At 70.6% G+C, this 57,437-nt stretch carries 49 protein-coding genes (1 of these 49 running past the window's edge); 27 read left to right on the top strand and 22 right to left on the bottom strand.

What is annotated here, in order from left to right; all coding sequences use genetic code 11:
• On the top strand, window positions 1-2,054 hold the 3' portion of the coding sequence (locus H343_RS0105915; RefSeq protein ID WP_028430392.1) for a PhoX family protein. The gene continues 40 nt to the left of window position 1, outside the view; the window shows 2,054 of its 2,094 coding nt (coding positions 41-2,094); its start codon lies beyond the left edge, outside the window; it ends in the stop codon at window positions 2,052-2,054.
• Between the two features lie 94 nt (window positions 2,055-2,148).
• Here the strand turns inward: H343_RS0105915 and H343_RS0105910 are convergent, their stop codons facing one another.
• Window positions 2,149-3,000, bottom strand: coding sequence for a hypothetical protein (locus H343_RS0105910; protein WP_158679514.1), 852 nt, complete (start codon window positions 2,998-3,000; stop codon window positions 2,149-2,151).
• Window positions 3,001-3,309: 309 nt separating this feature from the next.
• On the opposite strand from H343_RS0105910, the gene H343_RS0105905 reads away from it, so the two are divergent.
• Both H343_RS0105905 and H343_RS0105900 read left to right on the top strand, forming a co-directional pair.
• Window positions 3,310-3,630: a DMT family transporter gene (locus H343_RS0105905; protein WP_028430390.1), complete on the top strand. Its 321-nt coding sequence runs from the start codon at window positions 3,310-3,312 to the stop codon at window positions 3,628-3,630.
• 236 nt (window positions 3,631-3,866) lie between these two features.
• A complete protein-coding gene (locus tag H343_RS0105900; protein ID WP_028430389.1) occupies window positions 3,867-5,261 on the top strand; it encodes an FAD-dependent oxidoreductase in 1,395 nt (464 codons plus the stop codon).
• Between the two features lie 67 nt (window positions 5,262-5,328).
• Here the strand turns inward: H343_RS0105900 and H343_RS0105895 are convergent, their stop codons facing one another.
• On the bottom strand, window positions 5,329-6,273 hold the full coding sequence (locus H343_RS0105895) for a zinc-binding dehydrogenase (protein WP_028430388.1): 945 nt from the start codon (window positions 6,271-6,273) through the stop codon (window positions 5,329-5,331).
• Between the two features lie 172 nt (window positions 6,274-6,445).
• Window positions 6,446-7,390 carry a D-2-hydroxyacid dehydrogenase family protein gene (locus H343_RS0105885; protein ID WP_028430387.1) on the bottom strand — a complete coding sequence of 315 codons (945 nt, stop codon included), beginning with the start codon at window positions 7,388-7,390 and terminating at the stop codon, window positions 6,446-6,448.
• Between the two features lie 401 nt (window positions 7,391-7,791).
• Here H343_RS0105885 and H343_RS0105880 point away from each other — a divergent pair, with 401 nt between their 5' ends.
• Complete coding sequence (locus H343_RS0105880; protein WP_028430386.1) at window positions 7,792-8,598, top strand: class I SAM-dependent methyltransferase; 807 nt, start codon at window positions 7,792-7,794, stop codon at window positions 8,596-8,598.
• A 92-nt stretch (window positions 8,599-8,690) separates the two neighbouring features.
• Here the strand turns inward: H343_RS0105880 and H343_RS0105875 are convergent, their stop codons facing one another.
• Window positions 8,691-9,875 carry an MFS transporter gene (locus H343_RS0105875; protein ID WP_028430385.1) on the bottom strand — a complete coding sequence of 395 codons (1,185 nt, stop codon included), beginning with the start codon at window positions 9,873-9,875 and terminating at the stop codon, window positions 8,691-8,693.
• Window positions 9,876-10,089: 214 nt separating this feature from the next.
• Here H343_RS0105875 and H343_RS0105870 point away from each other — a divergent pair, with 214 nt between their 5' ends.
• The 3 genes from H343_RS0105870 to H343_RS0105860 all read left to right on the top strand — a co-directional run bounded on the left by H343_RS0105870 (window position 10,090) and on the right by H343_RS0105860 (window position 15,360).
• The gene (locus tag H343_RS0105870) at window positions 10,090-12,717 is read left to right on the top strand and encodes a glycosyltransferase (RefSeq protein WP_028430384.1); all 2,628 of its coding nucleotides are present in this window, start codon (window positions 10,090-10,092) and stop codon (window positions 12,715-12,717) included.
• Entirely contained in the window at window positions 12,717-14,180 is a 1,464-nt protein-coding gene (locus H343_RS0105865; protein ID WP_028430383.1) for a radical SAM protein, read from the top strand. Before H343_RS0105870 ends, H343_RS0105865 begins: the two co-directional genes overlap by 1 nt.
• Window positions 14,181-14,418: 238 nt before the next feature.
• Complete coding sequence (locus tag H343_RS0105860) at window positions 14,419-15,360, top strand: DUF3048 N-terminal domain-containing protein (protein ID WP_051264759.1); 942 nt, start codon at window positions 14,419-14,421, stop codon at window positions 15,358-15,360.
• Between the two features lie 124 nt (window positions 15,361-15,484).
• Here H343_RS0105860 and H343_RS29090 read toward each other — a convergent pair whose 3' ends face one another.
• The 3 genes from H343_RS29090 to H343_RS0105845 form a co-directional block, all read right to left on the bottom strand.
• Entirely contained in the window at window positions 15,485-16,438 is a 954-nt protein-coding gene (locus tag H343_RS29090; protein WP_078505069.1) for a putative hydro-lyase, read from the bottom strand.
• A 73-nt stretch (window positions 16,439-16,511) separates the two neighbouring features.
• Window positions 16,512-17,882 (bottom strand): MFS transporter, encoded by a 1,371-nt coding sequence (locus tag H343_RS29085; RefSeq protein WP_078505067.1) that lies wholly within the window; start codon window positions 17,880-17,882, stop codon window positions 16,512-16,514.
• Between the two features lie 565 nt (window positions 17,883-18,447).
• A complete protein-coding gene (locus H343_RS0105845; protein ID WP_028430381.1) occupies window positions 18,448-19,137 on the bottom strand; it encodes a DUF2848 domain-containing protein in 690 nt (229 codons plus the stop codon).
• A gap of 224 nt (window positions 19,138-19,361) precedes the next feature.
• Here H343_RS0105845 and H343_RS29080 point away from each other — a divergent pair, with 224 nt between their 5' ends.
• Together H343_RS29080 and H343_RS0105835 are read left to right on the top strand one after the other, a co-directional pair.
• The gene (locus H343_RS29080) at window positions 19,362-20,690 is read left to right on the top strand and encodes an MFS transporter (protein WP_051264755.1); all 1,329 of its coding nucleotides are present in this window, start codon (window positions 19,362-19,364) and stop codon (window positions 20,688-20,690) included.
• 128 nt (window positions 20,691-20,818) lie between these two features.
• A complete protein-coding gene (locus H343_RS0105835; RefSeq protein ID WP_028430380.1) occupies window positions 20,819-21,613 on the top strand; it encodes a carbon-nitrogen hydrolase family protein in 795 nt (264 codons plus the stop codon).
• Between the two features lie 70 nt (window positions 21,614-21,683).
• Here the strand turns inward: H343_RS0105835 and H343_RS0105830 are convergent, their stop codons facing one another.
• Window positions 21,684-22,310: a GntR family transcriptional regulator gene (locus H343_RS0105830; RefSeq protein ID WP_028430379.1), complete on the bottom strand. Its 627-nt coding sequence runs from the start codon at window positions 22,308-22,310 to the stop codon at window positions 21,684-21,686.
• A gap of 661 nt (window positions 22,311-22,971) precedes the next feature.
• Between H343_RS0105830 and H343_RS29075 the strand changes: the two genes are divergently transcribed.
• On the top strand, window positions 22,972-24,180 hold the full coding sequence (locus H343_RS29075) for a virginiamycin B lyase family protein (RefSeq protein WP_199778880.1): 1,209 nt from the start codon (window positions 22,972-22,974) through the stop codon (window positions 24,178-24,180).
• A gap of 234 nt (window positions 24,181-24,414) precedes the next feature.
• On the opposite strand, the gene H343_RS29070 is transcribed toward H343_RS29075, so the two are convergent.
• Window positions 24,415-24,621, bottom strand: coding sequence for a glycine zipper domain-containing protein (locus H343_RS29070; protein WP_037902659.1), 207 nt, complete (start codon window positions 24,619-24,621; stop codon window positions 24,415-24,417).
• Between the two features lie 181 nt (window positions 24,622-24,802).
• On the opposite strand from H343_RS29070, the gene H343_RS29065 reads away from it, so the two are divergent.
• The 5 genes from H343_RS29065 (at window position 24,803) to H343_RS0105795 (ending at window position 30,594) form a co-directional block, all read left to right on the top strand.
• Window positions 24,803-26,095 carry an MFS transporter gene (locus H343_RS29065; protein ID WP_158679513.1) on the top strand — a complete coding sequence of 431 codons (1,293 nt, stop codon included), beginning with the start codon at window positions 24,803-24,805 and terminating at the stop codon, window positions 26,093-26,095.
• Window positions 26,096-26,291: 196 nt separating this feature from the next.
• A complete protein-coding gene (locus H343_RS0105810; protein WP_028430378.1) occupies window positions 26,292-26,798 on the top strand; it encodes a hypothetical protein in 507 nt (168 codons plus the stop codon).
• A gap of 85 nt (window positions 26,799-26,883) precedes the next feature.
• Window positions 26,884-28,326: a flotillin family protein gene (locus tag H343_RS0105805; RefSeq protein WP_028430377.1), complete on the top strand. Its 1,443-nt coding sequence runs from the start codon at window positions 26,884-26,886 to the stop codon at window positions 28,324-28,326.
• Between the two features lie 390 nt (window positions 28,327-28,716).
• The gene (locus H343_RS0105800) at window positions 28,717-29,718 is read left to right on the top strand and encodes a DUF3048 domain-containing protein (protein WP_037902656.1); all 1,002 of its coding nucleotides are present in this window, start codon (window positions 28,717-28,719) and stop codon (window positions 29,716-29,718) included.
• A 60-nt stretch (window positions 29,719-29,778) separates the two neighbouring features.
• Window positions 29,779-30,594, top strand: a complete 816-nt coding sequence (locus H343_RS0105795; RefSeq protein ID WP_028430375.1) for an SDR family oxidoreductase — start codon at window positions 29,779-29,781, stop codon at window positions 30,592-30,594.
• Between the two features lie 55 nt (window positions 30,595-30,649).
• On the opposite strand, the gene H343_RS0105790 is transcribed toward H343_RS0105795, so the two are convergent.
• Together H343_RS0105790 and H343_RS0105785 are read right to left on the bottom strand one after the other, a co-directional pair.
• A complete protein-coding gene (locus H343_RS0105790; protein ID WP_028430374.1) occupies window positions 30,650-31,018 on the bottom strand; it encodes a PH domain-containing protein in 369 nt (122 codons plus the stop codon).
• Window positions 31,019-31,248: 230 nt separating this feature from the next.
• Window positions 31,249-31,809: a GNAT family N-acetyltransferase gene (locus H343_RS0105785; RefSeq protein ID WP_028430373.1), complete on the bottom strand. Its 561-nt coding sequence runs from the start codon at window positions 31,807-31,809 to the stop codon at window positions 31,249-31,251.
• Between the two features lie 156 nt (window positions 31,810-31,965).
• Here H343_RS0105785 and H343_RS33495 point away from each other — a divergent pair, with 156 nt between their 5' ends.
• The gene (locus tag H343_RS33495) at window positions 31,966-32,934 is read left to right on the top strand and encodes a helix-turn-helix domain-containing protein (RefSeq protein WP_051264634.1); all 969 of its coding nucleotides are present in this window, start codon (window positions 31,966-31,968) and stop codon (window positions 32,932-32,934) included.
• Window positions 32,935-33,069: 135 nt separating this feature from the next.
• On the opposite strand, the gene H343_RS33915 is transcribed toward H343_RS33495, so the two are convergent.
• From H343_RS33915 to H343_RS0105760, 4 genes are all read right to left on the bottom strand, one after another.
• Window positions 33,070-33,297, bottom strand: a complete 228-nt coding sequence (locus tag H343_RS33915) for a hypothetical protein (RefSeq protein WP_028430372.1) — start codon at window positions 33,295-33,297, stop codon at window positions 33,070-33,072.
• A 153-nt stretch (window positions 33,298-33,450) separates the two neighbouring features.
• Window positions 33,451-34,419, bottom strand: coding sequence for an ABC transporter permease (locus H343_RS0105770; protein ID WP_051264633.1), 969 nt, complete (start codon window positions 34,417-34,419; stop codon window positions 33,451-33,453).
• A complete protein-coding gene (locus H343_RS0105765) occupies window positions 34,416-35,426 on the bottom strand; it encodes an ABC transporter ATP-binding protein (RefSeq protein ID WP_028430370.1) in 1,011 nt (336 codons plus the stop codon). The genes H343_RS0105770 and H343_RS0105765 overlap by 4 nt, the downstream gene beginning before the upstream one ends.
• Window positions 35,419-35,808 (bottom strand): GntR family transcriptional regulator, encoded by a 390-nt coding sequence (locus H343_RS0105760; protein WP_028430369.1) that lies wholly within the window; start codon window positions 35,806-35,808, stop codon window positions 35,419-35,421. The genes H343_RS0105765 and H343_RS0105760 overlap by 8 nt, the downstream gene beginning before the upstream one ends.
• Before the next feature lie 232 nt (window positions 35,809-36,040).
• Here H343_RS0105760 and H343_RS29055 point away from each other — a divergent pair, with 232 nt between their 5' ends.
• From H343_RS29055 to H343_RS0105745, 3 genes are all read left to right on the top strand, one after another.
• Window positions 36,041-36,481, top strand: coding sequence for a hypothetical protein (locus H343_RS29055; RefSeq protein WP_051264632.1), 441 nt, complete (start codon window positions 36,041-36,043; stop codon window positions 36,479-36,481).
• Between the two features lie 9 nt (window positions 36,482-36,490).
• Complete coding sequence (locus H343_RS0105750) at window positions 36,491-38,158, top strand: alpha/beta hydrolase (protein WP_028430368.1); 1,668 nt, start codon at window positions 36,491-36,493, stop codon at window positions 38,156-38,158.
• A 121-nt stretch (window positions 38,159-38,279) separates the two neighbouring features.
• Window positions 38,280-38,762 carry a hypothetical protein gene (locus tag H343_RS0105745; RefSeq protein ID WP_158679512.1) on the top strand — a complete coding sequence of 161 codons (483 nt, stop codon included), beginning with the start codon at window positions 38,280-38,282 and terminating at the stop codon, window positions 38,760-38,762.
• A gap of 30 nt (window positions 38,763-38,792) precedes the next feature.
• On the opposite strand, the gene H343_RS0105740 is transcribed toward H343_RS0105745, so the two are convergent.
• Window positions 38,793-39,512, bottom strand: a complete 720-nt coding sequence (locus H343_RS0105740; RefSeq protein ID WP_028430366.1) for a hypothetical protein — start codon at window positions 39,510-39,512, stop codon at window positions 38,793-38,795.
• A 569-nt stretch (window positions 39,513-40,081) separates the two neighbouring features.
• Between H343_RS0105740 and H343_RS35805 the strand changes: the two genes are divergently transcribed.
• Window positions 40,082-40,312 (top strand): BBE domain-containing protein, encoded by a 231-nt coding sequence (locus H343_RS35805; RefSeq protein WP_486586824.1) that lies wholly within the window; start codon window positions 40,082-40,084, stop codon window positions 40,310-40,312.
• Window positions 40,313-40,347: 35 nt separating this feature from the next.
• Here the strand turns inward: H343_RS35805 and H343_RS0105735 are convergent, their stop codons facing one another.
• Window positions 40,348-41,601 carry a C15 family peptidase gene (locus H343_RS0105735; RefSeq protein WP_037902653.1) on the bottom strand — a complete coding sequence of 418 codons (1,254 nt, stop codon included), beginning with the start codon at window positions 41,599-41,601 and terminating at the stop codon, window positions 40,348-40,350.
• Window positions 41,602-41,980: 379 nt separating this feature from the next.
• Here H343_RS0105735 and H343_RS0105730 point away from each other — a divergent pair, with 379 nt between their 5' ends.
• Together H343_RS0105730 and H343_RS0105725 are read left to right on the top strand one after the other, a co-directional pair.
• Entirely contained in the window at window positions 41,981-43,051 is a 1,071-nt protein-coding gene (locus H343_RS0105730; protein ID WP_028430364.1) for a DUF4349 domain-containing protein, read from the top strand.
• Between the two features lie 188 nt (window positions 43,052-43,239).
• Window positions 43,240-44,085: an alpha/beta fold hydrolase gene (locus tag H343_RS0105725; protein ID WP_028430363.1), complete on the top strand. Its 846-nt coding sequence runs from the start codon at window positions 43,240-43,242 to the stop codon at window positions 44,083-44,085.
• Between the two features lie 144 nt (window positions 44,086-44,229).
• Here H343_RS0105725 and H343_RS0105720 read toward each other — a convergent pair whose 3' ends face one another.
• Window positions 44,230-45,750: an AMP-binding protein gene (locus tag H343_RS0105720; protein WP_486586800.1), complete on the bottom strand. Its 1,521-nt coding sequence runs from the start codon at window positions 45,748-45,750 to the stop codon at window positions 44,230-44,232.
• Between the two features lie 35 nt (window positions 45,751-45,785).
• Window positions 45,786-47,168, bottom strand: a complete 1,383-nt coding sequence (locus H343_RS0105715) for an MFS transporter (RefSeq protein WP_028430361.1) — start codon at window positions 47,166-47,168, stop codon at window positions 45,786-45,788.
• Between the two features lie 293 nt (window positions 47,169-47,461).
• On the opposite strand from H343_RS0105715, the gene H343_RS29050 reads away from it, so the two are divergent.
• The 5 genes from H343_RS29050 to H343_RS0105690 all read left to right on the top strand — a co-directional run bounded on the left by H343_RS29050 (window position 47,462) and on the right by H343_RS0105690 (window position 54,659).
• Complete coding sequence (locus tag H343_RS29050) at window positions 47,462-49,276, top strand: GAF domain-containing protein (RefSeq protein WP_078505063.1); 1,815 nt, start codon at window positions 47,462-47,464, stop codon at window positions 49,274-49,276.
• A gap of 43 nt (window positions 49,277-49,319) precedes the next feature.
• Window positions 49,320-50,114, top strand: coding sequence for a methyltransferase (locus tag H343_RS0105705; protein ID WP_028430360.1), 795 nt, complete (start codon window positions 49,320-49,322; stop codon window positions 50,112-50,114).
• A 360-nt stretch (window positions 50,115-50,474) separates the two neighbouring features.
• Window positions 50,475-52,070: a sodium:solute symporter family transporter gene (locus tag H343_RS0105700; RefSeq protein ID WP_028430359.1), complete on the top strand. Its 1,596-nt coding sequence runs from the start codon at window positions 50,475-50,477 to the stop codon at window positions 52,068-52,070.
• Between the two features lie 289 nt (window positions 52,071-52,359).
• Window positions 52,360-53,013 (top strand): class I SAM-dependent methyltransferase, encoded by a 654-nt coding sequence (locus tag H343_RS0105695; protein ID WP_028430358.1) that lies wholly within the window; start codon window positions 52,360-52,362, stop codon window positions 53,011-53,013.
• Between the two features lie 716 nt (window positions 53,014-53,729).
• Entirely contained in the window at window positions 53,730-54,659 is a 930-nt protein-coding gene (locus H343_RS0105690) for an LLM class flavin-dependent oxidoreductase (RefSeq protein ID WP_028430357.1), read from the top strand.
• 123 nt (window positions 54,660-54,782) lie between these two features.
• Here the strand turns inward: H343_RS0105690 and H343_RS0105685 are convergent, their stop codons facing one another.
• The 3 genes from H343_RS0105685 to H343_RS29045 form a co-directional block, all read right to left on the bottom strand.
• The gene (locus tag H343_RS0105685) at window positions 54,783-55,325 is read right to left on the bottom strand and encodes a DUF1707 and DUF2154 domain-containing protein (protein WP_028430356.1); all 543 of its coding nucleotides are present in this window, start codon (window positions 55,323-55,325) and stop codon (window positions 54,783-54,785) included.
• 161 nt (window positions 55,326-55,486) lie between these two features.
• The gene (locus H343_RS0105680; protein ID WP_486586823.1) at window positions 55,487-55,699 is read right to left on the bottom strand and encodes an EF-hand domain-containing protein; all 213 of its coding nucleotides are present in this window, start codon (window positions 55,697-55,699) and stop codon (window positions 55,487-55,489) included.
• A 690-nt stretch (window positions 55,700-56,389) separates the two neighbouring features.
• A complete protein-coding gene (locus tag H343_RS29045; protein WP_051264630.1) occupies window positions 56,390-56,974 on the bottom strand; it encodes a cutinase family protein in 585 nt (194 codons plus the stop codon).
• Window positions 56,975-57,437: the final 463 nt, after the last annotated feature.

The following is a 57,437-nucleotide window of genomic DNA, read 5'->3' as shown; positions in this document are numbered from 1 at the left end:
GAAGGTCGGCCATGACGTGCCGGTACCGCTGCGGCGACGCCTGCTTCCACGAGGCGCCCAACACCAGCGCCAACGAGTACGCCGGGGACGTCATCGCCCGTGCCCTCTCACGTCGCACGATGCTGCGAGCCGGCGCCGTCGCGGGCGTCGTGGCCGCCGCCGGTACGGGCGCCTGCAGCGGCCCCAGCGGCAGCGCGGCCGCCGCCACGCACCTGCGGGACGAGGCCAGGGGCAAGCCCGCGAAGGGACTGCGGTTCACGCCCGTCGACCCGAACACCGACGACAAGGTCACCGTCCCCGAGGGCTACGAGCAGAACGTCGTGATCCGCTGGGGCGAACCGATCCTGCGCGGCGCTCCCGACTTCGACCCGGAGAAGCAGACCGCCAAGGCGCAGGCGGGGCAGTTCGGTTACAACAACGACTTCCTCTCGCTGCTCCCGCTCGACGGCGAGGACGGTAAGGACGGCGAACGCGGTGGCGCACGGCGCCAGTTGATGGTCGTCAATCACGAATACACCGACGAGGCACTGATGTTCGCGGGCTACGACGCGGACGACCCCACACGGGAGCAGGCCGAGATCGGCTGGGCGGCGCACGGGCTGTCCGTCGTCGTCGTGGAGGGCGAGCGCGGCTCGGGAGCGCTGAAGGCCGTACCGCGCCACCGCCTCAACCGTCGTATCACCGCCACGACACCCTTCGAGGTCACAGGCCCCGCGGCGGGCAGTCCCCTGCTGCGCACCACCGCCGACCCCGAGGGCCGTACCGTCCTGGGCACACTCAACAACTGCGCGGGCGGCACCACTCCGTGGGGCACGACGCTGCACGGTGAGGAGAACGTCGACCAGTACTTCGCCAACACCGAGAAGGTGAAGGACGACGAGCACCGCAAGCGCCTCGAGCGGTACGCCCTCAAGGGCACCGACACCGAGCGCAAGTGGGAACGCTTCGACGACCGCTTCGACGTCACCGAAGAGCCCTACGAGCCGCATCGCTTCGGCTGGGTCGTCGAACTCGACCCGTACGACCCGGACTCCACACCCCGCAAGCGCACCGCCCTCGGCCGCTTCAAGCACGAGGCCGCCCAGCCGCGGCTGACGCGCGACGGCCGCGCCGTGGTCTACATGGGCGACGACGAACGCTTCGAGTACCTCTACAAGTTCGTGTCCTCGAAACGGATGCGGCGCGGCAGGAGCCGTGCCGACCGCGAGCACAACCTGACGCTGCTGGACGAGGGCACGCTCTACGTCGCGAAGCTGACCGGCGACAGCCCCGAGGAGGAGATCGACGGGTCCGGCGAACTCCCTTCGGACGACAAGGAGTTCGACGGACGCGGCAAGTGGATTCCGCTGGTCACCGGTGACCGCTCCCATGTGGAGGGCATGACGGCGGACGAGGTCCACGTCTTCACCCGCATCGCCGGTGACAAGGTCGGCGCCACGAAGATGGACCGCCCCGAGGACGTCGAGGCCAGCCCCCGCACGGGACGCGTCTACGCGGCCCTCACCAACAACACCGACCGCGGCGCCTCCGGCAAGGCGGGCCCCGACGAGGCCAACCCGCGCGACGGCAACAAGCACGGACAGATCCTGGAGTTCGCCGAGAGGGGCGACGACCCGGCCGCGCGCGGCTTCACCTGGCGGCTGTTCCTCGTGTGCGGCGACCCGGAGGACCCCTCCACCTACTTCGGCGGCTTCCCCAAGGATCAGGTCAGCCCGATCTCCTGTCCGGACAACGTCGCCTTCGACGCGTACGGCAACCTGTGGCTCTCCACGGACGGCAACGAACTCGGCTCGCACGACGGCCTGTTCGGCGTCGCCACGACCGGCCCCAGGCGCGGCGAGGTGCGTCAGTTCCTCACCGTGCCGACCGGTGCCGAGACCTGCGGGCCGATCGTGCAGGAGCGGCGCGTGCTCGTCGCCGTACAGCACCCGGGCGAGGTGGACGGGGCGAGCGTGGAGGACCCCGCCTCGTCGTGGCCCGACGGGAAGGGCGCGTACGTACGGCCGTCCGTCGTCAGCGTGTGGCGTGCGGACGGCCGTGACATCGGCGTCTAGCGCTGTGACCGGGGAAGGTTCACCGGCTCGGAAGGTTCACCGGCTCGCGACGCCCGGCAGACCTTCCCGGCCTCATCACCGGCTGTACTGAGCTCTAGGACAATCCCGTCGGGGTCTGCTGCCCCCGCTCGGGGCCCCCGGCGCCGTCGGTGCCGGGGGGCCAGTCCTCAGAGTGCGCCAGCACCTGGACCAGGAACTGCTGGGCGGCGTCCAGCAGTGCCCGGTCGTCGGCCCACAGGCCGAACTCCAGGTTCCGGCGGGAGCGTTCGGTGCCGTTGGCGCTGCCCAGCCACAGCCGGTGCGGGGTGAACTCCGCGACGTCGGCGGCCTTGCCCAGCGTCGCCTCGTCGTGCCACCACAGCTCACCCAGCAGCATCATCTTCGTGTGCAGGGTCGGCACGGGGCCGTTGCCGTCGCCGTCCTCGCTGTCCTCGCTGGCGTCCCTGCCGTCTCTGCCCTCGCCGTTCCCGACGTCCTGGTCCGCGCCGCCCGAGGCTCCGCCGCGGATCGTCCTCAGCGCGGGGAGCCGTACGTCCTCCATCGGGTTGGTGGGTCCGACGCGTGGGGCACGGCCTCTGCGGGCGAGCACCAACTCCGGCAGGCCCGGCACGGCTCCGGCCGGGAAGCCCGCTCCCCGCTTCACCACGTCCTGGAACCGGTTGACCTCCGCCTGACCCTTCACCGGCAGCTTGCGCACCACGACGCAGGCCGCGGGGAAGCCGGCGATGCGCTCCAGCAACTCCCCGTCGTCCAGCCGCTTGAACGCGCCCAGCATCGCCGGGCCCAGGCTGCGCGACCGCCTCGGCTGCCGCTCAAGTCCCGCGCGGTAGGCGTCGATCCCGTCGACCAGGCCGCTGAGGACACGTGTGCCGAACATCCCCTCGCAGGCGCCGCCCTCCCTCCAAGTGGACCGTTTGTCGAAGCTGTTCGGAAACGATGCAGTCAATTCCGCCCCCTGCTCCCTCGGATCGCCCCCGTAAGTTCCCAGAATCGGACGAAGTACTTACCCGGCGCCACGGTGCACCGGAGCCGCATCGAGGCGAAGCGGCGGGGGCTCGGCCCGGGCTTCGAGGGGAGACCGCCCAGGGAGGGGACCACCCGGGCCGCCCCGCCGAGCGCGAGTCAGATTACGGGGCACTCCGCGCGCCCCCGCACGCGCCCTCGTCCGAGCCGCCGTGGCTGTGGCGACGTCCCCGGGCGTCTGTGGTCGACTGGGACGTCTCGTACATGACGGCGGCGGAAGTGAGCGGAGCTGATGGGCCTCGCCTGGGTGGTTCTGATCATCTCGGGGGTGCTGGAGACCGTGTGGGCCGCAGCGCTCGAAGCCTCCGGAGTGCTGCACAAGCTGTGGCCTTCGGTGCTCTTTCTCGTCTCCCTCGCGATGAGCATGGCGGGCCTGGCCTATGCGGTGGTGCACATCCCGCTCGGCACCGCCTACGGCGTGTGGGTGGGGATCGGTGCCGTCGGGACAGCCGTCTACGGAATGGCGGTGCTCGGGGATCCCGTGACGGCGGCCCGCCTGCTGTGCCTGCTGCTGATCGTCGGAGGGGTCGTGGGGCTCAAGCTGCTGCCCTGAGGTCCCTGAGGTCCCTGAGGTCCCTGAGGTCCCTGAGGTGCCTGAGGCCCCTGAGGTCCCGCCGTCCCGGGATCCGTGCGAGATCGATCCCCTCCGCCGGATGTCCCTCCTCCGCCGGATGCCGCTCCGCCGTGCGCCGCCCCCGTCCCCGTGCGAGCCTTTTCGCACGGTATCGCCGCGTCCGTCACAGCTCCGCGCGGTGCCGACCCGGCGAACGAGGGTGAGTGACCCCGGACATGGACAGACCCAGAGTGATCGTCGTGGGCGGCGGCTTCGCCGGCGTGGCGTGCGCGCGCGGGCTGGAGCGCGAACTCGGCGAGGGGGAGGCGGAGATCTCGCTCGTCACCCCCGACGACTACCAGCTCTACCTGCCGCTGCTCCCCCAAGTGGCCTCCGGGGTGCTCACGCCGCAGGCGGTCGCGCCCTCCCTGCGCCGCCTCCTGCGCCGTACGCGCATCGTGCCGGGCCGCGCGGTCGGCGTGGACACCGAGGCGAGGGTGTGCGTCGTACGCCTGATCAACGGCGAGCTGAGCGACCGGCGTTACGACTTTCTGGTGCTCACGCCGGGAAGCGTCACCCGTACCTTCGACATCCCCGGCCTCGCCCGGCAGGGGCGGGGCATGAAGACACTGGCGGAGGCGGCATACATCCGCGACCATGTGATCGCTCAGCTCGATCTGGCCGCCGTCACGCGCGACGAGGCCGAGCGCGCGGCCCGTCTCCGCTTCGTCGTGGTCGGCGGCGGCTACGCGGGCACGGAGACCGTCGCGCACCTCCAGAAGCTGACGAACGCCGCCGCGAGCCGTTACCGCCGACTCGACCCCCGGTGGATCGAGTGGCACCTCGTCGACCACGCCCCGAAGCTGATGCCGGAGCTGGGCGACCGGCTCGGCCGCAAGGCTCTGAAGACCGTCACCGCGCGCGGTACCCGGGTCTCGCTCGGCGTCTCCGTCGACGCTGTGACCGACGGAAAGGTCACCCTGACCGACGGACGTGTCCTGCCGAGCCACACTCTCATCTGGACGGCGGGCGTCACCGCGAGTCCGCTCGTGGCCACCCTCGACGCCGAGACGGCCCGCGGACGCCTGGTGGTACGGGCCGACCTGACGGTGCCCGGCAGGGACGGCGTTCTCGCCCTCGGTGACGCGGCGGCCGTACCGGACCTCTCCCGCGGTGACGCCGACACCGCCGGCACCGCCGGCGCCGCGGTCTGTCCGCCCACCGCCCAGCACGCCATGCGCCAGGGCCGGCAGGGCGCCCGCAATGTCGCCGCCCTCCTGCGGGGCATGCCGGCACGGCCGTATGCGCACAGGGATCTCGGACTCGTCGTCGACCTCGGTGGCAGGGACGCCGTCGCCCGCCCCTTCGGAGCCGAACTCACGGGCCTGCCCGCCCAGTTGGTCACCCGTGGCTACCATCTGGCGGCTCTGCGCACGGGCAGTGCCCGCGCCCGTACGATCGCCGACTGGCTGCTCAACGCGACCGCGGGCAACGACTTCGTCCGTACGGGATTCCTGGCCCACGGCCCCGTCACGCTCTCCGAGTTCGAGCTGACGGACACCTACCCGAGCCGGGAGCGCATCCATGAACTCGCCTCGGACGCCTCGCTGCCCGGTGATCGCGAGAGCTGAGAGCGCCGGAGCCGGGACGGCGCCGGAGCCGGGACGGACACCCGGGGGAGCACCCCGTGGCACCCGCTCAGGGCAGCAGCACCAGCTTGCCCCCCGGGTGGCCCTCCAACAGCAGGCGGTGGGCCTCGGCCGCCTCCGCCAGTGGGTAGGTACGGGCGACCACGACCTCCAGTTCGCCGTGCTGCGCCAGCGGGAGCAGGTGCTGCCACGCCTCGGCCCTGATCCGGGTGCCCGGGTCGGCGTTCGGGGCGCCGCCGATCAGCTTGATGCCGGTGTCGCCGCGGTCGAACGCCAGGATGGAGACGATCCGTCCGCGGTCCTTCACCAGATCGAGGGAAACATCGATTGCTTCCCTCGTTCCGGCAGTGTCCACCACGGCGTCCACGCCGTCCGGCGCCGCCTCGCGCACCCGCTCGGCGAGTCCTTCCCCGTACGTCAGCGGCGTCGCGCCGTACCGCTCCAGCATGTCCTGGTGCGCCTCGCTCGCGGTGCCCAGTACCGTCGCGCCCACCGCGACCGCGATCTGCACGGTGAGCAGGCCCACCCCGCCGGACGCTCCGTGCACGAGCACGGTGTCACCTTCGCGCACGCGGACGGTCGACAGGGCGTGCACCGCGACCGACCCGGTCAGCAGCAGACCCGCCGCGGCCTCCCAGGGCAGCTCGGCCGGTTTGTGGACGACACCCGCCACCGGCACCGTCAGTTCCGTCGCGTAGGCGCCGGGAGCCGGGTGGGCGATCACCTCGTCCCCCACCGACAGCGCACCGTCCGGCCCTTCGGCGCCCTCGCCGACCGCTGTCACCACACCCGCCAGCTCCAGTCCGACGGGCATCGGCAGCGCCGAGGGGTCGTCCCCGAACGCACCGCTGTAGAGCTTGTGGTCCAGCGGGTTCACGCCGATGGCCATCGCACGCAGCGACACTTCTCCCGGGCCCGGTGCCGGGACTTCGGTCTCCTCCACGGACAGCACTTCCGGCCCGCCGTAGGAGCCGGCCACCACTCGCTTCGCCATTTCCGGCCTCCTGTGACTCACGTGGAACTATTCCACCGAGCCGCCCGTCCCGCGCGCCGGAATGTCCCCCCGTACGGCCGTCCGTGACGGCTGCCCGTGAAGGCCGTACGGGAGGAGGGCCGCAGGGAGGGCCGCACGGAGGGCCGCACGGAGGGCCGTACGCGCGCGGCGGTCAGGGTGTGAGCGTGCGCAGGGGCGTTCCGGCGAGGAAGGCGGCGACGTCCTCCGCGGCCTGGCCGTAGAAGATGCGGTAGGTCTCCTCGGTGACATAGCCGATGTGCGGGGTGAGGACGGTGCGGGGAGCCGTACGCAGCAGGTCGTCGGCCGGCAGCGGCTCGACGTCGTAGACGTCCAGGCCGGCGCCGGCGATGGTTCCCTCGTGCAGGGCCTGGATGAGCGCGTTCGTGTCGATCAGCCCGCCGCGTGAGGTGTTGACCAGGTACGCGGTGGGCTTCATCCAGGACAGCTCCTCGCGTCCCACCAGCCCCGCGCTGCGTTCGCTGAGCTTGTAGTGCACGCTCACGATGTCGGCCTGCGAGAAGAGGGCCTGCTTGCTGACGGCTTCGGCTCCGCGTTCACCGGCGGTGGCCGGATCGAGGTTCTCGCTCCAGGCCAGTACGCGCATGCCGAAGGCGTTGCCGACAGCGGCGACGCGTGAGCCGAGCCGCCCCAGCCCGACCACGCCGAGCGTGCGTCCGTGGAGGTCGCCGCCGATGGTGTTCTGCCACTGCCCCTCACGCATGCCCGTCGACTCGGCCGGGATGTTGCGCATCAGGGAGAGGATGAGTCCCCAGGTGAGTTCGGGCGTCGCGACGGCCGGGCTGTTCGTGCCGCAGACCGTCACGCCGTGGCGCTCCGCGGCGGCCAGGTCGATGGCGGCGTTCGCCATGCCGGTGGTCACCAGCAGCCGCAGGTTCGGCAGCCGGGCGAAGCGCTCCTCCGTGAACGGTGTGCGTTCGCGCATCGCGACGACCGCGTCATAGCCGTGCAGGGCCTCGACCAGAGCGTGGGTGTCGGCCAAATGCTCATGCAGGAAGACGACTTCGGCGTCGAGGCTCTGCCACTCGGCGAAATGGTGGGCGGCCTGCTGGTAGTCGTCCAGTACGGCGACGCGCACGTTCGCTCCTTCCTGCCGGGGGGTGTGAGGACTGTTTCGCTTCCGTGGACCCTAACCCCGCCCGACTCGGGCGCCGCCGGGCAGTACCGCAGCAGGAGTCTCCGAACGGGGCGAGGAGACCGGCCCGCGCACGGAACACCCGGCGGACGCCCGGCGGAAGGGAACCACCGGGCGTACCGGCCGGTCTCTTGACGGCTCACGCACCGGCCCCGCACGCAGTGGTCGCGGAACGCACGTACACCCGCGCGCCGTTCGCACGAAACGCCCGGCATCCGGCCTCCGCCTCCCGGCGCGCCGCTGCCATACGCTCGCGGCGAACGTGTCCGACATGGCGGACGATTCGGCGTTTCCTCCGCCGGCGGGCCGCCGAAGACACCACATCACCGAAGGAGTACGTCCCCATGCCCAAGAAGACCCCGCGCTCTCTGGCGGCCAACCGCGCACGGCTGTCGCACAAGGTCTCCTACGCACTGCGGAACCCGGCACGGGTCACCCCCTACCTGCGCCGGGCCCTCCGGGACCGGTGGCTGAGGCTCAAGCACCCGGACCATGTCGACTACTACCGGGCGGTGATGGCCTCGGACACCGCCGGCAATCCGGAGGCGGCGGTGGGAAGCCGCAGTCACGACCGGTGGCTCGCGCTGGGTCAGATGCAGTTCGACTTCCTCCTGGAGCACGGGCTGCAGAAGGAGCACCGCATGCTCGACATCGGCTGCGGCAACCTCCGTGCCGGCTGGAGGTTCATCCAATACCTCGACGCCGGGAACTACTACGGCATCGACATCTCCCCGGACATCCTCATCTCCGCCAAGAAGACCCTTGTCGATTACGAACTGCAGGACAAGCTGCCCCACTTGACCATCACACGAGACCTGACACTCGACTTCCTGCCCAGCGGCCACTTCGACGTCGTGCACGCGCACAGCGTCTTCTCCCACTCGCCGGCCGAGATCATCGACCAGTGCCTGGCCAACGTCGGCCGGGTCCTCGCACCCCGCGGCTTCTTCGACTTCACCTTTGACCGTACGGAGGGTGCCGAACACCAGGTGCTGCGCGAGGACTTCTACTACCGGACCGAGACCCTGACCGCGCTTGCCGAGAAGCACGGGCTGAGCGCCCGCTTCATGGACGACTGGGAGAAGCTGCCCCACGGGCAGTCCAAGATCCGCGTGACTCACGGGGACGGCCCCGCGGGGGTCGGCAGTTAGGCGGTGTCCGGGCGGTACGGCGGGACGGGAGGGCGGACAGGAAGGGGTGCCCTCCTCGCGCCCGTGCCCCGGCTTGCGCCTCGCGCCGCCGCTCAGACGAGTTCCCGCTCCGCGGCGGACCGCGGGGTGTCCTGGCCCTTGCGCACCGCGAGGGCCGCGGGCGTGATCAGTGCGGCCAGCAGCCCGACGAGGCCGAGTGAGACCGTGAGACTCGTGAGCGAGGCGACCCCGCCGATCAGCGGCGGGCCACCGAGGAATCCCGCGTAGGCGATGGTCGTCACGAAGCCGAGCTCGCGTTCGCCGCCGCGTCCGTCCGCACGTCGCCCGGCGTCACCGGCGAGTGCCATCGCCGTCGGGAAGCAGAAGGCCAGGCCCACCCCGGCGACGGCGAACCCGGCGTAGGCCACGGCCCCCGCCGGCACCACCGCCGTGGCGATCAGCCCGGTGGCCGCGACGAGTCCGCTGCCCGCAAGGACACGGTGGGGTCCGAAGCGCCGTTCCACCCGCTCGCCGACCAGCCTGGTCACCGCCATCGTCACGCAGAAGACCGAGTAGGCGGTGGCGGCGACCGATTCGGTGAGGGCGCGCTCGCGTACCAGGAACAGCGCCGACCACTCCGCGCACGTACCTTCGGCGACCGCCGCGCACAGCGCCACCGCCGCGAGCAGCCACAGCCGCCCGCGGAAGACGACGTCCTTGTAGGAGCCCTCGGCGCGCTCCTCCGGCTCCGGCCGCTCCCCCGGCACCGCGCGCCCCGCGATCAGCAGCGTCAGCAGCCCGGCCACCGCCACGAAGCAGAAGTGCTGGGCGGGAGCGAGGGCAAGCGCGGCGGCCAGAGCGGCGCCCAGCGACCCGAACAGCCCGCCGATGCTGAAGCCCGCGTGGAAGAACGGCATCAGCGGCCGGTCCAGTTCCCGTACGACGGCGACGGCCGCGACGTTCATCGCCACGTCCACCGCTCCCATGAGGGCGCCCAGGCCGGCCAGTGCGAGCCCCAGCGTCAGCACGGACTGCGCCAGCCCCAGCAGAGGCAGCATCAGGCAGGCCCCGGTGAGCGAGGCGAAGATCACGGAGCGTGCGCCCCAGGCGGCGCAGGCCCGCGCCGCCAGCGGCGCGGTGATGATCATGGCGATGCTGGGGCCGAGCAACGCCAGCCCGAGAGCGCCGGGTTCGGCGCCGACCTGTGAGGCGAGCGCGGGCACCCGGGCCGCCCAGGCTCCGTAGAGACCGCCGTTCACGATGAACACCACGGCCACGCCGGTGCGTTGGGAAACCACTTGTACCGCCCTTTCCTCCTGGGGGGTCCGCGAGCGGTCAGGCTATGGGTACGTGCGGGATTCCGCCGAATCCCCCCTCCAGAGATCAACAGTCCTCGCAGACCGGATGTCGAGTGAACACCCCAGGGTGTGGCTGGAATTCGTTAGCAGCGACTCTCCCAGGGGCAGGACTCACTGGCGGACCGGCAGCCGACGGCGGGAGTGCTGAGGACCCATGACAGCTCTGTGGGGAGTCTCTTTCGATGCAACCCCCGTATCCGGCTTGGTGGTGGAGTTCGTCAAGACGGCGCGCGCGTTCCGGGAGCGGGGCCTCCGCGTGCATCTCGACCTCGGCTACGACATCAAGGCGGACAAGGAGGCGTTCTTCAGGCCCTACAGCGACGAGGCCGCCCAGCTCCCCGGCTGGATACAGCTGGACCGGATCGAGGGCGTCGACGAAGTCCCGGGCTACGACCAGCAGTTCGTCTCCGACGTGCTGAGCGAGCACGTGCAGCGGGGCGAGGGCGGGCATCTGCTGCCCCGCGTCGACGCCGCCGCGCGGGCCATCGGCGAACGCATCGTGGAGACCTGGGAGCGGCTGGACGTCTCCTTCGTACTGGTGGAGAACGGCACCCTGCCCGAGAACATCACCTACACCAAGGCCCTCTACGCCGCCGTCGAAACCTACGGACGGCGCCGGGGACTCGGCCGCTTCGTGCTGTGGCGCGACCACGACCTGATGTGGCAGAGCGAGCCCGGCATCCACAAGTACGGCGACTTCCCCTACCCGCGCACGGTGGCCCCGTTCAACTCGCCGCACATCCAGTACCTCGCACTGCACGAAGAGGCCCGCCGCAAGACCCTGCAGTGGGTACCGGACCTGGAGAACATCGCCGTACTGCCCAACACCTTCACGCACGCGCCCGCCGTGGTCGACGGCCGCAACGCCGACTTCCGCCGCGAGTTCGGCATTCCCGAAGGCGTGCCGCTGCTCACCCGCTGCACGCGGATCATCCCGCAGAAGCGCATCGACCGAGACATCCATCTGGTGGCCGCCCTCGCCGACCGCGCGGACGTGCACCTCTTCGTAGCCGGCGACACCGCGGAGTCGCCCGGCGAGTACGCGAAGCTCCTGCGTCTCGCCGAGTCGCTGGGCGTGCGGGACCGAGTGGTCTTCGGCGGCCGGCTCGCACCGCACGAGGCCGACATCGGCTCCGCGCGCGGACCCGGCTACTCCGTCCGCGACCTGCTCGCCCACGCCGACCTGGCGTCGTTCCTGACCTCCTACGACTACGAGAGCTACGGGAACCCGATCGGTGAGGCCATCGCCTCACGCGTCCCGTACCTCACCACCCGCTACCAGCTCTACGACACGGTCTACGGGGACAAGGGATTCCGCGCCCCCGTCATGGAGCTCAACGAAGGCGACCTGCCCACGCCATCCTTCGTGGACGCCGTCGCCGAGCTGATCCTGGACGAAAGGAAGCGTGAGGAGATGGCGGACTTCAACCACCGGCTCGGCAGGCGCCACTTCGGGGCGGACCGGGCGGGTGAGCAGGCAGCCGAGATGTTCCTCGCCCCGATGGGCGAACGGACGCGGATGAGCGTCGTGCTGCCGGTCTACAACGAGGCGGAGAACCTGCCCGCCGTTCTGCGCTCGCTCTACCAGCAGCGCGGTGCGGACGGCCCGTTGGACAAGTCGCTGTACGAGGTCGTCCTCGTGGACAACAACTCCACCGACGACACGGTGAAGATCGCGCACCGCTTCGCCGCCGACCACCCCGACCTCGCCGTACACGTCGTCCCCGAACCGGAGCAGGGAGTGGCCTGCGCGCGGAAGACCGGCATGGACTTCGCCTCGCAGCGCAGTGCCCGGCGGGGCCGCGCGGACGCCGAGCGGCGGTTCTACCTCGTCTCCGCCGACGCGGACTGCACGGTCGACGAGCGCTGGCTGTGGGAACTGCTGACCGCCATGGACTCCGGCAAGGCCGCCATCGGCGTCTGCGACTACTACTACGCACCCGAACACTTCACCCACCGGCCGCGGTTGTGGGACGCCATCCAGCGGACGCTGCGCTGCCGCGCCGTGACGTTCGCGCTCTTCGGCGGCTTCCCGGACGGCAAGGGCTTCGCCGTCGAGAAGAGCGCGTACGACAAGGTCGGCGGCGTCGAGATCTTCTACCAGCTCCAGAACGGACGGTTCGTCAACCACCTCTCCGACGACTGGGACTTCGGCATCCGCGTCCGCGGCTCCGGCGAGGACATCGCCTATGTGCCCGCCTCCCGGGTGGAGATCAATCCCCGGCGGGTCAACCACGCCATCGGTGAGGTGATCACCGGCCGCGCCTACGGCTCCGACGGCATCATCGTCATGCGTGACATCCGGGTGCCGGAGGTCCTGCTGGACCGCGAGAGGGACTTCACGGAGGACCTCACGGAGGAAGAGGCCCTGCAGGCATGGGAGTTCTCCATCAAGGACTTCACACCGAAGAACACCATCCTGCCGGTGCTGCTCACGCCCTCCCTCCTCGACGACGACGCCGTCGTCGACTTCTTCGGCCCGTCGCTCGCCGAGCGGCTCGGCCGCCGGATCGCCGAGATCAAGGACGAGATGCGGGTGGTCGACTTCACCCCCATCCACTCGTACAAGACCCCCTCCTACCGGCTGTACTTCGAGTTCGCCGACGAGTTGTTCGCCCGGCTGCGCGCCACCGTCGGCGAGGACATCGGCCATCCGCCGCCGCTGCCCGAGTGTCTGCGCGACGTGCCGCCGGAGCGATTCACCGAGTTCGTCAGGTACTACTGCGAGGACCGGGAGTCCGGAGAGGCCCACAACTACTTCGGGAACGGAGGCGTGTTCTGATGGACATCGGCCACAAGCAGACGTACGAGGAGTCCCTCGCGTCTCTCCGCGAGACCGACCCCGGCCGTCCGGTGCCGTCGGTGCTGGAGAAACTCTCCGACCCCGCGAACCGGCATCTGCTGGAGTACGTCACCGAGGACCCCTTCGGGGCCCATGTCTTCCCGGGCAACATCCCCGACTACTCACCCGCCGACTTCCTCACCGATCTCGACCGGCAGCTGGCCTCGACCGCCCCGATCCACCTGTGGTCCTACATCCCCACCTGCGCCTACCGGTGCCGGTTCTGCCAGTACCCGGTCGTGCTGGTCAAGGGAGACCCCGAGGTCGCGGACAGCAAGGCCGCCCAGTGGGTCGACCGGAACATCCGGGAGGCCGAACTGTGGCTGCGTGACGTGCCGAACCTCGCGTCGGCGCCCATCGGCGAGTTCAACGTCTTCGGCGGCACCCCCTCACTGCTGCCGCCGGACGCCATCCGCCGCCTGCTCGACTTCTACCGTGAGAACTTCAACTTCACCCCGGACACGGCGATCCGCTTCGAGGGCGACCCCAGTACGTTCACGCCGCAGAAGCTGGAACTGCTCGCCGAACTGGGCTGCACCAAACTCAGCAGCGGAGTGCAGTCCTTCGACGGCCACGTTCTGGAGCAGTGCGGCCGTGAGCACACGTCGCAGATGTGCGTGGACTTCGTGCGCAACGCGCAGAGCATCGGGTTCGACTGGATCAGCATCGACCTCATGTACGGGCTGCTCGACCAGAGCGTCGACAGCGTCCGCCGCGACCTGGACATCGTCGTGGAGAACGAGCTGACCGCGGTCGTCTGCACGAAACTGCACCTGGCGTCCTACGCCGACACCAGGACCGGCGTGGCCGGCGTCCAGCCCGCGGCGTGGCAACTGCCCGACTACCGCGCCAAGCTGGTGAGGGACGGCCACCGCTGGCCCACGCTCGGCGAGCAGTACCAGATGCGTGAGCTGCTCACCGAGGGCCTGGAGCGCAGTGGTTACCGCGAGCAGCCCACCATGTACTTCGCGCGGGACGGCCTCGGCCCGGAGAAGTGGAAGGCCATCATGGTCGACCAGGACAAGCAGGAGGCCGAGGTCGCGATCGGGCTCGGCGGGAGCTCCAGCTGCCGCACCTCCGAGGCGATCACCGACGTGAACTGGAAGCGGTACGCGGAGGCCGTCGAGGCGGACCGCATCCCGCTGGGTTCGGCGACACGTTTCTCCGAGGAGGGACAGGAGGCGAGGGCGGTCAAGATGGCCCTCTCGACTCTGACCCCGCTCAGCGACGAACTCCACCAGCAGCGATTCCCCGGGCGTTCCCTCTTCGACGAGCCGTGGCGCAGCAAGTTCCTGTCACTGCAGGAGCGCGGGCTCGCCGTCGTCGACGAGGGCGGGAAGCAGATCGGGCTGACGACGGACGGCAAGGTGCTGGTCGAGGCGGTCATCAACTCCGAACTCTGAGGGAGTTCCGGCGCCGGCCCTCCGGCGTCGGGGTGAGGCAGCGCGCGGTGTTCAGACGCCGCGCGCCTCACCGGCGGCTCCGTGCGCGCTATTGACGGCTCCGCGCGGTACGGATGAGGTGGGTCGCCGGAATCCCCCCACACGGAAGGCAGTTGAGATGGAAGGCATCACGACCCCATCGTCCCGGAACGGCAGAGGAGGCGGCATACGTCCGGGCGGGACACGCAGGGCCACACGTGTGCTGGCCGCACTGGCGGTGGTTGCTCTCGCCGCCGGCACGGCGGGCCCCTCCGCCGCGCAGGAGGGTCCCCCCACGGCGTCCCGCGACGCCTCCCAGACGCGTGAGGCCACCTCCCCCTTCACGGGACTGCCCGCCGAACCCGCCCCGGTGATGGCCGTGAAGATCGACAACCACAAGGACGCCCGGCCGCACACGGCCGTGGAGGACGCCGACATCGTCTTCGTGGAGAAGGTGGAGGGCGGGCTGAGCCGGCTGCTCGGGGTCTACTCCAGCGAATTCCCCGACGGTATGGGGCCGGTGCGCAGCGCACGGGCGTACAACGTCGAGCAGCTGCGGATGTTCGACCGGCCCGCCCTCGCCTACTCCGGCGCGCGCGAGGGCGTCGTCGACCTCATCGAGAACTCCCCCCTCTACGGTGTCTCGCACGACGACCACCCGGACGCGTACTTCCGCGGCGGCGACAACGAGGCCCCGCACAACCTGTACGGGCATCCCGACAAGATCCTCGACGTCGCCCCGGACGCCAGCCTGAGCGACGACGTCGGCTTCCGCTTCGCCGACGAGGCACCCGGCGGCGGTGAGCAGACTGACGAGCGCACGGTGGACTACGGCTCCGCACTGACGGGCTTCAACTGGTCGGCCGAAGAGGACCGCTGGCTGACCTCGTTCGACGGTGAGCCCGCGACGAGCACCGGCGGCGAGCGCCTCGGTCCGAAGACCGTGGTGGTGCAGAAGGTGGCGATGCCGCCGGACGACGGCGGCACCCCGTACGAGGAGACCGTCGGCAGCGGTTCCGCGACCGTGATGCGTGACGGCAAGTCCTACGAGACGACGTGGGAGCGGCCGACGGAGGAGTCCGGCACCACCTTCACGCTGGAGAACGGCGAACCCATGCCGTTCGACCGGGGCCAGGTGTGGGTCGTCTACGAGGAGGCGTGACCCTGTCGCCGGACCGGGTGGACTGACGGACCGGGCGGACCGACGGACCGACGGGCGGACCGGGCGGCCGGAACCGGTCGGCGGTGGGCACACGACCCGCCGCCGACCGGCCCTCGCAGCCGTCTCATGCGACCAGATACTGCTCGTCCCGTACGTCCGTGATGAACATCCGGCCGGGTGCGTGCGTGATCGCGAAGGGCGGACGCGAGGCCATCACCGCGGCCTGCGGCGTCACTCCGCAGGCCCAGAAGACCGGAACATCGCCCGGACGGGCCTCGATCCGGTCGCCGAAGTCCGGCCGCCCGATGTCCTCGATACCGATGAGCGACGGATCGCCGATGTGCACGGGAGCGCCGTGCACATCGGGCATGCGGCCCGTCACCCGCACCGTCGTCTCCAGCAGTGCCTCCGGCACCGGACGCATGGAGACGACCATCGGCCCGTGCATCTGCCCGGCGGGCCGGCACCGGCGGTTCGTGACGTACATGGCGACGTTGCGCCCCTGCTCCAGGTGCCGCAGTGGTACGCCCGCCTCGGCGAGGGCCCATTCGAAGGTGAAGCTGCAACCGATGAGGAATGTCACCAGGTCCTTCCTCCACCGGCCGGTCACCTCCGTGGGCTCCTCTGTCAGCTCGCCGTGCTCCCAGATGCGGTAGGCCGGAACGTCGGTGCGCAGATCCGCGCCGGGGGCGAGCACCGTCGAGGTCTCCCCGGGGTCGGTCACATCGAGTACCGGGCAGGGCTTCGGGTTCCGCAGGCAGAACAGCAGAACGTCGTACGCCCACTCACGCGGTACGGAGATCAGGTTGGCCTGGGTGAACCCCGGGGCCCACCCTGTCGTCGGGGCCGTTGAACCGGTGCGGAAGTGCGTCCGGGCCTCACCGGGACCGCCGGCCTGACCGGCCTGACCGGCCTGACCGGCCTCACCGGTCTCACCGGCCGTCCCGGCGGCCGTGGCTCCCGTGACCGCCGCAGCGGCGGGTGTGCCCGGTGCATGCGGTTCGTGCGGTCCATGCGGTGCGTGCGGATCGCCCGGTGCGCCCCCGAGCGCCGAAGTGGCCTGCGTCGTACGGGACATGACGAGTCCTTCCGTGGATGCGGGGGACGGCTGGGGACGACGGGGGACGGCGGGGGACTGCGCTGGCTGCCGGTCAGACCAGCTCCCGGCCGCGCGTCTCGGGCAGTCCGAGCAGGGCGATGAGGGCGAGGCCGTAGCCGACAGCGCCGAAGATCAGCGCACCGCTCACTCCCCAGCTGTTGGCGAGGAAGCCGACCAGGGTCGGGAAGAACGCCCCGACGGCTCGGCCGGTGTTGTACACGAACCCCTGCCCGGTGCCGCGCACGGCAGTCGGGTAGAGCTCGCTGAGGAAGGAGCCGAAGCCGCTGAAGATGGCCGACATGCAGAAGCCGAGCGGGAAGCCGAGCAGCAGCACCAGGGTGTTCGAGCCGACCGGCACATTCGTGTAGGCGACGACGCAGATCGCTGAGAGCACCGCGAACAGAGCCACATTGCGCTTGCGCCCCAGCTTGTCGGTGAGGTAACCGCCCGTGAGGTAGCCGATGAACGCCCCGGAGATCAGGAACGTCAGGAACCCTCCGGTGCCGACCACCGTCAGTCCGCGGTCCGTCTTCAGATAGCTGGGCACCCATGTGGCGAGCGTGTAGTAGCCGCCCTGGACGCCGGTGGAGAGCAGCACGCCGAAGAGCGTCGTACGCCGCAGGTCCTGGCCGAAGATCGCCTTGAACGAGCCCTTCTGCCCGCTGTTCCTGCGCTGCTCCGCGGCCTTCGGCGCGTCGGTGACGTTCCGCCGGACGTAGAGGATCAGCAGTGCCGGAAGCGCACCGGTCCAGAACAGCACACGCCAGGCGATCGATTCGTCGAGGAACTGGAAGACCAGCGTGTAGACGACGACGGACAGCGCCCAGCCCACGGCCCAGGAACTCTGGATGACGCCGAGTGTGCGTCCGCGGTTCTTCGCGGAGGCGTACTCGGCGACGAGGATCGCTCCGACCGCCCACTCGCCGCCGAAGCCCAGGCCCTGCAGGGCGCGGAAGACCAGCAGCGTCTCGTAGTTGGGGGCGAAGCCGCACAGCAGGGTGAACAGCGCGTATGTGACCACCGTGAGGATCAGGGTGCGTACGCGGCCGATGCGGTCGGCCAGGATTCCCGCCCCCGCGCCGCCGACGGCCGAGACGACCAGCGTCACCGTGCTGAGCAGTCCGGTCTGGCCGGTGTCGAGACTGAAGTAGGCGCCGATGGCGACCATGCCCAGCGGCAGGGTGAAGAAGTCGTAGGAGTCGAGCGCGTAGCCGCCGAACGCACCCGCGAACGCGCGGCGCCCGGAGGCTCCCAGCTCACGGAACCAGGCGAACGGGCCGGAGTGGCCGCCGTCTTCCTTCTCCGGTGCCGTGCCGGGACCGGACTCGGGCTCGGGTTCGGGGTCGGTCCCGGGGTCGTGGGCAGGACTCGTGCCGTGCCCGGTGCCGTCCCGGGGGGCACCGGATATGGGGTTGCTGTTCATGTGCGCACCTCGCAGAGGGAGAGGGTGCCGCCGGAAGGGCCTGCCGGAGACCTGCCGGGGGAGCCGGAGGGCCGGGGATGTTCAGCTAACGTAGAGGATCGTTGAACGATCCTTCAAGAGGTGCGTTGCTACATCTGTGTTGCGCGCATCTTGCGGGAGGCCGGCGCGCGGCGGGCGGACCCCGTGTGGTCGGCTCACATGTGAACGGCGGCCGTGTCACCGGCGCTTGATCCGTGCGTGCGAGCCGTGAGTGCAACCGGTATGCAGCTCTTATGCGCGAGCCGTGAGTACGGCCGGTATGCAGCCCGTATGCGCGAGCCCGTGAGTGCGACGGTGCGAGGGTGCTACGGCATGCGCGATCAGGGTGGTCCCCGGCCGTCGCGCGGCCGTTCCTGTGCGCATCGCCCCCGCGACACGGCGAACTGCCCCGGGGCTCCCTCCGCCCCGGGGCGGTTCCACAAGTCCTCACGCACTCCGCCGACGGCGGCCGTCGCCCGCGCCCCTCGCCCGCCGCCGTCGACCGGCCCGGACGTCCGGCCCGGACGACCGCCGCCGTCGACCGCGATCAGCCGATGGGCTCCGGCATGGGCACGACGTCGTAACCGAGCGAGATCTCCTCGCCCGTCCCGGGATCGGCGAGCTGGACGCGCCAGCGTCCCGCGAACTGGTTCACGCCCTGCCGCATGGGGATGGTGCCGGAGACGAGGACGGTTCCGGGCTCCAGCTCACCGCGCTCGCGCAGTACGCCGGCCCAGTGGTCCGGCGTCAGCAGTTCGGCGGCGGTGCCGTCCTGGATCAGCTCCTCGGTGCCGTCCTCGCCGGTCACCCATGCCCGCAGGGTCAGGCGGTCGAGGTGTCCGGAGACGTCTGCCAGGCGCCAGGCGTCGCCGGCGAGCACGTCGGGGGCCGCGTTCTTGCTCCAGGCCACGCCGTACGCCTCCAGTTCCCGGTCGGTGTGGTCGCAGGCCGCCGTCAGCAGCAGGTCACCGGTGTCGTCGACCACGAGGGCCCACTCCGCCTCGCCGGAGGTCTTCCCGTGCTGCACGGCGACCGTGCCGGTCTGCTGCGCGAGGTAGGGAGAGACGGGGTAGAGGGCCGGGGTCGTGGAGGGTGCGGGCACTCCCAGTTCGGCCAGTTCCGCCACGTGCGCGGCGACGTCCTTCTGGCTGCGACCTGCATACCCGGCGTTGAGCAGGCGGGTCACGCGCACCGTGCGACGGGTGCTGTCGGGCAGCGTGAAGGACAGGCTGAACATGGGATTCCTCCAGGTCGGGCTTGGTTTCACGGGGGTAAATTCCTCCCCCGAGGGTTGCGCATACGAGCTGTATACAGCAAGTATGCTCCCGTACCAAACAGGTCCCCGACCGTGAGGAAGGCCCCGTGGACCAGAACAAGCCGCACCCGGAGGCAGCGGAAGAACCGGGTCAGCGCCACGGCACGGGCGAGCCCGGCGCCGCAGCCCCCCAGGACCGCAGAACGCTGGTCAAGGCGTTCACCGCCAGCCTCACCGGCACCTCGCTGGAGTGGTACGACTTCGCGGTCTACTCCGCGGCGTCCGCCCTGGTGTTCGGCAAGCTCTTCTTCCCCTCCGAGGACCCGCTCACCGGAACCCTCCTCGCCTTCTCCACCTACGCGGTCGGCTACATCTCGCGCCCCCTGGGCGGCTTCGTCTTCGGGCGCCTCGGTGACGTCATCGGACGCAAACGCGTGCTCGTCGCCACCCTCGTGCTCGTCGGTGCGGCCACCTTCCTGATCGGCCTGCTGCCGACCCACGCGGTCGCCGGGCCCGTGGCACCGGCCCTGCTGGTCCTGCTGCGCTTCGCGCAGGGAGTCGGCGTGGGCGGCGAGTGGGGCGGAGCCGTCCTGCTCAGCAGCGAGTTCGGCAACTCGCGGCAGCGTGGATTCTGGGCGTCGGCGGCGCAGATCGGGCCCCCGGCGGGCAACCTCATGGCCAATGGAGCCCTGGCGGCGCTGGGCGCGATGCTGACGGAGGAACAGTTCCTCTCCTTCGGCTGGCGCATCGCGTTCCTGCTCTCCGGCGTGCTGGTCGCGTTCGGCCTGTGGATCCGCACGCACCTGGAGGAGACACCGGTCTTCAAGGCCGTCGAGGCGGGCGGCGAGCGCCCGCAGGCACCGGTCCGCGAGGTCTTCGCCCATCAGCGCAGGCCCCTGATCGCCGCGATCCTCTGCCGGGTCGCGCCCGACGTCCTCTACGCGATGTTCACGGTCTTCGTCCTGACGTATGTGACCGAGCAGTTGGGGATGGCGCGCGGCGAAGCGCTCACCGCGGTGCTGCTGGGCTCCACGCTCCAGATCTTCCTGATCCCCCTCGCGGGGGCGCTCTCCGACCGCTTCAACCGCCGCCGCCTCTACATGACGGCCGCGATCGCGGCGGGCGTCTGGCCTTTCGTGTTCTTCCCGCTCGCCGAGACGCGTTCCTGGGGTCTGATCGTCCTGGGAGTCATAGGCGCGCTGGTCATCCATTCGATGCTCTACGGTCCCCAGGCGGCCTTCGTCGCGGAGCAGTTCAGCCCCCGGCTGCGCTACACCGGCTCCTCGCTCGCCTATACCCTGGCCGGCGTCATCGGTGGTGCCGTGGCCCCGCTGATCTTCACGGCGCTGCTCGGAACCTTCGGTACGTGGCTGCCCCTGGCGGGATACATCGTGCTCACCGCGGTTCTGACGGTGACGGGTGTTCTGCTGGGACGGGACGCGGACCACACGGAGGACGAGGAATACATCAAGCTGATGGGTGACGGCGGAACCCAGGCACCGGGTCTGGAGAAGCACTCCGTCGAACAGTCCTGACGCCGGGAGGGGCATCCGGTGCCGGTCGCGGCACCGGCGAACGGGCCGAGGGGCACCCCTCCCGTGGCCACTCCTCGGCACCGGCCCGTGCGGCTCCGCACGGGCGGAAAGGAGACGCAGTGACAACCCTGCGCACGGCACTGTGCCAGTTCACCGCGGGCACCGACCCGGAGGAGAACCTGCGCGCCATCGACGCCCTGGCCGAACAGGCGGCCGGACAGGGCGCGCAACTGGCGGTCTTCCCCGAGGCGGCCATGGCGCGCTTCGGTATCCCGCTCGGGCCCGTGGCCCAGCCGCTGGACGGACCGTGGGCCGACGGCGTACGCGACACGGCACGGCGGCACGGACTGACCGTCGTGGCGGGGATGTTCACCCCGTCCCCCGACGGACGGGTCGCCAACACCCTCCTGGCCACCGGCCCGGACGTGGACGCGTCCTACGACAAGATCCACCTCTACGACGCCTTCGGTTTCTCCGAGTCCGACACCGTCGCGCCCGGGGACCAGGTGGTCACGGTCGACGTGGCGGGAGTGCGGGTCGGCCTCGCCACCTGCTACGACGTGCGCTTCCCCGAACTCTTCCGCGCGCACGCCGACAAGGGCGCCGTGCTGTCCGTGCTCCCCGCCTCCTGGGGCGCGGGACCGGGAAAGCTCTCACACTGGGAACTGCTGGCGAGGGCACGGGCCCTGGACGCCACGGTGTGGGTGGCCGCGGTCGGCCAGGCACCGCCGGACCCGGACGCGGACATCGCCCGGCCCACCAAGGCGCCCACCGGTATCGGGCACAGCGTGCTCGTCGGTCCCGACGGGCGCGTGAGGGAAGAGGCGGGTACGGGACCGGAGCTGATCGTCGCCGACGTCGACGTGGAGGAGACGGAGCGTGTGCGGCGGGCGGTCGCCGTGCTGGACAACCGCCGTATGTGAGGGCGGGGCCGGGAGGCCGTCCGCTCGCCGGCCGGGGAAAAGGGCGGGGCCGGGCCCGTGGGCCGGGGCCTCAGCCTTCGGCCAGGATGCGCCTGGTGGCCGCGATGTGTTCGTCGATCGCGGCGCAGGCGACATCCGCCCGCTCGGCCGCCAGCGCCTCGACGATGCGGCGGTGTTCGACACAGACCTCGTCCTGGCGGCCGCCGGAGCGGTAGAGCGCGGTGACGCCCGCACGGACCTGGCGGCTGCGCAGCGCGTCGTACTGCTTCGTCATCAGGCTGTTGCCGGCGGCGGCGACGAGGGTGGCGTGGAAGCGGTGGTCCGCCTCGATGAACTCCCTGGCCCTCTCGCTGCCCCGCAGCTTCGTCTGCTCGTCGAGGATGCGGTCCATCTCGACGACGGGGGCGGTCTCCATGGCGACGGTGCGCTGCGCCGCGTAGCGCTCCAGCAGCGCGCGCATCTCCATCAGTTCGCCGATCTCACGTCCGGAGAGGGGGGCGATGTAGGCCCCGCGCTTGGGCACGAGACTGACCAGGTCCTCGGCGGCGAGCAGCAGGAGCGCTTCGCGGATGGGCGTGCGGGAGATGCCGACCCGGTCGGCGATCATCTGCTCGGAGAGGAACTCGCCCTGCATGGCGGGGTCGGTGAGGACCGTCTCCTTGAGGTACGTGTACGCCTTCTGACGTCCGGACATCACAGCCGCTCTCCCCACCGACGTCACCCGTGCCACGGACCCGCCCGCCGTCGCGCCACGGCCGTGCGCCGTTCTCACCGCACACGGATTGCATACAGCCTGTATACACACATTACACGCCGACATCACGTATCTGTCCAGTCCCGCCACGCCCCGCGCGGGGCGCCCCCTCCCCGCGCCCCCGGACGCCCCGTCCCCTGCCGTTGGGGTGGATGACACCGCGCCGGTGGCGTGGTGCCCGTCCGGTTCGCGGCCTGCTCCCTAAGGTCGCCGCTGACGAACCGCATCCGGCGCGGCGCGTCCGCCTCGGATCGCCGGATGACGGCCCGTCACGTCAACGGCGCTCCCGCTCCCCCAGGTTCCCCTCGTCCACGACGCGGTGGGCGGGTGCGCAAGCCGTATCTCCGGGCCGGTACGGCGCGCAGCCGGCCGTCCAGAACAGGTGGGTGTGTCAATGAGCCGCTCCTCAGCACCGGAGCCCGCCGTGTCACCGGCACGAGAACCGTCCGCCCCGCACCGTGGCGTACCCCGTCCGCCCTGGTGGCCACGGAGGGCATCGTCGGGGCGGTCGTCGTCGGGACGGCCGCCGTCCGGACGAACACCGACCGGACAAACGCGGCCCGGACGGTCGTGGCCCGGGCGGTCGTGGCGCCGCCTCACCGCCGTGACCGCGCTTCTCGCGCTCTCCGCGGCCGGGCTCGTCTCCGCCGCTCCCGCAGCCGACAGGGCCGGACGCGCGGACGGGACCGCGGCCCAGCGCAGCGCGACGCTGTTCGTCTCCGACTACACGGCCAACGACGTGCTGAAGCTCCCGGCAGGCGGCGGTTCGCAGACGACCGTGCCGACCACCGGTCTGACACGTCCGACGTACATGGTGCTCGACCCGGCAGGCAACCTCTACATCTCCGACACCGTCAACAGCAGGGTGGTGAAGGTGCCCGCCGACGGCGGCCCGCAGGAGACCGTCCCGACGGAGGGTCTGCTGCGCCCGCTCGGACTGGCTCTCGGCCCCACGGGAGACCTCTTCATCGCTGACAGCTTCAACGACCGCGTCGTCAAGGTGCCCGCGGACGGCGGCCCGCAGGAGACCGTCCCGACCGAGGGGCTGCTTCACCCGGCGGGCCTCGCCCTCGACCCCACCGGGCTTCTCTACATCGCCGACTTCGTCAACGACCGTGTGGTGAAGGTGCCGACGGGCGGCGGAGCGCAGACCACCGTCCCGACCGAGGGACTCTCCCAGCCGACCGGTCTCGCCCTGAAGGCCGGAAACGGGCGCCTCTACATCTCCGACTCCGGCAACGACCGCGTGGTGCGGGTGCCGACGGGCGGCGGAGCGCAGACGACCGTGCCGGCCGCCGACCTCAAGAGCCCGCAGGGGCTCACCACCGACCGCACCGGGAACCTCTACATCGCGGACTTCGGCAACGACCGCGTCGTGAAGGTGCCCGCGGACGGCGGCCCGCAGAGCACCGTGCCCTTCAGCGGGCTGACCACGCCCGTAGGGGTGACGACTCCCGTGGCGCATTCCCGGAAGACCACCCGTCTGTCGGCGGCCGCAGCCACCGTGGAACGGCGCTCCCATCCCCCGGAGCTGAGAGTACGAGGACTGTCCGCGACCCTCACCGGCCCGGACGGCGCCCCGGTGACCGGCCGGACGGTCAAGTTCAGCGACACGGGGAAGAACCGTCAGCTGTGCCGTGCGGTCACCGACGACAAGGGTGTGGCCCGCTGTGACGCCACGCTCCGGGACCGTCCCCACACGATCGAGCGTCTATACGGGGACCTGCTCCGGGACGGCTACCGCGCCGGCTTCTCCGGCTCCGCCGGCTACAAGCCCAGCTCGGACACCGGGCGTGTGAAGAAGGGGCGTTGACGACCCCGGCCGGCCGTTGAACCGGAAACGGACGCGATGACGACGACAAGGCCCGCGGGGCCACGGCACGCTCCACGCCTGCCGTGGCCCCCGCGCACGCGCACACGTCCCGGGTGGGTGGTCGCCCACCGCCTTCGACTGCGAGAACGGCTTCACCACGGCGGCCCCGAGCAGCGCCGAGGGCCGAGCGCCGAGCACCGAGCACCGAGCGCCGAGCACCGCCCGCGCCGGCAATCAGGCGTCGTCCGCCGGGGATCCGGGCTGCTTGCGGCGGGGCCGGCCCAGCATGCCGATGGCGATGCCGATCGGTATTCCCACCCCGATGCCCATGGCGACGTTGTCGAAAATGAGCAGTCCCAGCACCGAGCCGGTGATCATGCCGATCACGATGCCCGTCGTGAAGTTGGTCCCCTGGGAGCTCTTGCCGTTGCTGTCAGCCATCCGGCCATTGTGCACCGGCCTGGTTCCGGGCCGACCCCCGACCAGGGCCGGTGCTCGCCGACTGCCCCGGTGAGAACCGGCCGAAGAATCCCGCTCATGTTGAACCGCCAAGGGTCAGGGGCAGGTACCTCCCGGCCCGGGAGAGACCGGCCGAGCCGAACCGGACCCGATGGGAAGAGACATGACCACCGCTGCGCCACAGGCCACACCACCGGGCTCGAAGAGCCTCCCCCGGCGCAGCCTCATGCTGATCTACCTGGCCGTCTTCGGTGGTTACACGGGCCAGCAGATCCTCACCCCGGTACTTCCGCCGCTGGCACGTGAACTCTCGCTCAGCGAGATCCAGTTCGGCATCGTGATGAGCGCGTCCGCGGCCGTGGTCGCGCTCGTCAGCCCGTGGTGGGGGCGGCGCAGCGACACGCACGGACGCAAACCGCTGCTCGTCGTCTCGCTGTTCGGCGCCGCCGCGGGGCTCTTCGCGTTCGCCGTCTCCGCGCACTTCGGGCTGGCGGGAACGATCGGGGCGGTCCTCACCTTCGTGCTGCTGCTCTTCACCCGGGGCATCCTCTTCGGCGGCGCGCTGGCCGCGCTGCCGGTGGCGGCGCAGTCCTACGTCGCGGACGTCACGCCCGATGAGCAGACCCGCGTCAAGGGCATGGCCCGTGTGGGTGCGGCCATCGGCCTCGCCCTGGTTCTCGGCCCCGGACTGGGCGGCGTACTGGCCGAGTTCGGACTGGTCGCCGCTCTCTACCTGGCACCGGTGCTCATCCTGCTGCCCGCCTTCGCGGTGTGGGCGGGGCTGCCCGGGGACGCGCGCTCCGACGGCCCCGGGAAGAGGGCACCGCGGCTGAGCCCGCTCGACGGGAGGGTGTGGCCGTTCCTCCTCGCGGGGGTGGGGATCTACCTCTCGGTCAGCATGCTGCAGATGAGCGTGGGCTTCCTCCTCCAGGACCGGCTGGGCCTCACCACGCGGGAGACGGTGGAGCTGTCCGGGTACGTGCTGCTCGCCGGAGGGCTCCCGATGCTGCTGGTGCAGGGCGTCCTCATCCCGTTCCTGAAGTGGCGGCCGCTGCGGCTTCTGCGGGCCGGCGTGCCGCTGACGGGTACCGCGTTCGTCGTGATGGTCTTCGCGGACAGTCTGCCGCTGTTCTTCGCCGCGACGGTGCTGTCCGGGGTGGGCCACAGCTTCGCCATCCCCGGCTACAACTCCGTGCTGAGCCTGAGCGTCGGTGCGGACGAACAAGGAGGCGTGGCCGGACTGATCGCCTCCGCCAACGGCTTCACCCTCGTCCTCGGGCCGCTCGCCGCCACGGTGCTCTACCAGATGGGCGCCTCACTTCCGTTCGTGTGCGGCGCCTCGGTCCTCGGTCTGCTCGCCGTGTTCCTCGTGCTGCACCCGAAGGTCCGCGACACCCCGCGGCCGGAGGCGGAAGTCCCCGGCGACGCGCGGGAGAAGGAGACCGAAGCGGGCTGACGCCGGCCTGAGCCGAGGCGGCCCCCGTCGTGCACAGGGCCCGTCGTGCACAGGGCCTCGTCCGGCCTGGCGCCGGTCGTACACAGGCATCGAGCAGCCGTTCCACATTGCCGGAATCGGGCAATGCGACTCCTCCCGGCCGCGTGGAAACATCGCGTCTGCCACGGAGGATCAGCGGGTACGGGAGGTGGCGTCGGTGGGTTTCTTTCTTGCTCTGGGCATCTCGGGCGTGGTCGTACTCGCGCTCGCGCTGATCTTCGACGGGGTGCTGGAGGGCCTGTTCGGCTCCGGTGCGGACGCCCTGGACGGGTTGCTTTCGCTGCCGGTGCTCGCCGGCTTCGTCTCGATGCTCGGCTTCGGCGGAGCTCTCGTACTCGGCACCACCGGGCTCGGTCCCGCGGCGGCGACAGCGGCGGGTACGGCCGCCGGTGCCGGCGTGGGCTGGGTCACCTGGCGGTTCAGCAAGGCGCTGATGAGGGACAGTTCGGCGGCTGCGCCCCGGAGTGGGGACATGGTGGGCACCACGGGTTCCGTGGTCACCCCGATCCCCGCCGACGGCTACGGCGAAGTGCTTCTGCCCCTCTCCGGCCAGCCGGTGAAGCTCTCGGCAAGGAGCGCGGCTCCGGTGGAGCGCGACGCGGAGGTATGGGTCGACGCGGTTCTCTCGCCGACTTCCGTCTCCGTACGGCCCGTTCAGCGCTGACCCGGACAACAGTGCGCGCCGGCGCACCCGTTCATCTTCAGTCGACCGCCGCCCCGGCACGGGGCGGCCGCAGGGGGAATGCAGCATGAGTCCAGTCGTGATCGCCGTGGTGGGAGTCGTCGTACTCCTGGTGCTTCTCACCCTCGTCGTCGTCACGCGCTACAAGGTCGCAGGGCCCAGCGAGGCCTTCATCGTCACCGGGCGCCGCGGCAAGAAGGCCACCGACCCGGAGACCGGCCTGACCTTCACCGACAACAGCGGCCAGAAGGTCGTCGTCGGCGGCGGGGTGTTCGTCGTGCCCTTCGTGCAGCAGAAGTTCACGCTCGAGCTCTCCAGCCGGCACATCCCGGTGGCCGTACGCGGAGCCGTGACGCTGCGCGGCGTGAAGGTCAACCTCGACGGTGTCGCCATCGTCAAGGTCGGCGGGTCCGAGGACTCCATCCGCGCCGCCGCCCAGCGCTTCCTCCAGCAGCAGAGCGGAATCGTCGGCTTCACCCAGGAGGTCCTCTCCGGCGCGCTGCGCTCGATCGTGGGCCGGATGTCGGTGGAGGACATCATCCGTGACCGTGCCGCATTCGCGGGACAGGTCGCCGAGGAGGCGGAGGCGAGCCTGTCCGGGCAGGGCCTGGTGCTGGACGCCTTCCAGATCCAGGACATCACCTCCGAGGGCTCCTACCTGGAGGACCTCGGCCGGCCGGAGGCCGCCCGCGCCAAGCAGGAGGCCGACATCGCCGAGGCGGAGTCCCGCCGGGCCGCCGAGCAGGCCAGGCTGCGCGCCGAGGAGGAGATCGCGGTGGCGCAGCGGACGTTCCAGCTCAAGCAGGCGGAGATCACGGCGGAGACCGACGAGGCGGCCGCACGTGCGGCAGCCGCGGGCCCGCTCGCTGAGGCGGCCCGCGGCCAGGAGGTGCTGGCGGAGCAGGAGAAGGTCGCCCAGCGCCAGGCCGCGCTGACCGACCGGGAGCTGGACACGAAGGTCCGCAAGCCCGCCGACGCGGCCCGCTACCAGGCCGAGCAGGAGGCGGAGGCCCGCCGTATCGCGCAGGTCAAGGAGGCCGAGGCGGACGCACAGCGGGCCCGGGTGACCGGTGAGGGCATGAAGGCGCAGCGGGCCGCGCTCGCCGAGGCCGTACGGATCGAGGGTGAGTCCGAGGCGGCGGCGATCGGCGCGAAGGGCAGCGCCGAGGCCGAGGCCATGCAGAAGAAGGCGGACGCCTTCGACCGGTACGGCGAGGCGGCGGTGCTGCAGATGCTGGTGGAGGTGCTGCCGCAGGTCGTGGCCAAGGCGTCCGAGCCGCTCAGTGCGGTGGACAAGATGACGGTGATCTCCACGGACGGGGCGGGCCGGCTCCCCCGTACCGTCGCGGACAACGTCGCCCAGGGCATGGAACTGCTCGGCTCCACCACCGGGGTCGACCTCGCCGGGCTGCTGAAGAACGTCGCCTCCAGGACCACGGCGTCTCCGGCCGCCGACGCCGGCGCCAACGGCCGCTCGTCCGCCGACGGCCGGATCGAGGTGGGTGACTGACACCCGGCACGCCCGCCGGCACAGGCCGACGGGGGCCCGCCCGGACGCACCACGACCGGGCGGGCCCCGTGTGTGTCCGGTGCCGGGGGCCCGGTGCCGGGTGGCAGGCGCCCGGCGTCTGTGCCGGGCTCCCGGCCGTTCGCCCGTCAGGCCCAACCCCGCCCCCTGTCTCGCAGCGCTGCGTGCGCCGCCCGTCCCCGTGTCCGCACAGCGCTCCTCCCGGGGCCGGCCGCCGGAGCGGGCCCGGCAGGAGCCGCCGCGAAGGCACGCGCATTCGAATCCCGCGCGTATGCCGGAGAAGGCGCCGTCGTGCATCTTTGACCTCAGGGCGTCGGTCCCGCTCCCGCGCGGGTGTCGCGCTCCGTGACGGCGAGAAGGAGGCTGGCGGCCATGGTGTGGACCGGATCGCGCAGGACGGTGCTGATCACGGCGGGGCTGGCGATCCTCGGAGCGGGCTGCGACTCGGAGAACGGCGACCGTGGCGGCGGAGGGGGCGGCGGCGGAGGAGGAGGCGGGGGCGGCGGGGACGACGGTGAACGCTCGCCCTTCACCGGACGGCGCACCATCGGGGACAAGGTACTGACGGTGAAGATCGACAATGTGCAGGCAGCGAGACCGCACACCGGTCTGGACGCGGCCGACATCGTCTACATCGAGCAGGTCGAGGCGGGCCTCAGCCGCATACTCGCCGTCTTCGCCTCCAGCATCCCCCGCACGGTCGGGCCGGTCCGCAGCGCCCGTGAATCCGACCTGGAACTGCTGCGGCAGTTCGACGACCCGCTCCTGGCCTACTCCGGCGTACAGTCCGCGCTGAACGACAGGATCGAGGCCGCGCCGCTGACCCCGCTGCCCCCGAGCCGGCTGCCGGGCGCCTACACCCGCGGCTCCGACCGCCCCGCACCGCACAACCTCTATCTGCGGCCCCGCCAGGCCCTCTCCGCGGGCCTCAGCTCCGGCGTGGGAGCGCCGCGCGACATCGGCTTCCGCTTCGGCGCCGCGCCGCGCGGCGGGCGCGAGGTCTCCGAGCGCACCGTCGACTATCCGGCAGCGAGCTTCTCCTTCAACTGGTCGAAGGACGACGGCCGCTGGCTGGTGTCGATCGACGGTACGCCCGCCCGTACGACCGGCGACCAGGCTCTGGGGGCGTCCACGGTCGTCGTGCAGTACGTCGACGTCCGCTCCTCCGACTTCGGCGACCGGTCGGGCAGCGTAACCCCCTACACCGAGACCGTGGGATCGGGCCGTGCGCTCGTCCTGCGCGACGGCAAGGAGTACCGGGCCCGCTGGAGCCGTCCCGAGGCTTCCGGCGGCACCACCTTCACCGACGACGACGGGAAGCGGCTGCCCTTCGCGCCCGGACCGGTCTGGGTGGCACTCGCCCCCGCGGACTGAACCCGCCCCGCCCGAAATCCGGTTGCCGCCGCCCCCGTCCGCTCTGCTACCACTGCACGCATGCCCGAGAACAGCGTCCACGGCCGTGTCGCCGTCATCACGGGAGCCAACCACGGCATCGGAGCCGCCACGGCCCGTGTGCTCGCCGCGCGCGGTGTGGCGGTGCTCTGCACGTACCTCCGCCTGGAGGATCCCGTGGACCCCGCCACGCCCGAACTCCACCGGCAGCGCCGCGCCTCCTCGGCGGAAGGCGTGGTCGAGGAGATCCGCGCCGGGGGCGGACGGGCAGAGGCGGTCGAGGCGGACCTCGCCGACCCGGCCGTGCCCGCCCGCCTCTTCGACCTCGCCGAGGAACTGCTGGGCCCCGTCGACATCCTGGTCAACAACGCCACCGGCTGGGTGCAGGACTCGTTCGCCGCACGTGCCACCGATCACCTGGGCCGGCCGCAGCAGCCCGTCACCGCGGAGACCTTCAGACAGCAGTTCGCGGTGGACTCCCTGGCCGCCGCGCTTCTCATCGGCGAGTTCGCCCGGCGGCACCGGAGCCGCGGTGCGACGTGGGGACGGATCGTCGGCCTGACGTCGGGTGCCGAACTGGGCTTCCCCGAAGAGGTCTCCTACGGCGCCGCGAAGGCGGCACAGACCAGCTACACGATGTCCGCCGCGCTGGAGTTGGGCGACATCGGCATCACCGCCAACATGGTGCATCCGCCGGTGACCGACACCGGCTGGGTCACCGACGGCGTCCGGGAGTTCGTCGCGTCGAGCAGCACGCACTTCCATGTCGCCGACCCCGCGGAGGTCGCCGAGACGATCGCCTTCCTCGTCTCCGACGCGGGCGGTCTCGTCACCGGCAACGTCATCACGCTCCGCTGAGGAGAGCCGGGGAGGACGCGCTCCTCCCCGGGCCCGTGACGCCTGTGCCCCGGGACTACCTCGCCACGAACTGCGTCAGGATGGCCTGCACTTCGTAGATGTCGACGCCCTTGGTGAAGGTCTTCTGGACGGCCGGGGTCGGGTCGCTGGAGATCCAGATCTTCAGCTCCGCGTCGAGGTCGAACGTGCCCGCCGTCTCCACCGCGAAGTGCGAGATGCTCCTGTACGGGATGGAGTGGTACTCCACCTTCTTGCCAGTCATCCCCTGCTTGTCGATCATGATGAGCCGGCGGTCGGTGAAGAGGATGGTGTCGCGGATCAGCAGGAACGCCGCGTGCACCTGCTCGCCCTGGCCCAGCAGCCGTCCGTACTCATGCTGCGCGGACGCGGGGTCGATCGTGTGTGCGTTGCCGAACAGTGCCATGACAGCCCCCACTTGTCGAAGAAGCACGAACTTCGCACTGTATACCGGCTGTCGGGCCTGCACCCAGACGGAGCCGGACGAGGCCGCCTCCGACCCCCTGGGACCTGGAACCGGTGGAGCGACGGCGTGGTCGCCGGCACGGGAAACGGCGTGACGGTCGTGCTGCTGCGGGTCGGCGGGGGCTGAGCGCTCGCGGCCCCTGCTTCCCGCCCCGCTCCACCGGCTCCGCTCTACGGAACCTGTCCACCCGTCCGCCACTCCGGAGCGAGCACCGACCAGACCTCCATGTCGTGCCGCTCTCCCCGGTAGTGCCAACTCTCCCGCAGCACGCCGTCCTTGGTCATCCCCAGCCGCCGTGCCACGGCGATGCTGGGCTCGTTGGCCGACGAGACGCGCCACTCCACGCGGTGGATGCCGCGTTCCCCGACGGCCCAGTCGATGATCACACCCACGGCCCTGGTCACCAGTCCCCGGCCCACCGCCGCGGGCTCCAGCCAGCAGCCCGCCTCGGCATTGCCGCCGGCGACGTCCATCGTCCGGAAGAGCACTCCGCCGACCAGTTGGCCGCCCGTCCAGATGCCGGAGATCCGTCCGGTGTCGGAGGCGGCCTTGTCGGCGTACGACTGGAGGAACGAGCGGCTCGACTCCAGGTCCGTGACGACGTCCGGCAGTCCGTTGCGCCGGGCGATGAACTCGCGTCCGCGATCCATGTGGGCCAGGAACTCCTCGGCCCGCCACGGTTCGAGCGGACGCAGCTGAGCACCGTCCTCACCCAGGGATATCGCGTACATCGCCGTCCTTCACCGTCGAAACCAGCACGCACTGTGACCGGATCCTCCCACGCTGCTGCGGCCGGACGGGCGCACCCATGGGGGCGAACCGGGAGGAGTACGGTCGAAAGGGAGGCCTGTTGCAGGTCTGCCCAGTTCTCTCGGGCGGAGGCGATCATGTCCGTGGAAGTCGAGCGGCTGCCGGTGAAGCGGTCGGAGTTCAGCACCTCGGACCCGGGCGCCGCGGAAGTTCTCAGCGCGGAGATGTACGGCGCGTTCCGGCCCAGGTACGGCCCCACCGAGGGGTTCGTCTTCGACGGCCGCCGTATCAGCGCCGGAGGTATGAGCCTCGATCACCTCGCACATTCGAGCATGAGCATCGAGTGCGCCCCGCTGGACTACCTGATGTTCGTCTTCGTCACAGGTGGCACTCTCAACATCACAGCAGGTGACCTGGACAGCAGGCTCCGCGTCGGCGACACCGCAGTGTGCCCGGCCGGAGTGCCCCTCACGATCAGCTGGGACCGGCTCAGCAAGGAAGTCATCTCGGTGCCGAAACAGGCCGCCGAGCAGGCCGCCGCGGAGTACGGCGGCAGCGGCGAACTCGACTTCGTCGGCACGGAGCCCGTCTCCCCCGCGATGGACCGGTTCTGGCGCTCCACGGTCGGCTTCGTCGCCCACCAGATGGAGACCCCGGACAGCCCACTGACGGAGCCGCTGGTCTACTCGCAGACGCTCAACCTGCTCGGAGCGGCCGCGGTGAGGACCTTCCCGAACACCACCATGACGGCCGACTACCAGCCCGGCCCAGGTCAGGTCGCCCCGGCCGCGCTGCGCCGCGCCGTGGCGTTCATCGACGCCAACGCCGAGCGCCCCCTCACCCTGACCGACATCGCGGTTGCCGTGTCGGCGCCGGCGAGCGCGCTGCAGCACAGCTTCATCCGCGAGTACGGCACCAGCCCGCTCGGCTACCTGCACCGCGTCCGACTGGAGCGTGCCCGCCGCGACCTCCAGGCCGCCGACCCCGCCGCGGGCGCCACGGTGCACTCGGTCGCCACGCGCTGGGGCTTCCCCAACACCACGAAGTTCTCCGCGACTTACCACGACGTGTACGGGCAGCCGCCCAGCCACACGCTGCTGTCGTGAGCAGTACGCCCCTTCCGGGCGCACTCACTTCGGCTCCGTCCGCGAAGGGCGCGGAGCAGGTCCGTGCTTCCCCGGTCCGGCCCCTTCCGGGGAAGAGCATCCGTGCCGCCGCGGAAGCAGGGCCGCGGCGTCGTCTCACGCCTCTTTGAGGCCGATGTTCCCGTTGTCCAGGAACATCTCGACACGGCCGCACTCCATGCAGACGAAACCCCTCGCGGAGGCGTTGGCCCAGTCGAGGTTCATGAGGGACATGCCCGAGGTGTTGAGCTTGATCTCCCGCTCGGCGAAGACGTCGTTCTGGCACAACGGGCACTTCAACTGCCGCTGACCCACGTGGACATGTGCTGGGCGCTGCTTGGCCATGGTTCTCCTGAATACCGCTTTCCGACAGGGACACGGCGAACGCTACCGCCCTGCCGGGGCTCCGGTCCGGCACCTGCCCCCATCCCTCCCGCCGGTGGTCGGCGGCCGGCGGTCGGCGTCCCGGCCGTCACGGCCTCACGGCCTTCCCCGCCGTCACGGCAGGCGGCTCCGCAGCACCCAGAAGGCGGCCGTGGCGGCGAGTACGGCCATGGTGAGGACGAGGCCCGCCTCGACGAGCTGGACGGGCCAGAAGTGCGAGGGGGGATGGATCTCGACGATCTCGCGATAGGCGCCTCTCGTGGCCGATGACCCGCCGTCCGGCAACCGGCCCGCGAATTCCGGCACTTCGTACCGGAACTCCTCAGCGTCGGCGGGTATCCGGCCCTGCCAGTCCCAGCGGACCCTCGGCCACAGCTCGAAACGGAGGACGTCGCCGAGCAGCCGTACAAGCAGGGTGAGGCCGAAGGCGGCGCCCAGAGCCGGCAGCGCTCTCCCTGTCAGCACTGCGGCCAGCGTCCCGACGGCGAGCCCGAAGAGCGCGTGGGCGAGCACGGTCGGCCCCATGGCGTTGAAGGCTTCGGACGCGTACCAGGGTTCGAGTATCTGCCTCTCGCCCGAGAGCCACATCTGACGGAAGGCGACCGTCATCGCCGTCAGGCCGACCGTGATCAGCAGTGCTGTGACGCCGAGCTTGACGGCCAGCCAGCGCAGAGGGCTGACCGACTGCGTCCATACGAGGTCGACCGTGCCCGCTTCGAACTCGCGCCCGATCAGGACGCCTCCGGCGTAGGCCGCGACGGCGAAGGGAACGCCCGCGACGAAGAAGGCCGTCAGGTCGACGAGACCGGTGTAGTCCCAGCCCGGGACGAGGAAGTGGGGCTGCTCGAAGCATTTCTCCCTCGGAGGTACTGCCGCACAGGGGCCAAGGGTCTCGCGGACGTCCCGTCCGGCGGAGTGGAGCCGGACCGTCAAGGCCACGGTGAGGACCACGAAAGCGGTCCACACCCACAGCGCGGCACGGTGCAGACGCAGCACGGCCCACAGCGTGCCGCGGGGCCTGAAGCGCCCGGCCGGCTCATGCGGGGCGTCGTCGCGCGAGGCGACGTCCGGGACGGTCGTCATGCGGCCACCTCCTGGTGGTCGCCGGGAGCGGCATCGGCCAGCAGCAGGTCCGGCACCTCCGGGTTCCGGAGATAGGCGAGAAGCAGCTCCTCGAGTGAGGGCTCCTCCACCGCGCATCCGGACCCGGCGTCCGGCTCGGTGTCCGACTCCGCGTCCTGCCCCTGCTCGGGCTCGGTGCCCGGGTCCTCCGCACCGTCCACGGGGGCGGGTTCGCCGTCCGTACGGACCAGTGCCGTACGGCCGCGCCCCGCCTCGTACTCCTCGACGACGGTCCGCGTGCCGAAGTCCCCCCGCAGTCCCGTGAGGAGCCGGTGGGCGTCGAGCAGGTCGTCGCAGTCGCCGCCCAGCCGTATCCGGCCGGAACCGAGCAGCAGCAGGAAGTCGCAGACATCCTCCAGCTCCGCGACGATGTGCGAGGAGAGCACGATGGTGGTGCCGTGCTCGGCCGCCTCGGCCATCAGCGCCCCCGTCAGTTCGTGGCGTGCGAGCGGGTCGATGTCGGCCATCGGCTCGTCCAGCAGGAGCAGTTCGGGCCGCTTGCCGAAGGCGAGGGCGAGGGAGACCCGGGTGCGCAGGCCGCCCGAGAGCGTCCGCACCTTCGTGCGCGGGCCGAGCCCGCCTCCGTAGGCGACGCGCTCGGCGGCGTCCTGGTCCCAGCGTCCGGGGTTGAGCTCGGCGGCGAGACGCAGCGTCGCCCCGACGGTCAACTGCGGGTAGAGCGGCTTGTGCTGGGCGACGTAGGCGACGCGTGCGCGTGCCGCTGCCGGGGTCGTCCCCAGCAGCCGTACGGTCCCTTCGGTCGGCCGTATCAGCCCGGCCGAAATGGCCAGGAGGGTGGACTTGCCCGCCCCGTTCGGGCCGACGAGTCCGCAGATCCGGCCCGCGGGGAGTCTGAACGAGCAGTCCCGCAGTACGTGTTCGCGGCTGCGCGCGTATCCCATCCCCAGGCCCACCGCTTCGAGGGCGGCTGTGTCCCCGCTTGCGTCGGCGTCTTCGGCCTCAGTCATCGATCCCCCTCGGGAACTCCAGGTCCAGTGCGGAAGTGAACAGCGCCGTCACGACCTCGCGGCCGAGTCCGGCCTCGTGGGCCCGCCGCAGCCAGTCGGCCAGTTCGGTGCCGAGCGGTGAGCCGGCGGACGCGCCGTCCAGCGATCTCCGCACGAAAGTGCCGAGGCCGCGGTGTGCCTCGACGAGCCCTTCGCGCTCCAGTTCGCGGTACGCCTTCAGCACGGTGTTCGGATTGACGGCGGTCGTCTCTACGACCTCGCGTGCGGTGGGCAGCCGGTCGCCCGGCTCCAGCAGGCCGAGCCGCAGCGCCTGCCTGGTCTGCTGCACGATCTGGAGGTACGTGGCGACACCGCTGCGCCGGTCGATCCGGAACGTGAGCACTCACCCCCACCACCCTTTCACCAATCAAGTAGTGAAAGGGTGGTGGGGAGCGGTTCCGGTGTCAACCTCCTTCGAAGGCACACCAGTTCAGGCCCCGCCCCGCCGGCTGTGCTGCCGGTGGGGCGCCTGCCCGCATCGCCCCTGTGCCGCATCGCGACGCGCTGTTAGGTTGTCTGCCTGATCCGGTACTCGTGAGGGTGGAGAACCGGCCTTCAGCGCGACGGGGGAGAGCGTGTCATTCGAAGAGGAGTGGGCGGGGCTCAAGGCGGAGGGCTCGGCGCGGCTGCAGCTCGCCGGCGCGGGTGACGATCCGGGCTGGGCCACGGGTGACGGCGGCGGCGACCTGAAAACGGGCAAGTCGCCCTGGACCAAGGCGTCGGGGGGCGTGGACGAGGTACGCGGCACCCTGACCGGCGCGCTGGGTACCCTGGCCGACAAGCAGGAGGGCGCACGCCCCGGCGACGCGGGAGTGGACGGCTTCACCAGCACAGCGGCCCAGCACAGCGTCCACAGTTCCTGGAAGACGCGGCTCGATCTGGTCTCACGGGAGTGCGGGGAGCTGAGCGGCAAGCTGACGAAGGCCGGCAACGACCACTACAAGAACGACCAGGCCATCGGTGACGCCTTCCGCGAGACGCGGACCGAGCCGGTCGAACCGCCTGCGGGAGGCTGACCGGCCTTGGTGACCTACGCCCAGCTCAAGGACGTACAGCCCGCGCAGTTCGACGGAGCGGCCGACGGCTGGCAGAAGGTGTCCGGCGCAGCCGGCGCTGCGATGGACAGGGTGAACAACGAGATCGCCGCGAAGCTGCGCGATTCGCTGAGCGGCGAGGCCGCCGACGCGGCTCTGTCGAGGCTGAAGAGGCTGGCCGACAACTTTCAGTACACCCGCGACCAGACCAACATGGTCCGCTCCGCGCTGTCCGACCTCGCCACGGAACTGCGGGCGGCCAAACGGAAGCTCGACGACGCGGTCACCGACGCGCAGACCGCCGGCTTCTCCGTGGAGGGCGACGGTTCGGTGAAGTGGACCGACGCGGACCCCGCCCAGGGGGAGTCGAAGAAGACCGAGGCCCGCGGGTACGCCGACCGCATCAGCGACGCCGTGCGGGACGCCACCACGGCGGACGCCACCTGCACCGGTCTGCTGAACCGGCTGAAGGCCCGCAACGACCTCACCGTCACCGACGCCGACTGGGCCGACGCGGCCCGGGACCGCGCCGCCGCTCGCGAGGCACTCGGTGACGACGTGCGCAGCGAGGACATCCCCGAGGGCAAGTCACCCGAGGAGAACGCCCAGTGGTGGCGCGGCCTGTCCGCCGAGGAGAAGGCCGACTTCCTCGCGGTCCACCCCGGCGCCGTCGGCGCGCTGGACGGCCTGCCCTCGGATGTGCGGGACGACGCGAACCGCAGCGTGCTGGCGGAGACCGAGGGGGCGTACCGCACGGAGCTCGACGACTATCCGGACGAGCCGCCCAAGTACGTCCCCGGGCCGTCCCGGCAGATCTCCGACGAGTGGCAGGAGTGGCACGACCGCAAGGAGCACCTGGAGTCCTCCCTGGACGACATGGGCCTCATACAGGACCGCTTCGACCAGACTGGTGAGGAGGGTCTTCCGGAGGCGTACCTCCTCGGGTTCAGCACCGAGGGCGACGGCCGCGCCATCGTCGCCAACGGAAACCCCGACTCCGCGCACCACACCGCGGTCTACGTACCCGGAACGGGGTCGGACGTCGACGGGTTCGGCAGCAACATGCGCCGGGGCACCGACATCTGGCGGGAGAGTCAGGCGCTGGTGCCCGGCCAGGAGGTCTCCAGCATCAGCTGGATCGGCTATGACGCACCCGACGATGTCGTCAAGGACGCGCCCTTCGGCCACTACGCGGACGATGCCGGGCCCGACCTGAACCGCTTCATGGACGGCATCGACGTGGCGCACGACCCCGGCCGCGACAGCCACACCACCGTGACCGCGCACAGCTACGGCACGACCGTGGTCGGCTCCGCCGCCCGGCAGGGCGATCTGAACGCGGACGACGTGGTGTTCGCGGGCAGCCCCGGGGTCCAGGTCGGCCGGGCCTCGGACATGGACGTGCCCGACGGACACGTGTGGAACCAGGAGGCCGACGGCGACCACGTGCCCGACCTCGGGAGACTGGGGCACGGGCACCGGGAGTGGCACTGGGACTCCGGGTTCGACTGGGTCATCCCCAGTGACGACCGCTTCGGGGCCAACCAGATGTCGACGGACACGGAGGGGCACAGTGGTTACTGGGATCCGGGGTCGGAGAGCAGCCTCAACCAGGCGCGCGTCATCACCGGACTCCACGAGGAGGTGCAGCGCGAGTGAGGGGGCTACCCGGGAGCGCCGGGGGCGTCCCCCGCGCGTGCGGCGGGCGCTGCCCGCCGTAGTGGCTCTGCTGGCCGTGGTCTGCGGGACCACACTGACGGGATGTGCCGAGGGAGGAAACGTGCAGGAGGACCCCGGCGAGAAGAAGCCGCGCACACGCGAGGAGGAGGCCGCCCGGGAGGACGCCAAAACGGTCTCCAGCCAGATCCTCAACGTGATCGACCTGAACGGCAAGGTGACCGAGCCCGGTCCGGGCATCGCGACGTGCGGCCCGGAGAACTCCGACACCCGTTTCAAGGTCAAGCACCCCTGGTCGGTGTACGACGTGCCCGAGGAGGACATGGAGGCGGCGATGGAGCGCCTGAAGAAGGACCTGCCGGAGCGCGGCTGGAAGATCGTCAGCTACGGACCGAACCGCAGCCCGGCACGCAGCCTCCAGCTCATCGCCGACTACAAGCACGGCCACAAGCAGTTCTCAGTCAACATCACCTTCCTCGACAAGCGGGACAAGGACGGTGACAGCGGGCACAAGTCGTTGATCAACGTCAACCTGGTCTCCGCCTGCTTCGAGGTCCCCGAGGGGCAGAAGGTCAAGGGCTTCTGAGCGGGCTCCGCGTGTGCGGAAGGGCCCCGGTCACGCCGGCGGGTCGCACCTGCGGGGAAGCGTGACATCTCCGGGCTTGTGCTCGAACGTATCCATCACGGCCCACTCGTCCAGCTCCGGATCGTAGAGATTCTGGAAGCCGAACTGCAGTACCTGCCAGAACGTACCGCGGTCGCGCCGGTCGACGTAGATGTCGCCGAGCGCGATGGGGAACCGCAGGTGGTTCCCGGGGGGAAGCTCCGGCAGGACGACACCGACCCGCCAGTGGTTCACACGCCGCGGCGGGTTCCGCTCCAGGGTCTCCCGGCCGACGAACCGCGAGTCCTCGAGCTTCTCGTTGAGCTTGCGCAGATTGAAGCCCGGGATGCGGGAACACGGATGTTCGTCCAGCCCGGGCCACTTGTAGGTCAGTGTGTAGAGCGTGCCGCGGTAGATCAGGTTGGTGAACCAGATCGGGTACTGCGGGCCGCCCGCGGTCATCTGGCTGTCGCCGTTCTTCCCGTGCCAGGTGAAGGGGACCGTGATGCCCAGATCACGGACGATCCACTTGCCCTTGCCCCGGAAGTTCCGCGGGAGTTGCGGGGGCTTCGGCGTCTTCGGGTCGGCCTGCTCGGCGGCCCCGGCCTCGGACGAGGGTGTGGTCCCGCTCCGCGTCTCGGCCCCGGCCGAGGGCAGGGCCGCCGGGAGGGTCGCGATGACTCCGGCGAGAGCGACCGACGCGGCCGCCAGTCGTGTGCGTGTCCAGTCCATGGTCTCCCTCGCCTGTCGCGTCACGCGCCGTCGTGGGCACGGGGTTCGAATCCGCAGCGATGCTCAGCAGCGGGTAAAGCATCACAATCAGGACACTTCATATCAGATTAATATGAGGAATCTATGGAAGGCGGGCCGCCCGTCCCGCCTTCCGGCCCCGGCCCTCTCCCCGGTCCCCTCCCCCGTACGGCGGACGGCCTGCTCACGACGTGCGAGGCCCCGACGCCGTCAGTCACCACGGGCCCCCCGGGGCGCCGTTGAGCCGCGAGTATCCGGGGCGGCATACGCGGCATACATGGTGTCCCGTGCATGGCCGTTACCGGTCCGGGTGAAGCCGTGGCCCCAGGCGTTCGGCGGCGCGGTCAAGTCGAGCGCTCCCCGCGGCGGTACGGCGTTCCGCACCGCGAAGCGCTCTTCTACTCGGAGTCCGGCACCGGCTGGGGGACTCAGCGGACAGCCCGACAGCGGCGACGCGATCACCCCCAGGGGCCCAGGCATGGATCGCCGAGTTCAGCCAGGCGCTGCGGCCGTACGTGAACGGCGCGTACGTCAACGTGCCGAACATCGGAATGGACCAGTGGGAGACCGCCTACTGGGGATCCAACTTCGACCGGCTGCGCCGGATCAAGGAGAAGTACGACCCCTCAACGTCTTCCAGCACGAGCAGAGCAGCCCGCCCGCGTCGGCCTGACCGGCGCCCGCGGGTCGCGTCCCGGTCCCGGGCCCGGGACCGGACCCAGGCTCGGGTTCCGGCCCCCGGGCTGCGGCGGGGCAGTCCCGCCGCCACGCCGCACCGCTGACGTGCCGCACCGTTGCCCGCCGCGGCGGAACGGTGCTACTGCCCGGCAGCCACCCGGATGATCGAACGGACCTGATCGATGATGTCCCGGCGGTTCTGGAGGAACTCCGGGTCGGTGACCGTGCCTGTCTCCGGGTCGGTGTTGCCCGCGCCGAACTCGAGGACCGGGGTGTGCACATGGCCGCCCGGGACGTCCAGACCGAGCCGGTCGCGCAGCAGCGTCGCACGGTAGGCGATCTCGTTGGACAGGTAGTCCCCGCCGCCTCCCGCACGCGCGGTGGAGCCCTCGGTCGGCCCGTCCGGCCGTGTCACGGGCTCGCTCCCGCCCGCCGGGATCTCGACCACCTCCGTGTTGTCCTCCACCGGGAAGCGGCCCGTCGGGGCGGACACGATGCGCTGGTAGGGAAGCGTGGTGGCCGTCCACTGAGGCTGCGTACCGGGGTGGGGCACCGGGACGGTCCCGGAGGCCGAGACGTTGTCGTTGTCGGGGAACGTCCCCCGCCAGGCGCCGTTGTGGCGCTCGATGTCGAACCGGCCGGGACGGCCCTGGCTGACGGTGGTGAACAGGTCCACCTCCGGCAGGTGCGGCCGCAGCGCCCTCTCGACCGTTCCGCGGGTGAAGTCCGCCCAGCGCACAGGGAACATGGCCGTCTCGATCCGCACCCTGCCCGCCTTGGTGCGCACCACCGTGCCGTCCAGCGCCAGCGCACTCGCCCCGGACGGATTGCTGATCCGGATGTCCTCGTCCAGCGTGAACGGGTCGAAGCCGGTGACCAGCACCCGCTTCAGGCCCCTGTCCTTGCCCGCCGGGAAGTCGATGGCGTCCTGACCGCGCGAGCCGAGCTCCAGCCGGTCGAGCAGCGCCGTGCGCTGGGCGTCGGAGAGTTCGAAGCCGGAGCGCCACTGCCGCAGTGCCCCCGTCATCCCCAGCCGCGCCCAGTACAGGGGGCGGTCGTCCGCGCGGCTCAGCTCCCCGGCCGCCGGGCCGCGCCCCTGCGCCCGCTCCACCGCGCGCTGCCACAGCCGCTGCCCGTGCCGCACCACCACTTCCTGCGCCTGACGGTAGGAGTTCGCGCCGCACAGAGCCCGGGTGAAACCCGTGGCCACCGAGTCGAAGCCGGAACGCCGCAGAATCTCCTGGGGTACGGGCTGGGCCAGGCGCTGCTCCTCCACGGTCAGGGGCACCGAGGGATCGCTGCACCCGGCGGGCTGCCCGGCCAGCGCAGGCGTCACGGGCAAGGCCACGCTCACAACGACTACCGCGGCAAGCTGTACGCGCAGTCCGCGCATCCGGATCTCCTCGTTCGGCATTGTCAACCGGGACAGGGGCGAGAGGTCGGTGGTGGGGCGGGTGGGAACGCGCGGCCGACCAACTCGAGTTGCGGTGCCGCGGCCAAGAAGGGATGTCGGCTGACCACTCTCCGGTATGCGAGAGCGGTCGAACACCCCCTGTCGCCGCATGCTTCAAGGTATCGGGCGCGGGCGCCGCAGGTTCGGCCGGTCCTCGGCGCCACCCTCCGGCGTCGAAGGTTGTACCGGGCAGCCGAACGGCTCCCGATCGAGTCCTGACTGTGACGCCATCGCGACGGGTGACCAGCAACCCGCCGACCGGGCAGTCCCGTCCAAACGGTGTCAACGGACAACCCGCGCACCGCCACAGGGGGACCTCATGAACGACCCGGCACCGCACGCGACGCGGAACCGTCGCAGTTCCGTCCGGCCTCCACACCGGTCGCTCGCACTGCTGACGGCGGGGGTGCTCGCTGCGGCACTGGCCGTCGCGGGCTGCAGCAGCGGCAGGGACTCCGGGACCGCGGCGAGCGAGCAGCAGCACGCGAGCCAGGCACCCGGGAGGAGCGAGACCGGCGCCGGCGGGGCGGCGGACAGCGCCGCGGGCTCGAAGGCCGATGACAGTCCGGGCGAGCAGGAGGACTCGGACCGGCGGAAGTCGCCGGAGATCGCAGCGGAACACGTCGTCCGTAAGGCCACGATCACCGTCCGGGTCGACGACGTCTCCTCCGCGCTCGACGACACCCGGAGCACGGTGGAGACCGCCGGCGGCCACGTCGGGGAGGAGACCACCGAAGCCGAGGGCAGGAGCCACGAGCGGTCGCAACTGGTGCTCCGGGTACCGCAGGAGAAGTACACGGAGGTCCTGGAGGAGCTGTCGGGCAGCGGAAAGCTCATCGAGCGGAAGGTGTCGGCCGACGACGTCTCAGACCAGGTGGTGGACGTCGAGAGCCGGATCGCCTCGCAGAAGGCGAGCGTCAAGCGGGTGCGGGACCTGATGGACAAGGCCACGGACCTCTCCGACATCGTCACTCTGGAGGGCGAACTGAGCACCCGCCAGGCGGAGCTGGAATCACTGCAGGCGCGGCAGGCGTCGCTGAAGGACCGCACGACCCTGGCCACGATCACGCTCGTGCTCTCGGAGACCGAGGTGGAGAAGGACAAGGACGAGGAGACGGGCTTCACCGACGCGCTGGACGGCGGCTGGGGGGCCTTCGTCACGACGATGCGCTGGATCGCGGTGGTCGTCGGGGCCGCGCTGCCGTTCCTGGCGGCACTGGTGGTGCTGCTGGTCGCCTGGCGGCTGGTACGGGGCCGGGTGCCGCAACGCCTGCGCCGCCCGGCGCGGTCCGCGGTGCGTCCGAGCGGAGCGGCGGTCGGCCGCTCACCGTCTCCGGCGGACGCTCCGGCGAGGGGGCCGGAGGCGCCGAAGACGCCGGAGAGCGACTGACCGAGCGGGCAGGCGGCTGCGCAGAGACCAACGGAACCGGCAGGAGAGTTGTCGACGGCTGAAGGGGACGACCCGTCCCACGGACGGGTGTTGTTGACGGACTCCGGAGGCACCGGACCTCTTGCCGGGCCGGCTTCGGTCACGCTCTTGACGAAGGATGCCGGTCAGCCGCAGAAGAGGAGACCAGGGTGAACTGGGGACTCGGCGAGGAATTCGAGACGCCTGAGGGGATGGTGCGGTGGAGGGTGCTGGGCAGCGGCGATCCGGTCGTACTGGTGCACGGCACCCCGTATTCCTCCTTTCTCTGGCGGGACATCGCTCCAGCGCTCGCCCGTACCCGCACGGTCTTCGTCTTCGACCATCTCGGCTTCGGCCAGTCGGACAAGCACGAGGGCCAGGACCTCGGTCTGGCGGCCCACGCGAGGAACTTCGCCCAGCTCCTCGACCACTGGGAGCTGGCCCGGCCCAGCGTCGTCGCCCACGACATCGGCGGGGCGGTGGCACTCCGGACGCTGCTGCTGGAGGAGAGGAGCTACCGGGACCTGACCCTCTTCGACGCGGTGGGCGGCGGTGACTGGGAGCGAGGGCTCTTCCAGCTCATCCTGGAGCACGCGGACGTCTTCCGGCAGCTCCCGGACTACGCGCACGAAGCGCTGGTCGCCGGCCATCTCCGGCACGCGACGCACGCCGGTTTCCGGCCGGAAGTCCTGGAGGCGTTCCTCGCTCCGTGGCGGGGAGCCGCGGGGCAGGCCGCGTTCTACCGTCAGTACAGCCAGATCAGGCAGGCGGACACCGCCGCTTACGAGCACCTGCTGGGCGGCATGTCGCTTCCGGTACGCCTCATCTGGGGACGCGAGGACCGCATCCTCCCCCCGAAGTACGCCGAATGGCTGCACGAGCGCATCCCCCACGCTGAGCTGCACTGGATCGAGGACGCGGGCCACCTCCTCCAGGAAGACGCACCGGTACAGCTGTCGGCCTTTCTCACAGCCGGGTTCCCCTCGGAGGGGCGAGGAGGGACGGCGGACCGCTGACCGCTGACCGCTGACCGCGGCCCTCGGCGGGGAGCGGGAGTGGTTCCCGGGTCGGGAACCACCAGACCGTCGGCGGGGGGAGAGTCCTGGGCGGAGCCGCCGAGGCGGAGCCGGCCGGGTGGGGGACCGGCCGGCTCCGGCCGGTCAGCCGGGTGCCCCGGCGTCGGTCGTCAGGCGCTCGGCTCGCAGCGCGGAGCGCCTGAGCTTGCCTGCCGCGCTGCGCAGCGGGGTGTCGACGAGCTCGACCGACCTGGGCCGCTTGTGGCGCGACAGCCTGGTGGCGAGGAAGGAGCTGATCTCCTCGGCCGTGGTCGCGCACCCCTGTTCGACCTGGACGATGGCGTGGATCCGGTTCCCACGGTCGGCGTCGGGCAGTCCGATGACCGCGCTGGACAGTACGTCGGGGTGCTCGGCGAGTGCGCTCTCGACCTCGGCGGGATAGACGTTGACACCGCCGACCAGCAGCATGTCCGAGCGGCGGTCGTGAAGATAGAGGTAACCGTCCGCGTCGAACTCACCGATGTCGCCGAGGGTCGACCACCCGTCGGTCTCTCTCAGCTCGGCGCCGACATAGCGGAAAGTGGGCGGGTTGCCCGGAGCGACGCGCATGAAGACCTCGCCGGCGATCCCGGACTCGGTGACGGGCGTGCCGTCGAGTGCCACGATCTTGATCTCACCCCAGGTCACGCGGCCCACCGAGCCGCGGTGGCGAAGCCACTCCGTGCCCGAGACGGTGCATCCGGCCTGGGCCTCGGTTCCGGCGTAGAGCTCCCAGATCCTCTCCGCGCCCAGCCAGTCGATCCACGCCTGTTTGATCGCGGGCGGGCAGGGTTCCGCGCAGTGCCACACCGACACCAGCGAGGAGAGGTCGTAGCTTCTGCGGGTCTGCTCGGGCAGCGCCAGGATGCGCCGCATCATGGTCGGCACCAGGTACACCCAGGTGATCGCGTGCCGCTCCACCTCGGCCAGCACCCGCTCGGCGTCGAACTTGCCCAGAAGAGTGACGGTGCCGCCGTTGAACAGGGTCGTCATGGCTGTCGAGAAGGGCGCGTTGTGGTGGACCGGCGCCGTGATCAGCGACTGCTCACCGCTTCTCAGCCCCCATGCTTCCGTGTCGAAGGCCTTGAACGTTCCCGGCGAGCCCGAAAGAATGATCTTCGGTCTGCCGGTGGACCCCCCTGAGGTCGGCGCCTTCCACGACGGAGCGATCTCCGTCGCGAGGCCGGCTCCCACACCCCCGAGCCGGCGCAGCTCCGCGACGGTGGTGGACCGGAACCGGCCCTCGCCCAGGAGCACACCGTCCTCGAGGCCGACGACGGCCGCGGGTTCGGACAGTTCGAGGATCGCCTGCTCCTCGGCGGGCGCGAGTGCGGTCGAGAGCGGCTGCGGGACGGCGCCGATCTTGAGACAGGCGAAGGCCGCCACCACGACGTCCAGGCCGTTCGGCAGCATCAGGGCGACGATGCGTCCCCGCTCGACGCCGGACAGCTTCAGGCCGTGCGCGGCGGAACTGCTCGCCCGGTACAGCTCTCCCCAGGTCAACTCCTCGCCCTCCGCGCGCACCGCGACGGCGTCCGGACGCTCCGCCGCATGCGCCTCGGGGATGTCACCGAGTGGGAAACCAACTCCGGGAGTGAACATGTGCGATCTCTCTTCGTCGTTCATGGAGGCGGAGCGGGCCGGCCCGCTCGGCTCACGGCTCAGCGGTAGAGGTGCGTTCCGGGAAGCGCGTCCGGGTCACGGCGCACCTCCACCGGGTTCGTCTCGGGCAGGAACCAGGCGCTGGCGAAGGTGATGACGCCCATGAGAGCGATGTAGACCGCGACCAGGGTGGTCGTCCCCGTCTTCGCGATCACGGCGGTCATGAGGATCGGTGTGCCGCCGCTGACGACGATGGCGGAGAGCTGGTAGGCCAGGGAGGCACCGGAGTACCTGACGTTCGGGGCGAAGAGCTCACCGAGGTAGGCCGCCGCCGGGCCGTAGGTCAGCCCCTGGAAGAGGAATCCCACGGCGACCGCGACGAAGATCAACGGAGCCGACGCCGTCCCCACCAGCGCGAAGTAGGGGAAGGCCCAGGCCGCCACCCCGAATCCGCCGACGAGGATCAAGATCCGCCGCCCGAACCTGTCCGACAGGTGGCCCGCGAGGGGAAGGACCAAGGTCATCAGCGCCGAGCTCAGCAGCGTGACCGTCAGCAGCGTGTTCCGCTCCATGTGGAGCGTGGTCGTGCCGTAGCTCAGCAGGCCGGTGATGCTGACGTAGAAAAGGCTGTTCGTGGCTGACAAGGTGCCGCAGCCCAGGAGGATGAGGCGCCAGTTCCGGCGTACGGCCTCGCTCAGCGGCGCCCGTACGACAGCCGCCTGCTGTTTCCGTGCCGCCTCTTCCTGCAGCTTCCGGAAGTCGGGGGTGTCCTCGACCTTCTTCTGAATGTAGAGAACCACGGGGAACATCACCGCGCTGAGCAGGAAGGGGATACGCCAGCCCCAGCTCAGGAAGGCATCGCTCGGCACCAGGGTGCTGGCCGCGATGAGGATCAGATTGGCGATGATGACCGCGACCGGGACGCTCGTCTGCCCGAAGGTGCCCGCGAACCCGCGACGCTTCGGAGCGGCCGACTCCGTGAGGAGGAGCGCGATTCCGCCCCACTGGCCGCCTGCCGCGATCCCCTGGATGAAACGCAGCGCCACCAGCAGGACCGGAGCCAGTACGCCGACGCTCGCGGCGCTCGGCAGGCAGCCGATGAGGAAGGTCGCGACCGTCATTCCGACGAGGCAGGCCACGACCGTGGGCTTGCGGCCGTACCTGTCACCGAAGTGGCCGGCCAGAAGCCCGCCGAGGGGCCGGGCCACGAAACCGGCCCAGAACGTGCTGAAGGACAGCAGCGTGCCCATGAGGGCGGAGGAGTCGGGAAAGAAGACGTGCGGGAAGACCAGCGCCGCCGCCATGCCGTACAGGAAGAAGTCGTACCACTCGATCGAGCTGCCGATCAGTCCGGCCGCGAGCAGCTTCCAGGAGGAACGGCCGGTCGTCGGGGAGGGAGCGGCGCCGCTGCCGCCGACGTGCGCCTGAGCGGATGAAGTCATGCGATATCCCTGGGGATCGGGAAGCGAACGATGGGCGGACGCCGGCCCGGCCGGCCTCTCAGGTGTTCAGCCGTGCACCGCCGGCTCGGGACGGGCAGCGCGCCACACGGCGGCGAGGCGGCGCGCCCGCGCCCGTCGAGCGCACCCGGGAGGCGACTGCGACATGCATCACAACTGTGTGGCGTGGGGTGAGACTAGAGCCGCCCCAGCGCTCCATGAGATGGAAAGGAAATACACTCCTGGCGGCCCCGGGGTGTATGAAACCTCCACCTTGCTTCTCCGTAGGGGTATTGATGCCACGCATGGAATCCGGCACGCAGGACGCCATCGACAGCGACGAGCTGCACACCTACCGGCTGCGGCGCGAGCGCGAACTCAGCAGCCTCTACGCGACGACTCGTTCGCTGGCGGCGCTCGGAGAGGTCGACGAGGTCCTTCCGTCGATCGTCAGACACGCCCACGAACTGATCGGCAGCGACTTCGCCTACCTGTCACTCCTGGACTCGGAGGGGAACCTCACCCTCCGAGCCTCGGCAGGCACCATCTCGCCGGAGTTCTCATCGGCGCGCATGCCCCCGGGAGCCGGTCTGGGCGGTCGGGTGATCGAGTCCAGAGCCCCGTTCTGGGTCAGCAACTACCGTGAGGCCCGCGCCCTCAGACACAACTCCACCTTCGACCTGCTCGTCGCCGGCGAGGGGCTCATGGCCCTGCTCGGCGTACCGCTCCTGGTGGGCGAGCGGGCGGTCGGGGTCCTCTTCGCCGCCGACCGCACCGAACGGCCCTTCGAGAACGACGAGGTGGCCCTCTTCAGCGCCTTCGCCGACCACGCCGCGATCGCCCTCAACAACGCGCGGCTCTACGAGGAGAGCCGCATCTCGGTGCAGCGGCTCCAGGAGGCGTATCGCACGATCGAGGACCAGGTCACCACGGTGGAGCGGGCCGCGGCTGTTCACGAGGCGCTCACGCACGTGGTGCTGACCGGCGGCGGACCCGGGGATCTCGCGCAGGTCCTGGTCGAGCACCTGCAGGGCATGGTGACCGTACTGGACCGGGACGACGGAGTCGTCGCAAGCCGCTCCTCCACGGGCGACGCCGCGGACACCGGCCGGGAACCGGCTCCGGAACTGCTCGAGGCGGCACGGAGGACCGGGCGGTGCGCCACCGCGGAGGGCGAGGAGGGGGCTGTCCACAGCGTGGCGGTCATCCAGGCCGGCGGCAGCCATCTCGGTTCGCTGTCCCTGACACGGCATGCTGCGCCCGAGCCGCCGGACATCCGCATGCTTGAACGCTCTGCCCAGATCATGGGCCTGTTGATCCTCATGCGTGATGCCCGTGTCGAAGCCGAGGAGAGGGTCTGCGGCGAACTGCTCATGGAACTGCTCTCACGTCCGCCCGTCCACCCCGCTCAGCGTGACAGGGCACTCGCCCGTGGCGTCGACGTCGATCACCTCGACGTCCTCGTCGTGGCCGACTGCGCGGGGAAGCCGGCGAGCGACGGCGTGCGCCAGCTGCACGCCGTCTCGCCCGAGTGGTCCGGACTGGCCGGCGAGTATCTCGGCCGGGCGACGATGCTGCTGCGCGCCGACGACGTACGGGAGGCGGCGAGCGCCCTTCACCACCGGCTTCGCCGCACGCTCGGCGCGCCGGTACTCGTGGTCGCCGATCGCGTCACCGGGCAGGAACGGTCACGCTCGTTCACCCTGGCACAGCGCTGTCTTGAGGTGATGCGCTCTCTGGGAGAGACCGACCGCGGCTCGACCACCCAGCAGTACGCGATGTACGCGCTCGTCTTCGACCCCGAACGCTCACACGACCTCGACCGGTTCCTGACCGACACCCTCGGCCCGCTCGTGGAGTACGACCGACGGCGCGCGACCGCCCTCGTCACCACGACAGCCGCCTACTTCGCCCACTCGGGGAACCTGAGCGGGACCGCCCGCTCCCTGCACGTGCACATGAACACCCTGCTGAAGCGCCTGGAGCGGATCGGGGCCCTGCTCGGCGACGACTGGCGCTCTCCGGACTCCGCGCTGCGTCTCCACCTGGCCGTCCGCCTCCATGAGTTGCGGGGAGCGCTCGACGGGAGGAGCTCCGGCGCCCCGAGTTGACTCGAACAGTGCTTTCCTGGCCCCGTTCATGAATCCTGGTGTGGTGAGCGACGACACCTGGGCCGTCCTGGCAGACCAGTTCGCGGACGATGCCTACGCCTCGTTCAAGGGGCGCGTACGCACCTATGTGATGCACCGGCAGCTGCTGGAGCACCTGCCGGCGCCTCCGGCACCCGTGCTCGATGTCGGCGGCGGAGCGGGACACCAATCGTTTCCGCTGGCCCGAGCCGGCTACGACGTGACGCTGCTCGACCAGTCGTCGGCGATGCTGGACAAGGCCCGACAGCGGCTCCAGCGGCTGCCCGAGGAGGCCCGGCGGCGGGTGACGCTTGTGGAGGCCGACGGCGGGAACGCCGACGCGGCAGTGAACGGACAACGCTTCGCCGCCGTCCTGTGCCACGGCGTGCTCGGGTACCTGGAGCAGCCGGAGCCGGTGGTCACCCAGCTGTGCCGGTGCGCTGCCGCCGGCGGCCTCGTCTCGATCATGACCGGCAACGCCAGGACGATGGCGGTGCGCCCGGCCCTGGAACAACGGTGGGACGACGCTCTGGCCGCGTTCGACGCCAGGGACGAGATCGGCGTGCTGGGAGTGCCGACCCGGGCCGACACGGTGGAGGAACTCGGCGAGTCCGTACGGAGCCGCGGTGTGGAGCCACTGCGCTGGTACGGAGTATGGCTGTTCGCCGACTGGCTCGACTTCAGTGGAGCCGGCATGGACGAGGGTGACTCCGAGAAGCTGGCGGCGGCCGCCGCGGTCGAACTCGAAGCCGGCCGACGGGACCCCTACCGGCAACTCAGCCGCGTCTTTCATCTCCTGGGACGCAAAGGTCCGCACTGACGGGACGACAGGGGCCAAGTGCCGGAGCCGGCACGCACGTTGACACCACCCGCGGTCCGTCGGATTCGAACCGGCGAGGGCGCGACGGTGGATTCCGGTCCACACTCATCTGCCGGTCCGTCATCGTGTCCGTCACATCCTCACATCACAGACCCGATCTTCCCGAATTCCCCGAGCGCGCGCATAAGCCCACGTGAGAGCGGTGTAACGGGCGATCAATACTTACGATTCATCAGGTCACCTCCGGTAACGTCGACGCGCCATGCCGAAACCCCGAGAGTACGGGCGTCCCGCGAGGCCCCCGCTCATCACCGGAGCAACCAAGATGACCTCCCTCTCACCGAGCAGGCTGTACGGCCCATGAACGACTTCCTCGAACCACGCTTCATCGCCGTGTGCCTGTTCATGCTGTTCATCGCCGCGTGCCTCTTCCTGGCCATGTGGGTCAGCCCGGATCTGCGCATCGGCGACGGATTCTTCCGCGAGGGCAAGCAACTCGGCACTGTGCCGACCGGGTTGGCCGTCGCCAGCGAAATCATGCCCACCGCCGCCGTGCTCTACCTGCTGGGCACCGTCGCCGTCAGCGGTCTCGACGGAGTGATCCTCCTGCTGTGCGCCGCTGCGTCTCCCCTGCTGATGCGGCGCTGGCTGGCCGGGCGACTGCCGGCGGCCAGAGGCCGGACCTTCGGCGAGATCGTCACCCGTCACCTGCCGCACGGGCCCGCCAAGCGCTGGGTGGGAGTCGCGTGCCTGGTCGCCGTGCTGCCGCTGCTCGTCGCACAACTCCAGCCGCTCGGCCACGCCGCCCAACTGATCGGCCTGGCCGACCCGTTCTCCCGTCGGCTGGTCGTCGTCCTGGTCGGCGGACTGATCCTCGCCTGCGCCGCGATCGGCGCCGCCCGCGGCGCGACCATGCACCAGATCGGCACCGCCACTTCCTTCCTGCTGATCGCCCCGGTGATGGCGGTCATGGTGGTGCTGCGCTTCGACGGTGACATCGGCACCCTGCTGGAAGCCGCCGAGCGTCAGCAGGGCGGCACAGGGGCGTATCTCAGCACCGGCGGCCTCTTCGGAGACGGCATCGCCGGGCACCTGGACCTCCTCGGCTACGCCGGCTGCGTGCTGATGGGCGCGGCCTTCCTCCCGCACATCGCCGTACGCCTGGCCGGATCACCCGATGCGCGCAGGGCACGGAAAGCTGCCGGTGTGGGGGCGGCCGCGCTGACCTTCCTCGTCTGTACGGCCGTGTTCCTCGGCTTCGGCATAGCCGCCCTGATCGGGCGCGAGGAGCTGGCCCAGGAGGGGCCGTTCGGCGGTGTGAACCTGGCACTGCTCGCCATGGCCCTGGACGGCAGCGGAACAGGCGGGGTGGGCAAGGTCCTGTTCTTCATCATGTGCGCCGTCTTCCTCACGATTCTTGCCTCCGCCTCCGTGCTGCTGCTGTCCGGAGCCGCGTCGATCGTGCACGACCTGGGCCGTGGCGGTGACACCGATCTGGAACCGGACGCCCGCCGCGACACAGGAGCGGTGCGGGCCCGCCTGGCCATGGTGGGTCTGGGTGTCTTCGCCATCCTGACCGCGGCGATCACGACCGACGTGAGCCCACAGTTCTGGCTGGTCCTCACTTACACGGAGACGGTGTCGACGCTGCTGCCGCTGCTCGTGTTCAGCCTGGGCAGGCGGTCGATCCCGTCCACCGCGATCAAGTACTGCGTACTGGTGACCACGGTGATCAACCTGGTCCTGGTCTTCCTCTCGCCATTGGTGTCGGGCACCACCCACGCGCTCTTCCCGAACGCGGACTGGAGCATCTGGCCGCTGACCTCGCCGAGCATCCTGAGCGTCCCGGCCGGATTCCTGATCTGCGCGGCCCTCTCCCGGCGAACACGGACCGACGAGGACGCAACGGGCGGCGACGGGCACGGCCACCCGGTCACCGCACCGCTTCACCGGTGAGCCCTGAGGGCACCGGCGTCGGGAGACGCCGTGCGGCCGGGTCAAGAAGTCCGGCGGCGGCAACCGGGCTCCCGGTGCGGCACTGACCGTCGACGAGCCGACCACTGCCGAGGTCTGACACACGCGGGTCCCGGGGCGCCGGCCCGGGGCCCGCGTGGTGGACCGGCTGAGGGGAGCCGGCCCGCACGCCCTGAGCCTGAGGGTGCGCGTCCGGCTGCGGCGGGAAAAGGGATCGGCGCTGAATCGGGAAGGCCCTTGAGTGTCAGAGGCCGCTGAAAGAGTCGGCCTCATGTATCAACGAGCTGCGTCGATCACCGCCTACTGGGACGCCGTCGCACCTTCCTTCGACGAGGAACCGGACCACGGGCTGCGTGCTGACCGTACGCGCGCCGCGTGGGCGCGTCTGCTGCGCTCGTGGGTGTTCTCCGAACCGGCAGACGTCCTCGACATCGGCTGTGGAACCGGTTCACTGTCCCTGCTGCTCGCCGAGGCGGGGCATCGGGTGACAGGAGTGGACCTTGCTCCGCGCATGGTCGAGCAGGCGCGGGCGAAGCTGGCCACCGCCGGACTCCCGGGGCGGTTTCTGGTCGGAGATGCGCTGGCGCCGCCGACGGGGGATCAGCGATTCGATGTGGTGCTGTCAAGGCACCTGATCTGGACGGTGCCGAATCCGGAGGCCGCGTTGCGCGACTGGGTCGCTCGCGTGCGCCCGGGCGGACGACTCGTGTTGGTCGAGGGACGGTGGGGCGAGGCCGGCGACCCCGTGCCGTATGCAGACGGTGCGGAGTCGCTGCCGTGGAACGGGGGCGTCAGAGCGGATGACCTGTCTGCGTGCGTACGTCCGTTCGTCCGGGAGCTGTGCCTCGAATCGCTCAGCGGCGACCCGGACTTGTGGGGCGGGCCGGTGGCAGACGAACGCTATGTCCTGCTGGCTGATGTGTGATCACGTAAACCCGGTTGTCGCACACCGTGTCGTCCCGCCTCCGGCCTCGGACGCTGCGGGCGAGTTCCACGGATGGTGCGCGCAGCGGGTGTCGGGGGCTTCTGACGTCACCCGTTGTCGCGCCGCGTCGAGGCGGCTACCGGCGTCGTGTCGGTGGACGCCGAACGTGGAGAACGATCAGCGTTGCCAGACAGGAACCGCCGAGGAGCGCGAGGAAGCCACCGAGACGGAAGGTCTCGCCGGGGCCGAAGAGCACCCGGCCTCCGCCGTACAGCAGGAAGAAGCACAGGTAGGTCGGCAGGAAGAGGAAGCCTGTGTGCGGAAGGAAATCCTGTGCTTTGAGCGGTCGACGGGGCCGCTGTGGCCATCCGCGTATCCATGCCTTGGCCCGATCGACCAGGCGCCGTTCCTCCACAGGAGGGGACGGGGCAGCATCTGTCGCGCGGTGCCTTCCTCGCGCGGTGTGCTCCCAAGGCTTCCGCATAGCTGTACCAGTGTCGCAGATCAGCCGGAGAGCCCCTGGCCAGAGCCGTGCGACGCCGGCCACCGGTCACCGTCGGCATCGGCTGTCGGCATGGTCCGACCTCGCACGACCCGGGCACGCCGCCGCTGTTGCTTCGACCCTCCTTCCTCGCCGGACTCGACGGCTGTGGCACGGATGCGGTGGCCAACGCTCATGGTGGCGACATCGCAGTCGGCGGCGGCAAGGTGTCCTCATGGTGTCGATCTCAGTGCAGGCGGAGTTGAGCAATGCGAGCAACTGGAGTGCCCTTGCCCGGAGGTGCGAAGCGGCAGGCTTCGACGCGCTGCTCGCTCCTGACCATCCCGGTACGGCGGCCTCCCCGTTCGTTGCTCTTGCTGCTGCCGCCTCGGTCACCAGGCGCATCGGGCTCGGTTCCTATGTGTCCCACGCCGGCGTCCGGGAGCCCCTGCTGCTCGCCTGCGACGTCGCCACCCTCGATGTCGTCTCCGACGGTCGGGCCCGTTTGGCGCTCGGAGCCGGTCACACCCCGGTCGAGTGGGAGATGCTCGGGAGCAGCCGTCCGGACGTGGCCGGGCGAGTCCGACGCTTCATGGCTGTGGCGGAGACGTGCCGCGCATTGCTGGCGGGAGAGGAAGTGACCGTCGACGGCCCCTACGTGCACGCACGTGCGGCGCGACTGGACTCCCCCGGACCTGTCCAGTCCCGGGTTCCGTTCACCTTCGGAGGCGGCAACTCCACGTTGCTGCGGTGGGCAGGACGGCATGCCGACGCCATCGGTCTCAGCGGCCTGGGCCGCACGATGGCGGACGGGCACAGCCACGAGACGCGGTGGCGGGGCGACGACATCGACAGGCAGTTGGAGTTGGTCGAGGAGGGCGCGGCCGGCCGTGAGGCTCGCCCGGCGTGCGAAGCCCTGGTCCAGTTGGTGGAGATCACCGATGATGCGCAGGCAGCCGCGCACCGCGTTGCCCGGCGTATCGGCAGCACCGAGCGCGACGTTCTGTCCGCCCCCTACGTCTGGATCGGCACGGAGGAGGAGATCCTCACTGCGATCGCCGGCCATGAGCGTCGCTGGGGCATCACCCGGTACGTGGTCCGTGAGTCTGCCTTGGACGCCGCTGAACGCCTGATGGCACGCATCGGTGCTCGGAAGGGCTCCTGATCGGCGCACGCGAGCGGCGTACGTGATCGGCGTACGCGAGCGGCGGAGTCGACGTGGTCGCCGGTGACGGGCCAACAGATGAGCGGGGACGAAGAGGTGCCGCAGAGGCGGCCCTTGGAGCCCTCAACGCCGCGCGTGGCGGATCTTCAACCGTCCGAATCCCATGGCCCCGGAGATGCGGATCTTCGGCCCGCCGGAGGACGAGCGCCGGGGGGCCTTGTAACGTGCGTCCTTCCAGACGGTGCGCAGATCCTCGATGTCCACGATCGCGTCACGCGGCACCGTGATCTTGGCCTTGCCGGTGCCGAGCTGCAACTCGATGTCGACCACCCGATGCTCGACGAGTGCCCGGGACAGGTCCAGGTGCACCTTTCCGAACGCGGACTCGATCTTGAGGATCCGGGGCACCCGCCATGCGCCGCGCCGCTTGATCCGTCCGCTGTGGGCGGCAATCGTCGACGTGGTGTCCGCGGTCTCCTGCGGGAGCGAGTCCAGAGCCGACACGAGTTCCCCGCGTGTCGTGGAGGCGAGTATCCGGTGAAGGCGTTCGTCCATCTCCTCGTGAGAGATGTGCCCTTCGGCGTACGCGTCCTGCACGCGTTGCACGCCCCTGTCGCGATCGTCTTCGCCGATCAGTGAAGACGGGTCTTCCGGCAGAGGGGTCACCGTTTCACTCCAGCGCGTGCCGATGGCGGTCAGTTGTGCGGCCATGTCGTGGGCGTCCGCCTGCAGGCCGGTGCCGACGGCGCCGTGATGCCGGCATTCCGTCGAAGTGCGCCTCCCGTCAGCGCCCCAGCGCCGCGCGGGGTGACCCGTAACGCCCGTGGTCAGTCCGTGCCCTGCATCGGCGCCCAGAACTCCTCGAACGACATCGTGCCGTCGCCATCGGTGTCGAGTACGTCGATGAACTGCTGCGCCTGCTCGTCGGTGAGGTGCTCGCCGCGCAGCTCGGCGACGACCTGCTGGTATTCCTTCGCGGTTATCTGCCCGTCGCCATCGAGATCGTAGGTATCGAAGACCTTGCGCGCGGCCGCCTTCATGTCCACCACGTGAGTTCGCCCTTCCTCGTTGGATGTTGTGCGATGCTACTCCGCGTTGATCGCCTCCAGCACGCCGAAGCGGGACGCGCGCCGGGCACGGCGTCAGTCACTCTGAGCAGAGATGCCGGGGCGTGCCGAGGTCACGTCGTATGACACGGAGCTTGGCCACAGCCTCGTCGAAGAGGTCCTCCGGTGCGCGATGCGACGAACTGCCGGCACCACCCGGTCGCTGATGACCTCGGCCGCCCGTCTTGCTGCCCTGGAGCCGTGGACGTCCGGCAGCGCTGCGGTGGTCGCTGTACATCGCTGCTGACGGCTCAGAAGTTCCCCTCGTTCCGGAGCCCTCGGGCAGTTGCGAGTCCCCGTAATGGTGACCAACGGCACCGCCGTATCGCCCTCTTCATCCCTGGCCACCTCGCATCCGCCGGACAGCGACGCCAGCGCTCAGGCCGGAGGTAGCAGCCCGGACAACGAACAGGGGCCCGGTTCTGTGACCAGGCCCTGGTAGTTGACGCGGGGGTGACGGGCGTCGACCCCTCGCTCCGAGCCTTGATGGGTGCCACAGGTCCGGTCGATCTCCTCGGCGGTGACGGGCCAACGAGCCCGCCGAAGTTCATGCCCGGCCCGGACGTGCCCGGCCCGGTCGTGCGTGGCACGACCGGGCCGGTTGTTCTCAGCAGCGGAGCGCGTTCACCACGGCCTGAACTGCCCGTTGAACCACTGTCCGCTGGTGTTGTCGGCGTAATCGTCGACGTTGAACGAGTAGTTGCTGTGCGCGCTCGGCTGGGCGAGGTAGCCACCCACACCGGACTCCGCGCTGGTGTCACAGATCACGTCGTCCGTGCAGAGTGACGTGGTCGGGATGCTGCCGAAGTTCTGGTCCACGCCAGACGTGGGCGGGCCCGCGAGCTGCGCGACCGGATGGCCGGACAGGCCGTCCGCGCCGGAAGTGGGACCACCCTGACGCTTCGGGTCAGCGATGAGCACGGAGTTGACGTTGTCGATGGTGCCTTGGTTCTCCGCCGTCCAGGTATGCACGACGGCCGCGCCCTGCGAGTAGCCGACGACCTTGACGTGCTGGCCGGGATTCGCTGCACGGTGAGCCCGGACCATTTCGTTCAGCTTGTTCACGCCCTCCCGGGTGCTCAGGCCGAACAGGGCCGCCGAGTAGGAAACGTGTTGATCCACGCCTTCGGGGTTGGCCCTGTAGAAGACCGACGCCTGCGGGTCGTTGAAGCCCCCCACGACGATCGTGTGCGTGTCGTCGCTGCGCACCGGGGGTCCCGGCGGAGGTGGGGCGGGTGCCCCGGGCGGCGGGGGAACAGGCGCTCCCGGCGGAGGTGGGGCGGGTGCCCCCGGCGGCGGGGGAACAGGCGCCCCAGGCGGGGGCGGGGCCGGCGGACCATCAACCGGCGGCGGAGCAGCGGGTCCTGGTGCGGGAGGACCAGCAGGCGCTGGTGCCGGGGGTCCGTGGTCCGCGGGTGCGGGTGGTGGGCCGGCGGGTTCGGGTGCCGGGGGTCCGTGGTCCGCGGGTCCCGGGGGTGGTGCCGGTGCGTTGTTTGCGGGTCCGGGTGCGGGGTCGTTGTTGGCGGGGCTTGGTGCTGGCGGGGCGTGGTCTGCGGGTCCCGGGGGTGGTGCCGGTGCGTTGTTGGCGGGTCCGGGTGCGGGGCCGTTGTTCGCAGGCCCTGGCGCGGGGTCGTTGTTGGCGGGTCCGGGTGCGGGGCCGTTGTTCGCAGGC

This window comes from Streptomyces sp. TAA204, from assembly GCF_000424965.1.
Note: the sequence above shows the minus strand (reverse complement) of the source record. Positions and strands in the feature narration are given on the sequence as shown.

Excerpts from the sequence above, each read along its gene's own strand:
- H343_RS0105905 (WP_028430390.1), top strand. The coding sequence starts at position 3,310 with ATGGGCCTCGCCTGGGTGGTTCTGATCATCTCGGGGGTGCTGGAGACC.
- H343_RS0105900 (WP_028430389.1), top strand. The coding sequence starts at position 3,867 with ATGGACAGACCCAGAGTGATCGTCGTGGGCGGCGGCTTCGCCGGCGTG.
- H343_RS0105895 (WP_028430388.1), bottom strand. The coding sequence starts at position 6,273 with ATGGCGAAGCGAGTGGTGGCCGGCTCCTACGGCGGGCCGGAAGTGCTG.
- H343_RS0105880 (WP_028430386.1), top strand. The coding sequence starts at position 7,792 with ATGCCCAAGAAGACCCCGCGCTCTCTGGCGGCCAACCGCGCACGGCTG.
- H343_RS0105870 (WP_028430384.1), top strand. The coding sequence starts at position 10,090 with ATGACAGCTCTGTGGGGAGTCTCTTTCGATGCAACCCCCGTATCCGGC.
- H343_RS0105865 (WP_028430383.1), top strand. The coding sequence starts at position 12,717 with ATGGACATCGGCCACAAGCAGACGTACGAGGAGTCCCTCGCGTCTCTC.
- H343_RS29090 (WP_078505069.1), bottom strand. The coding sequence starts at position 16,438 with ATGTCCCGTACGACGCAGGCCACTTCGGCGCTCGGGGGCGCACCGGGC.
- H343_RS29085 (WP_078505067.1), bottom strand. The coding sequence starts at position 17,882 with ATGAACAGCAACCCCATATCCGGTGCCCCCCGGGACGGCACCGGGCAC.
- H343_RS0105845 (WP_028430381.1), bottom strand. The coding sequence starts at position 19,137 with ATGTTCAGCCTGTCCTTCACGCTGCCCGACAGCACCCGTCGCACGGTG.
- H343_RS29070 (WP_037902659.1), bottom strand. The coding sequence starts at position 24,621 with ATGGCTGACAGCAACGGCAAGAGCTCCCAGGGGACCAACTTCACGACG.
- H343_RS29065 (WP_158679513.1), top strand. The coding sequence starts at position 24,803 with ATGACCACCGCTGCGCCACAGGCCACACCACCGGGCTCGAAGAGCCTC.
- H343_RS0105805 (WP_028430377.1), top strand. The coding sequence starts at position 26,884 with ATGAGTCCAGTCGTGATCGCCGTGGTGGGAGTCGTCGTACTCCTGGTG.
- H343_RS0105800 (WP_037902656.1), top strand. The coding sequence starts at position 28,717 with ATGGTGTGGACCGGATCGCGCAGGACGGTGCTGATCACGGCGGGGCTG.
- H343_RS0105795 (WP_028430375.1), top strand. The coding sequence starts at position 29,779 with ATGCCCGAGAACAGCGTCCACGGCCGTGTCGCCGTCATCACGGGAGCC.
- H343_RS0105790 (WP_028430374.1), bottom strand. The coding sequence starts at position 31,018 with ATGGCACTGTTCGGCAACGCACACACGATCGACCCCGCGTCCGCGCAG.
- H343_RS0105785 (WP_028430373.1), bottom strand. The coding sequence starts at position 31,809 with ATGTACGCGATATCCCTGGGTGAGGACGGTGCTCAGCTGCGTCCGCTC.
- H343_RS33495 (WP_051264634.1), top strand. The coding sequence starts at position 31,966 with ATGTCCGTGGAAGTCGAGCGGCTGCCGGTGAAGCGGTCGGAGTTCAGC.
- H343_RS33915 (WP_028430372.1), bottom strand. The coding sequence starts at position 33,297 with ATGGCCAAGCAGCGCCCAGCACATGTCCACGTGGGTCAGCGGCAGTTG.
- H343_RS0105770 (WP_051264633.1), bottom strand. The coding sequence starts at position 34,419 with ATGACGACCGTCCCGGACGTCGCCTCGCGCGACGACGCCCCGCATGAG.
- H343_RS0105765 (WP_028430370.1), bottom strand. The coding sequence starts at position 35,426 with ATGACTGAGGCCGAAGACGCCGACGCAAGCGGGGACACAGCCGCCCTC.
- H343_RS0105740 (WP_028430366.1), bottom strand. The coding sequence starts at position 39,512 with ATGGACTGGACACGCACACGACTGGCGGCCGCGTCGGTCGCTCTCGCC.
- H343_RS35805 (WP_486586824.1), top strand. The coding sequence starts at position 40,082 with ATGGACCAGTGGGAGACCGCCTACTGGGGATCCAACTTCGACCGGCTG.
- H343_RS0105735 (WP_037902653.1), bottom strand. The coding sequence starts at position 41,601 with ATGCGCGGACTGCGCGTACAGCTTGCCGCGGTAGTCGTTGTGAGCGTG.
- H343_RS0105730 (WP_028430364.1), top strand. The coding sequence starts at position 41,981 with ATGAACGACCCGGCACCGCACGCGACGCGGAACCGTCGCAGTTCCGTC.
- H343_RS0105720 (WP_486586800.1), bottom strand. The coding sequence starts at position 45,750 with ATGAACGACGAAGAGAGATCGCACATGTTCACTCCCGGAGTTGGTTTC.
- H343_RS0105715 (WP_028430361.1), bottom strand. The coding sequence starts at position 47,168 with ATGACTTCATCCGCTCAGGCGCACGTCGGCGGCAGCGGCGCCGCTCCC.
- H343_RS29050 (WP_078505063.1), top strand. The coding sequence starts at position 47,462 with ATGCCACGCATGGAATCCGGCACGCAGGACGCCATCGACAGCGACGAG.
- H343_RS0105700 (WP_028430359.1), top strand. The coding sequence starts at position 50,475 with ATGAACGACTTCCTCGAACCACGCTTCATCGCCGTGTGCCTGTTCATG.
- H343_RS0105695 (WP_028430358.1), top strand. The coding sequence starts at position 52,360 with ATGTATCAACGAGCTGCGTCGATCACCGCCTACTGGGACGCCGTCGCA.
- H343_RS0105690 (WP_028430357.1), top strand. The coding sequence starts at position 53,730 with ATGGTGTCGATCTCAGTGCAGGCGGAGTTGAGCAATGCGAGCAACTGG.
- H343_RS0105680 (WP_486586823.1), bottom strand. The coding sequence starts at position 55,699 with ATGAAGGCGGCCGCGCGCAAGGTCTTCGATACCTACGATCTCGATGGC.